The organism is Pseudomonas sp. KCJK9058, from assembly GCF_046230975.1.
Taxonomy (GTDB): domain Bacteria; phylum Pseudomonadota; class Gammaproteobacteria; order Pseudomonadales; family Pseudomonadaceae; genus Aquipseudomonas; species Aquipseudomonas alloputida.
Genome location: NZ_JBJJLR010000016.1, coordinates 57,672 through 109,893 on the forward strand (window position 1 = coordinate 57,672; position 52,222 = coordinate 109,893).

A 52,222-nucleotide genomic window follows, 5' to 3' on the forward strand; every position below is an offset into this window, starting at 1 on the left:
GTGCCAGGAAGCCGAAAGCGAACCAGGGCATGGCAATGCGCCCGTTGCCCTGCGCCTGGCCAGCCTTGCGCGAACGGCTGATCCACAGGCCCACCACCAGCAGTACCGGCACCAGCAGCATGACCCGGGTCATCTTGACGATGGTGGCGATATGCGTGGCTTCGGGGCTGACATTACTGGCCGCGCCTACCACCTGCGCCACTTCGTGGACTGTGCCGCCCAGCAACAGCCCGGCGCCCATGGTATCCAGATGCAGCCAGCCGGCATTGATCGCCAGCGGGTAAAGGAACATCGACAAGGTACCGAACAGCACCACGCTTCCGACTGCCATGGCGCTTTTATGGGGGGCGCTGCGCAGCGCCGATTCAAATGCCAGCACGGCGGCAGCGCCGCAGATAGCGCTGCCGGCGGCGGTCAGCAAGGCGGTATCGCGGTCGAGCTTGAACACTTTCATGCCACACCACAGGCCGATCAGCAGGGTACTGGTGACTACCAGCACCGACACGATAAGCCCCGACCAGCCGACTTCGGCAATTTCCTGCAGGCTTACCCGCAGGCCAAAAAATGCCACCGCAATGCGTAACAGGCCGCGAGCGGAAAAATTGATGCCCGCCGCCCAGCTTGCCGGTACGCCGTCACGCAGCGCGTTGCCATACAAGGCACCTGCGACGATACCCACGATCAGCGGGCTGATGCCCAGGTTGGCGATAGCGGGCAGGGCCGCCAGTTGCGTGACTGCGACCGCGAACAGCGCGACGAAAAGAATGCCATTGAGCCGCCCTCGGGTGGAGAGGGTAGGGGCAAAGGCGGGGTTGGACGGAACCGTGGCCATGTGAGTCCTCCGGAAAAGGTGTTTCGACAAGGCCTACGTTAATCTGGTTATAAGCTTATAAAAAATCGTAATTTAGGATGGAAAATATCCGTAAAGCTGATATTTTTCAAAAATGACCCCAGAACAGCTGATAACGTTCGCCACGGTTGCCGAACACGGCAACATCAGCCATGCCGCTCAAGCCCTGCACCTGTCGCAGCCGGCGGTGTCCGGCCAGCTCAAGCTCTTGCAAGAGGCGTTTGGCGAACCCCTTTACCAACGTGCCGGCCGCGGCGTGCGGCTGACAGCGGCCGGTGAGCAGTTGCTGGCGCATGCCGAGCGCCTGCGCGAAACCTTCCGACAGGCGCAAGCATTGCGCGAGGCCATGCGCGGGCTGGAGCGCGGCACCTTGCGCATCGGCGCCAGTACCACGCCCGCCAGTTACCTGCTGCCTTACCTGATCGCCGATTTTCACGGGCGTCATCCGGATGTGCTGGTCAGCACCTCGCATGGCAACACGGCGGAGATCGTCGCCGCCCTGGACAGTGTTGATATTGCCCTGATCGAGGGGCCGCCCGGGCAGGAGTTGCCGTTGGGTACGCAAGTGACGCCGTGGCGCGAGGACGAGATCGTGGCGATTGTGCCCCGTGGGCATCCCCTGGCAAGCAGTGACCAGCAGACACTGTCGGCGCTCGGCACCTACCCCTTGGTACTGCGTGAAAGCGGCTCGGGTGTGCGGCAGATCGTCGAGCGGGCGTTTGCCCGTGATGGCGTGGCAATGCGAGTGGCGCTGGAGATCGCTGGCGTTGAAGGGGTAAAAGAGGCGGTCCGGGCCGGGATGGGGGTTGGCTTTGTGTCGGCGATGTCCATTCGTCATGAAGATGGGGCGCTGCACCGGCTGCAGGTTGCGCCGCAGGCGCTGGTGCGGCGTTTTTCCATTCTGTTGCCGCATGGGGCTACGCCTTCGCGGGCTGCCTCGCGGTTTCTTGAATTGTGTGTTGCCATGCAAGAGGTGGGTTGACTGTGCTGGCCTCTTCGCGGGCGTGCCCGCTCTCACAGGTTACAGCACAGATGTTGAAGACTGCGCTGTACCTGGACTGCCCCCCAAAATTTGAAAGCCTGCGCGCTCCGCTTGCTCAGCCGCTTCGCGCAATTGCGACCCTCTGACGGCGGTACTTGAGAGAGATGTTTGGGGGCTTCTGAGCAATGAGGATTGGCCAAATGGATCGGCGTCGAGGTCATTTTGCTCGTGCGATTAGCACGGTCAGTTCGTAAGTCAACACCGAACCGGTGCCGGCTACCTGCACAGCAATCGCGAGCGTGACCCAGCCGCAATCGTCTCGACGAGCGTGCTGTGAGACATTCATCACCTTTGCCGTCAGGCTGAGCCTATCTCTCGGCTTCACAGGTCGATGCATGATGAAGTTTTCAATGCGGTGCCCGGCCACGACATGCGTCACCGAAAACAGCGCATCACACAGCATTCGCTGAGCCAGTGCGAAGGTATGCACGCCGCTTGCACAATGTACGCCCAGGGGGCTGGAAAGCGCCTGAACAGGATCAGTGTGCATGTATAGCGGATCGTATTGCTTTGCGAAGGCGATGATTTCGTCTTGCGCCAACGCTTCATCTCGATGGTGTGTCCACGCCTGGCCGACAGAAAACTGCTCCCAGAACATTTCGCTGGCACTCATGGAAAGGGCCTTAAACAGGTGGGGTGACTATCCTGGATGCAGGGGCGAGAATGAAGCAATGCCCGCTTACCTCAGGTGTTGTGACCTCTCTGGGCGGTAATCCAAAACGTGTTGCAATAAAAAACAAGGGGCGTTGACACCTGGCACAGTGATATTGGTACGGTAGATCTTCTACGGGTGTGTCTGCTTTGCAAGGCAGCCTTTGGTATCGAGTTAGCAACGGAGCCCCAGATGGAGTTTTCTGCCCACAAAGGCACCACGTCGATCAGCCTCGTGCGGGACGCACTTCAAGGAGCAGAACTGCGTGGCCTGGATGTTGCTACTGTGCTCAGCCACGCGCATATTGATCCACGCCTGCTGGACCAGCGCTATGCCAGGGTACCTGCTGGTACGTTCTCCAGATTGTGGATTGCGTTAGCGGATTTGCTCGACGATGAGTTTTTTGCGGCAGACAGTCACCCTCTTCGCAGAGGTAGCTTCAAGCTGATGGCGCAGTTGGCCCTCGGCTGCGACACCATTGGACAGGCGCTCAAGCGGATTCTGGCGTTTCTCAGGACTGCCCTTGATGACATCTATGGGTCGGTGGAGTGCGATGGAGAGTATGCTGCAATTGTCATCCATGATCATGGTGAGTCGCGAAGGGCGTTTTGTTATGGTGCCTGGCTGGTCCTCGTGCACGGTCTGCTTTGTTGGCTGTGCGACAGGCGCATCCCTGTTTTGAAGTTATCGATGCGTCCTCCTCAGCCAGAGGACGACAGCGACTATCGAATGCGTTTTTGTGAGGAAATCGAGTGGCGGGCCGAGAGAACCTCCGCTGTTTTCGAGAAGAATGTTCTGGAGTACAAGGTTTGCCAAACGCTCAGCACACTGCCTTTGTTTTTGAAGGGAACGCCAAGTAACTTCCTTGTGAAATACCGTAACGACGACAGCACGAGCATTACGATCCGGCGGCGACTAAAACTGCTCTCTCCACACACATGGCCTGAACTCGATGAACTCGCACGCGACTTGAGCATGTCCAGTTCCACCCTACAGCGAAGGCTCTACGCTGAGGGTTTCACCTACCAACGGCTCAAAGATAATCTAAGGCGGGATATTTCCATCAGTCTGCTCTGCCGGGCAGGTATGACGGTGGATGGCGTTGCGTCAGAGGTTGGCTTCATTGAGACCAGTGCGTTCCACAGGGCATTCAAAAAATGGACGGGTATCACCCCTGGTGCTTACCGACGCTCGTTGCGTAGCCCTCGAGGGGACTAGTCCTCTGCGCTTGGGCTGATCACCCGCTGATTGAAGCCATCTGGTTTTCCAAAACTGCCCGTTCCGGTCAAGCAGAATGATGCCATTGGGCATGGTTGGCGCTTGCCATAAGGCCTACGATTTTTCTCGGGCGCCGTCTAGCTGGTGCCTCTCAACTCTCCCGACTCACACGCGGAACCATGCGTACCTGTGCGTGTGGTCGAGTTGTGCCAGATCGCTATACGTATGTGGACTTCAAAAACACAACAATAAGATTGAAGGAGACACGGTATGAGTTCTTTGAATATGTACACGTTGACCGAAGAGTCGAAGTTTAACCGCTTTCATGGAATTATTCTGTTCTGGTGCGTGTTAATTCTGATTATCGATGGCTACGACTTGGCAGTGGTGGGGGCTGCCTTACCGGCCATCATGGCCGATATGCAAATTGACGCAACCAGCGCCGGGGTAATGGCTGGCTCAGCATTGTTTGGGACAATGCTGGGCGCCATTTTTTTAGGTACATTGGCAGATCGAATTGGCCGGCCGAAAATGATCGCGATCTGTGTGGCGCTGTTCAGCGTTTTCACCGCTGCGGCAGGGTTCACTGACAGCCCGCTGACCTTCAGTATCATGCGCTTTATCGCCGGCTTGGGCATCGGCGGTGTGTTGCCCATCTGTACGGCGCAGATGGGTGAGTTCTCGCCCTTGAAAGTTCGCACCCGGCTGGTGACCATCGTTTTCGCAGGCTATTCGGTGGGCGGAATTCTGGTAGCGTTGACCGGTAAACAACTGATCGAAAGCTACGGTTGGCAATATGTGTTTTACGTGGCCGTCCTGCCAGTGGTTTTGATTCCTTTCATTCTCAAGTCAATGCCCGACTCTATCGGCTTTATGTTGAAGCAGGGTCGACAAGACGAGTTGAAAATCATCGCGCGTCGCCTTCGTCCTGACCTTGTGATCACGGATGACACGCAGCTCGTCGGCAATCCTCAGATTATCTCTGCTCAAGATAAGCCAGTACGAAGCCTTTTCCTGGAAGGCCGTGGATACAGCACGGTCATGATCTGGATGGCATTCATGACCGGGCTGTTCATGGTGTATGCGCTCAATTCGTGGCTCACCAAGTTGATGGCCATGGCGGGTTTCAGCCTCGGTTCAGCCCTGAATTTCGTCATCGTGTTCAACCTCGGTTCGATCTTCGGTGCAATTCTGGGTGGATGGCTTAGCGACAAATTCAGCATCAAACACGTCTTGGTGGTGTTCTATGTAGTGGGCGCGGTCGCACTCACGTTGCTGGGATATACCCGCTCCACCGAACTGCTCTTTGTCGTCGTGTTCATCGTGGGTGCCTCGACCCTTGGCACCCAGCTTCTGGCCTATGCATACGCCGGCGATTTCTATCCCTCCACCATCCGCTCAACTGGCGTCGGTTTTGCCTCGGGCGTCGGTCGCGTCGGGGCGATTGTCGCGCCTGTTTTGATTGGTGCCTTGGTGTCGATGGCGTTGCCGCTGGAGCAGAACTTCATGGCAATCGCGCTCGCCGGCCTGGTAGGGGCTGTTGCAGTGACCATGATCAACCAATCTCGCTCGGACTCGGCTGTAGTGAGGAAGAAGGCCACGGTTGCCCACGAGCTGACCTGACCATAATGCTGAGAGACAGGTGCCAGGTATGCTTATTGATCGCTTGCGCAAATCACCGGTAGGTTTGGACGAAACTGCCCGTTTGATCGACTGGGCAATCGTCTCACGTCGGAGCATCAGGTCGTTCCTCCCAACCCCAGTTCCGCGAGAGGAAATTGAAGCGGTTCTGAACGTTGCGCGCTATAGCGCAACAGGCGTCAACCTGCAGCCCTGGAACGTGCATGTTGTTACCGGTGATATGAAGGCACGGTTGTCCGCAGCACTGACTGAGGTTGATGACCATCCGGCTGATGACCAACGCTTTTCTGATCCCTACGCGTATTACCCCAGGGAGTGGACATCTCCCTACATCGAACGGCGCAGGGAGGTAGGGTGGGGGCTCTATAGCTTGTTGGGCATCAGTCGAAGCGATAAACAAAGGATGCACGAGCAACACGGCCGGAATTATCGCTTCTTCGGGGCGCCTGTTGGCCTGTTCTTCACGATTGACCGCGTGCTTCAGGAAGGGAGCCTGCTGGATTATGGCATGTTCCTGCAAAGCCTCATGATTGCCGCACGGGGAAGAGGCTTGCACACCTGCCCGCAGGCAGCATTCCTTAAATATCACAGCATCATCACTGAAATGCTGGCAATACCGAAGAGCCAAATGCTCGTCTGTGGGATGAGCTTGGGTTATGCCGATGATGGCAGCATTGAGAACACGTTGGTTACTGGCCGTGAACCCGTGCGTGCATTCACGACCTTTCACTCAGAATAAAAAACCTGGCGTGCGCCCTGTCCAAGTTTAGCGCCGGGCAGGGTGATACTGTTTCGATCATTCCGCAAAAGCGGGCCTTCACCCATTTGTAGGATTGGCATTGCATGGGGCGCTTCGCTGCGCTCCATGTTCAAGCACACAACAAGAACAAGGTGCCTGTGATGTCTATTGCTTTAAAAAAATCGTTGGCTTGTTCAGCAGCATTGTTGGTCGCGCCTTATGCTTCTGCCGCGTTCGTGGAAGACTTCAAAGGCAGTCTCGAACTCCGTAACTTCTACTATAATCGCGATTTTCGCAATGATGGCGCCACTCAGTCCAAGCGCGATGAGTGGGCGCAAGGCTTTATTTTGAACTTGCAATCGGGTTTTACAGAAGGGCCCGTGGGCTTCGGTATTGATGCGATGGGCTTGCTGGGGGTGAAGCTTGATTCCAGCCCGGACAGAACGGGATCAGGGCTGCTGGCCTACGATTCCGACAGGCAGGTTGAGGATGAATACGGTAAGTTCGTGGCCACCGCCAAAGCAAGGATGGGTAAGACGGAGTTGAGGATAGGGGGGGTAAACCCTCTGATGCCTCTGCTCTGGAGTAATAACAGCCGCCTGCTGCCTCAGGTCTTTCGCGGTGGTTCGCTGACCGTCAACGACATCGATAAATTGACGGTAACGGCTATAAGGGTCAACGCCGTGAAGCAGCGTAATTCCACCGATTTCGAATCACTCACAGCCACTGGCTATGCCCCGGTTGAGGCGGATCACTACAACTACCTGGCATTTGACTTCAAGCCTGCAAAGGACATGACCTTCAGTTTGCACGCCGCCGAACTTGAAGATCTCTATAAATCCTACTTCGCCGGCATTAAAGTCATCAAACCGTTGGGGGAAGGCAATGTGATCGCGGATGTTCGCGTGTTCGATGCCAGCGAGACAGGCTCCAAAAAACTGGGTGAGGTGGACAACAGAACGCTGAGTAGCTACTTCGCCTACAGCATCAAGGGACACACCCTCGGTGGCGGTTACCAGAAGGCCTGGGGCGACACCTCGTTTGCGTTCGTGAACGGCACGGATACCTATCTGTTCGGCGAGTCGTTGGTCAGTACATTCACTGCCCCTGAGGAGCGAGTGTGGTTCGCAAGGTACGACTTTGATTTCGCCGCGTTGGGTGTACCGGGCTTGCTGTTCACCACTCGGTACATGAAAGGTGATGATGTTGATCCTGATCTGCTGACGAGCCGCCAAGCCGCTTCACTCCGCCTCAACGGGGAGGAGGGCAAAGAATGGGAGCGGGTCACTGATATCTCTTATGTCATTCAGAGTGGGCCGGCGAAGGGTGTTTCGTTCCAATGGCGTAACTCCACGAACCGCTCGACCTACGCTGACAGCGCTAATGAAAATCGCCTGATCATGCGCTACACCTTCAACTTCTAAATAGCGAAACGGGCCGGCCTTCTGAAGCCGGCCCATTTTTTTGAGCCGCCTCCGACATCTCCAGCGAGGTCAAGGAGGGGCGTGGGCATTCGGAGGCCTCCCCGGCGGCTACAACTGCGCCGGTGAGGGCATTGTCGGAAAGGTCACGCGTGTTGAGGTGTTGGGCATACCTTAGCGGGGCGCGCCGACTAGGCGTTCCATCCTGGATTGCTCGCAAGGCTGGGCGCCACTGTTCTTAGGCGCAAGCGAAGGGGCGGCTATAGGGCAAGAAATCCTGATACGTCAATGTTTATTGTTATGGTATAACATCATTTGCCATAAGGTAGACGCAGATCCTGCCTTCTTCATCTGTGCGCCAACGCACTCAACCCCGCGTCAGGAACCCCCATGCGATTCACCCCAGCCTCGTTTGCCGTCTTCACGGCAATGTTCACACCTGAAATCCTCGCCGAACAGACCGGTAGCTCCACCATCATCCTCGGTGAAGTGAATATCACCCAAACTGCCGGTACAGCCTTGAGCACTGAAAATGTGCTTACTTCGGTCGACGTTCTGGGCGGCGACCAGGTGCGAGACAAGAATGTGATGAACAGCTGGCAATTGTTGGGGCAGATGCCGGGCATCCAGTTGACCGAAACAGGGCAAGGTGCCGAGTCAGGCAAGGTCACCTTCCGCGCGTTCAATGGCGAGGGCTACATCAACGGCATCAAGACCTTGATCGACGGTGTGCCGAGCAACGTCAACAGTGGCAACCAGCGCTTCATCGATATGATCTTCCCGCTGGACATCGAGTACATCGAAGTTGTACGCGGTACCAACGATCCGCGCTATGGGCTGCACAATATCGGTGGCAACATCAACTTCGCGACCCGCCAGGGTGGGAACTATGTCGATAGCCGTGTGACTTACGGCAGTTTCGACACGCGCGAAGTGCAGTTGGCAGCCGGGCACGAGGAGGGGAACTTTGCCCAGAACTATATCCTCGCCAAGCAAGACAGCAACGGTTACCGCGACCACAGCGAATCCAACAAATACACGCTCGGCGGCAAGTGGTTCATCAGCAACGATGAACAAGATTTCCGTGTCGGCCTGATCGCCCGCCTGTACCACCACCAGGCCCAAGAGTCAGGTTTCCTCACCCGCGAACAACTGCACGCCAGCCGCACCCAATCGCCGGCCAAGAACGCCAATGATGGTGACGACCGCGACATGAAGCAGCTGAGCCTGCACGCCGACTGGCAGCTCGACGACGACCTGAGTCTGAGCAGCAAGCTGTACTACAACAGCTACAACGATGATCGAACCATCACCTTCACCGATTACCAGCCCGGCAATGCGCCACGCCAGCGTCGTCATTGGGATGAACAGCAGCGAGGGATGCTCAGCAACCTGACCTGGCGCGCTGACGATCTGTTGACGCTGGATGGCGGCATCAACTACGAGGAGCAGGACAACCAGTATCGTCGCCTGCGCTACAGCTACGGGATCCCGACTGATTTCGACGCTACACCGGCACGTATGCAGAACGACGACACTTACACCCTGCGCAATATTGGCGGTTATGTGCAGGCGGTCATTCAGCCGACCGACGCGCTGAAGATCATTCCTGCCATGCGCGTCGACAAGTTTTCTGGTAATAGCGAGACGCTCGGCGGTGTCAAGGCATCCCTGCAGGATTATGGCTGGATCCGCCAGCCGAAGCTGAGCGTAATCTACAGCCTCACACCCGAGATCGACCTTTATGCCAACTGGGGGCGTACCTTCCAGATTCTTACGGGCTCCGGTGGACCAGCCTACAGGGTGCCTGGGCAAGCCTCGTACGACCCGTCGATCAACACCGGCAAGGAAGTGGGCATCAAGTTTCAGCCATTCCCGGGCGCTCAGGCGCGGGTTGCGCTGTGGCAGCAGGACGCGACCGATGAAGTCGCGAACATGCCCAGCACTGGCACCACGGTCGGCCTTGGCGAAACACGCCGGCGTGGCGTGGACATGCAGATCAATGCTCAGCTGGACGATCAATGGACGGTATGGGCGTCTCACGCGATCCAGGAGGCCAAGGTGGTCAAGGCCTACGCTGCAAACGGCCAGTCATTGTCCGGCAAAGAGGTATTTTCCACCCCGCGCTACATCAGCAATGTGGGTGTCGACTACCGATACAATGATGACTGGAAGTTCGGGGCGCAGGGGCGGGCGCAAGGCAGCTACTATATCGACGAGCTGAACGAGCAGGGTAAGTACGGCGGTTTCGTGGTCGTGGAAGCCAGTGTCAGTTACCGTGTCACCTCGTCGACCAGCGTCGATCTGCAGGTTAAAAACCTGTTTGACCGTGAATACGAATACGTCTGGTACGACAACTTCTTCTGGGGCGGCGACGACCAGGCGATGTTCTCGCCAGCACCTGGCCGCTCAGCGTTCGTGTCGATAAACATGAGTCTTTGACGGGAACCTCCTGGGGGCGAAACCTATCGCCCTCAAGAGGTCTCCAGGATCTTAGGCCAGTTCACCTTGTGCTGCGAATGGCCAGTGCAGCTTAAGCCATCGCTGCCAGCTTGGCGCTGGTCTGCCGACGACGGTAGGCACTGTCACGGCTCGCCAGCCACCAGTACAGCGGCGAGGTGATCGCCAACCCTACCAGCCACGACAGGTCAGCCCCGTTGATGTGCTCGGAAATCGGCCCGACGTACAGCGGGGTGTTCATGAACGGTATCTGCACCACGATACCCACAGCGTAGGCGATCAGTGCCTGCGGGTTGTAGCGCCCATAGATCCCACCATCGACCTGGAAGATCGACTGGATGTCGTAATCACCTTTGTGAATGGCGTAGAAGTCGATCAGGTTGATCGCCGTCCACGGCACCAGCACCACCAGCAGTACCAGCACCATGTCAACGAAGTGGCCGATGAAGTCTGCCGAAGCGAACACCGCTACCACGCAGCAGGCCGACAGCACGATCAGCGACAGCACTGCACGGCTTTTGGCGGTGGGGATCCAGCGGTAGGCGAACGTTTGCACCAGGGTGATGATCGACAGCACCGCGCCATACAGGTTGAGGGCGTTATGGCTGATCACACTGAGCAGGAACAGCACCAGCATGATCGGGCCAAGCGTGCCGGTGGCCAGCTTGACCGCGTCCATGGTGTCCATGCCGGCCGGGATCGCCAGCACGGCCACGGCGCCGAAGATGAACGACAGGCTCGAACCCAGGGCCGAACCCAGGTAGGTGGTCCAGAAGGTCGAGCTGACTTTGACATCTGCCGGCAGGTAGCGCGAGTAGTCCGACACATAGGGCGCAAAGGCGATTTGCCACAACGCCGCCAGCGACACGGTGGCCAGCCAGCCGGCCAGGTTGAAGCTGCCACGGGTGAGGAAATCGTCGCTTTGTACATGGGTGAAGATGTAGCCGAAGCCGACCACGATACCGATACCCAGTACCCAGGTGCCAATGCGATTGAGCACGTGGATGAAGCGGTAGCCGATGATGCCGATGATGCCTGAACCCAGCGCACCGATGACGATGCCCACCGGTACCGGAACGGCGTCGACCACGCCATGCAGGGACTTGCCGGCAAGGACGATGTTGGAAGCGAAGAAACCGATGTACATGACGCCGGCGATGACCACCACCAGCAGCGCGCCGAGGGTGCCGAACTGGGCGCGGCTCTGGATCATCTGCGGAATGCCCATTTGCGGGCCCTGGGCCGAGTGCAGGGCCATCAGCACCCCGCCGACCAGGTGACCGACGAGGATGGCGACGATGCCCCATACCAGGTTCAGGTGGAACAGCTGCACACCCAGCGCGCCGGTGACGATGGGCAACGGCGCGATGTTGCCGCCGAACCAGAGTGTGAACAGATCCCTTACCTTTCCATGGCGGTCTTGCGGGGGCACGTAGCCGATCGTGTGTTTTTCTATCAGGGGTGCCGAATTGGCTGCACTGGTCATGACTGACTCCAAGGCAAGGTAGGGCATTGGGAACTGCCCGGGGGCGTGCCGGCGGTGGGCGACGCGTTCTTGTTGGAGCGATGATGAGGGGCGCGGGGGTAACGAGAAATTAGTAAATATGTGCCCATAAGCGTTAAAAAAACTAAGGCTGACAAAAGCTTAAGCGGGTGACGGTAGCAAGGAGAGTGCCAGCTGGCTGAAGGCCGTGGGGTAGAGGGGCGGCGGGTTGGCAACCCGGATCACGGTGGGCTGGGTTGGTGCGATGTGCGCGTTTTCAGGGCAGATGAAAGGTTGCCTGGGCCGGTCTTTTCGCGGGTAAACCCGCTCCTACAGCAGGCGCGGGTTTACCCGCGAAGGGGCCGGCACAAGAGGAAACAGCTACATGGGGAGCAACCGATCCTGAATCACTTCCTTCATCACCAAGGTCGAGCTCAAGCGTTTCACATTGGGAATACTGGTCAGATGCTCGTCATACAGCTTCTGAAACGCCGGCAGGTCCTTGGCTACCACATGCAGCAGGTAATCCGGGTCGCCAAACAGCCGCTGCGCTTCGACAATCTGCGGGATCTGCGCCAGTGCCGTTTCAAAGTCCGCCACCGGCTGGCGGGTCACCTCGCGTAGCGTCACGAACACCAACGCGGCAAAGTTCAGCCCAAGGGCGCTCGGTGCCAGCCGTGCGTGATAGCCCAGAATGGCGCCGGACTCTTCCAGTGCCTTCAAGCGCCGATGACAGGGTGACAGGCTGAGCCCCACGCGGTCGGCCAGCTCGGTTACCGACAGCCGCCCGTCTTTTTGTAGCTCGGCAAGGATTTTTCGATCAGTTCTATCCATTGGGAAGAATCTTCCAGTACATGAATGCTGAGGGGGAATATACGAAAGAAAATCCCCGGACGGAATCCGTAATCTATCGACATCCCAATGCAGTAGATAAGGAAGATTCAAGTGGCTATCAGTGTGCTGACGGCGTTCTGGGCTGTGTCGATGCTGTTCGTGATTACCCCCGGTGCAGACTGGGCCTATGCCATCTCGGCCGGCATGCGTGGGCGCTGGGTGATGCCAGCGGTGGCGGGGATGTTGTCGGGGCATTTCCTGGCCACGCTGGTGGTGGCGGCCGGGGTCGGCAGTTTGCTGGCAGGTCACCCGTTGGCGCTGACCTTGCTGACCCTGGCGGGGTGCAGTTACTTGCTGTGGCTGGGCGGCAACCTGTTGCTCAGCCCGGCATTGCCGGCGGCCGGGCAGGGCGGAGCGGGGGAGTCGGGCTCACGCTGGGCGTTGAAGGGTTTTTGCGTCAGCGGCCTAAACCCCAAGGTATTCCTGCTGTTCCTGGCCCTGCTGCCGCAGTTCACCGACCCGCAGTCGAGCTGGCCTGTGCCCTTGCAGATCTTGTTGCTGGGGCTGGTCCACCTGTGCAGTTCGCTGGTGATCTACACGCTGGTCGGCTATGGCGCCAAAGCTGTGCTGAGCACTCGGCCGGGTGCGGCAAAGCTGGTCGGGCGGGTGTCGGGGATGGCGATGATTACCGTGGCCCTGGGCTTGATAGCCGGGCAAATGACCTGAATTTACCGGTTCAGCATGACTTCAGATAAACTCGCTGCAACCTAATGCACAACCAGGATGTGCCCCGTGCCCGAAACCACGCAACTGCTCACGTTCGCCTTGATTTGCCTCGGCATGGTCCTGACCCCAGGGCCGAACATGATCTACCTGATTTCCCGCTCGATCTGCCAGGGCCGCCAAGCCGGCTTGATTTCGCTTGGCGGTGTGGCTCTGGGCTTCGTCATCTACATGTTCTGCGCGGCAATGGGCATCACGGCGCTGGTGATGGCGGTACCCTTTGCCTACGACGCGCTGCGCATCGGTGGCGCGCTGTACCTGTTGTACCTGGCCTGGCAGGCGCTGCGGCCGGGTGGCCAATCGCCGTTCCAGCTCCGTGAACTGCCCGCCGACAGCCCGCGGCGGCTATTCACCATGGGGTTTGCCACCAGCCTGCTCAACCCCAAGATTGCCGTCATGTACCTGTCGCTCATGCCGCAATTCATCGAGCCGGGCCACGGCAGCGTGCTGTTGCAGTCGCTGGTGCTGGGTTCGACGCAGATCGCCATCAGCGTTACGGTCAACGCGCTGATTGCGATCATGGCCGGTTCCATCGCCGTGTTCCTGGCTGGCAGGCCGCTGTGGCAGCAGGTTCAGCGTTGGTTGATGGGAGCGGTGCTGGCGGGGCTGGCGGTGCGCATGCTGGCAGAAGGGCGCCGTTGATCGCCTATTGCGATGCAAGGTATCAGTGGCCGAATACTTTGCCGAGTATCTGGCACACCTGTTCTGCCGAGTAGGGTTTGGCCAGGAAGGTGAACCCTTGGTGCCCGCCTTCGGCAATCGCCTCGCTATAGCCCGAAGTCAGGATCACCGGCAACTGCGGGCGCTGGCGGCGAAGTTCGCGGGCCAGTGCCAAGCCACCCATGCCGGGCATGACCACATCGGAAAACACCGCATCAAAATCACCTGCCGGGCCAGTCAACTGCGCCAGCGCTTCTTCTGCCGACCGTGCATAGCTGATTTGGTAGCCGTGGTCCTCGAGGAGCTGAGCTGTGAAACTGCCCAGGTCGGGATTGTCTTCTACCACCAGTATTCGTCGCCGCTCGCCCTGTACCTGTGGCTGGCTGCCGGCCGAGGCGTCTTCGGGCGAGGCCGCAGTTGGGGCCTCCTGCGGCAGATACAGGGTAAAGGTGGTGCCCTGGCCGGGGATGCTGTTCACCTGTACATCGCCCCCGGATTGCTTGGCGAAACCAAACACCTGCGACAACCCAAGCCCGGTACCTTCACCTGGGGCCTTGGTGGTGAAGAACGGGTCGAAGATGCGCTCCAGCAACTCGGTGGCAATACCGACTCCGTTGTCGCTCACCGATATCGCCGCGAACGGGCCTGGCTGTGAAGGCTGACCGCGCAAGGCCGGCAGGCACTGGTCGGCCTGCAGGCGCAGCTGCAAGGCACCTTCGCCAGCCATGGCATCGCGGCCGTTGAGCATCAGGTTGATTACCGCGGTTTCCAACTGGCTGAGGTCGGCGCGGATGTGGCAGGGCGCTTGCGGTAACTGCAGCTCGACCCGGATGCGCGCGCCAGTGACGGTGTCGAGCATGTCGGCCATGGCCTCCAGCCGTGGCCCGGCTTCGAACACCTGTGGGCTGAGGGCCTGGCGTCGGGCGAAGGCCAGTAGCTGGCCGGTCAGTTTGGCACCACGGTCGACTGTGTCGGACATGGTCTTGAGGTAGCGCTCGCGGCGCTCCTCGGCCAGGTTGGGGCGCTGCAGGAAGTGCAGCGACGAGCGGATGATGGTCAGCAGGTTATTGAAGTCGTGGGCTACGCCGCCGGTCAGCTGGCCAATGGCTTCCAGCTTCTGGGCTTGGCGCAGCACGGCCTCGGTGTGCAGCAGCTGAGTGGTGCGTTCTTCTACGCGATGTTCCAAGGTCGTGTTGAGCGCTTCAAGGGCCGCCATCGCTTCGCGCACTTCGGCATGGGCCTGCGCCCGCTGTATGTGCGCCCAGCATCGCTCGGTCACTTCGCTGATCAGTGTTTGCTCGTAGTCGGTCCATACCCGGGGTACGCGGTCGTGAATCGCCATCAGCGCGGTCAGCCTGCCACCCTTGATCAGTGGCATGCAGATGGTGGCCGCAATGCCGATGGCCTGAAAAGTCGCCGCCTCGTCAGTGGCCAGTTCGCGCAGGTTGTCGTTGATCACCAAGGCCAGGCCGCTGCGCAGGCGGCTGACCGCCAGGCGGCCGAAGTCATGCAGGTGATAGTGGCCCACCAGGCGTGGTGAGCCGGGTGTCACCGCATCGCCGCAAATGGTGAAACCGTCCTCGTCGGGGTCCATCATTGCATAGGCGCAGCTGGACAAGCCAAGGTGCTCGACCAGCATGCGGGTGGTGATGGCCATGATCTGGTCCGGGTCGGTCGCCTCGGTCACGGCTCGCCCGAGGGTATCGAGAAAGTTCAGGCGCTGGTTGGTGACCACGCTGGCGGTGGTTTCGGTGACCGTGTCGAGCATGCCCAGTATCTCGCCATCATGGCCGCGAATCGGGCTGTAGCAGAAGGTAAAATAGGCCCGCTCCAGGCCGCCGTTGCGGTCGATCATCAGCGGGAAGTCTTCGATGTAAACCGCTTCGCCGGCCAACGCGCGGGCCGCCATGCTGCTGATTTCATCCCAGGCTTCGTGCCACACGTCGCGGAAGGGGATGCCCAAGGCCAGGGGCTTGCGACCGAGAATCGGGGTGAAGGCATCGTTGTACAGGGTGATCAAGTCCGGGCCCCAGAGCACGGCTTGCGGAAAGCGCGAGGCCAGGCACAGAGCCATCGTGGTTTTCAGGGCATCGGGCCAATGTTCCAGCGGGCCCAGGGGGGTGGTGGCCCAGTCGTGGTTGCGGATGCGTTCGGCCATTAGCCCGCCGCCATCTAGCCATCTAGCCATGTGCTTTGCCGGTCCTCTTTCTCAAGGCCCTTAGGGTGCACCGAGAATAGACCGTTGGCGAGGGTTTTGTGAGGGCTGTGCCACTGCACGAGCCTCTGTAACTGCGCGATCCGGGTGAGTGCAGGTTCACCCGCGAAGAGGCCGTACCGGCTAGCGCATGAAGTGCACCTTGCCGGTGTCATCATTGCCCATGTAAATGCCATACACCCCGGCCTGCCGCTCGAGGATGTAGCGCTCGAGAATTTGCCGGATGGCCGGGTAGTAGATCTCATCCCAGGGGATTTCATCCGGCTCGAAGAACTTGTACGCCAGCGTCTCAGGCCCGTACTGCCCGGTTTCTTCGGTGACGATGGCACGGAAGATGATGTACACCTCGCTGATCTTTGGCACGCTGAAGATCGAATACGGCGAGACGATGTCTGCACGTACGCCGCTTTCTTCCCATACCTCGCGCAGCGCCGCCTGTTCGGTGGTTTCGCCAGCCTCCATGAACCCCGCAGGCAAGGTCCAGGTGCCGGGGCGAGGGGGAATGGCGCGCTGGCACAGCAGGTACTTTCCATCGCGCTCGATGATGCAGCCGGCGATGATCTTGGGGTTGATGTAGTGGATGTAGCCGCAGCCGGCGCAATGCAGGCGTTCGTGGGTATCGCCTGTGGGAACGCCCCGGGCCAGTTCCGTGGTGCAGTGCGGGCAGTAGCGCGGGGCATTGGGCATGATCAGCGACCTATGCGGGGTTCCTTCAGGGCCAAGGGTTCGACAATGTCGCGCACCTTGGCGTTGTCATCCTGCTTCTGGCGCAGGTAGTCCAAGGCCACCTTGGCGGCGGCGCGGACGTGGTCGACCGAGGCCTGGTGGGCTACCAGCGGGTCACCGCCCTTGATGGCCTCGACGATCTTTTCCATTTCGCGGTTGCTGGCGCCGCGGCGGTTTTCCTGCGATACCGAGGTGGCGCGCAGGTAGCTGATGCGTGCTTGCAACTGGCGCAACTGCTGGGCCGCCACCTGGTTGCCGGAGCCTTCCAGCAGCACATCGTAGAAACCTTGTACCGAATCCAGTACCTGTTGCAGCTCACCTTCTTCCAGTGCCTCGCGGTTCACTTCCAGCGCGCGTTCCAGCGCACGGATGTCCTTGGCCTTGGCGTTGAGGGTGAACAGTTGCACGATCAGGCCTTCGAGCACACAGCGCAGCTCATAGATGTCACGTGCGTCTTCCAGGGTGATGATGGCCACCCGTGGGCCTTTGGCGTCGGCGAACTCCACCAGGCCTTCGGACTCCAGGTGACGCAGCGCTTCACGTACCGAAGTGCGGCTGACGCCGAGGCGGTCGCACAGGTCGCGTTCGACCAGGCGGTCGCCGGGCAGCAGGTGAAAGTTCATGATAGCGGCGCGCAGCTTGTCGAGCACGATTTCGCGCAGAGTAACGGGATTGCGGTTGACCTTGAAGCTGTCGTCGAGTGGCTGGCGTTTCATCAGGTGCGCTCTTTATGAGGCTGTTGCGCCAACATCGCGGAATGCCTCGAACCGAGGCTTTCCATGCAGTGGTTCGAACAGCCCGTTGTTAACGGGTTGGCTCCGCATCGGCTTCGGCAAAGGCTTCACGGGCCAGGCGGAAACTGTCCACCGCCGCGGGTACGCCGCAATAAATGCCGACCTGGAGCAGGATTTCGCGAATCTGTTCACGGCTCAGGCCATTGCGCAGGGCACCGCGAATGTGCAATTTGAGCTCGTGGGGCCTGTTGAGCGCGGAAATCATGGCCAAGTTTATCATGCTGCGCTCTTTCAGCGACAAGCCTTCACGGCCCCAGACGTGACCCCAGCAATACTCGGTGACCAGCTCCTGCAACGGTTTGGTGAACTCATCTGCGTTCTGGATCGAGCGGTTGACGTAGTCCTCGCCCAGCACCTGGGTGCGGATTTTCAGACCCTTTTCGTACTTTTCATTGCTCATGTGCAGTACTCCGGCATAAAACAGGGGCCGCAACCGAGGGTGAGACGATTAGCGCGACCCCTGAAAACAGGGTCATCGGTGTTGGCTTTTTCGCGGGCTTGCCCGCTCCCACGGGTTCCAGGATCTGTGCGATACCTGTGGGAGCGGGCGAGCCCGCGAAAAAGCCAACACCGACTTCAAGATGTATCAGCCAAGCGGCGGCAGGGCGCCGAGCTTGCCTTTGTGGTAGACCATCGGGGTCACCGGCTCGGCCGGCAACACCAGGTTCTTCACCGCGCCGACAATGATCGCGTGGTCACCGCCGTCGTACTCGCGCCACAACTCGCACTCGATGATCGCCGTAGCCTTGGCCAGCAGGGGGTTGCCCAGCTCGCTCAGGTGCCACTCCACGCCCTTGGCCTTGTCCTTGCCCTTGCCTGCGAAGGCATAGGCTTCGGCGGTCTGGTCGGCGGACAGCAGGTGGATGGCGAACTGCTTGCTGTCGCGCAGGATCGGGTAGGTGTCGGAGGCGTAGTTGGGGCAGAACAGCACCAGCGCCGGGTCGATCGACAGCGCGCTGAATGCACTGGCGGTGATGCCGACGATGCCGCCGTCGGCGTCCAGCGTGGTCACTACCGTGACGCCGGATGGGAAGGAGCCCATCACGTCTTTGTAGATGCCGGGTTCGATCATCTCGTGTTCCTCTTAGCGCATCACGAACGGGTCGGGCATCGGCGCGGTGGACAAGTTGATCCACACGGTCTTCAGCTCGGTATAGGCCAGCACCGAATCGATGCCGCTCTCACGGCCGTAGCCGCTGTTCTTGAAACCACCTATCGGTGCCATGGCCGACACGGCACGGTAGGTGTTGACCCAGATGATCCCCGAACGCACGTCGCGGGCCAGGCGGTGGGCACGGCCCAGATCGCGCGTCCAGATGCCGGCAGCCAGGCCGAACTGCGAGTCGTTGGCTATGGCCAGCGCTTCTTCTTCGGTCTTGAAGCGGATCACCGCGGCGACCGGGCCGAACACTTCTTCCTGCATGATGGTCATCGCGTTGCTGTCGCACTCGAACAGGGTCGGCTCGTAGAACCAGCCGTCACCTTCAACGTCGGCACGCTTTCCGCCCATGTGCAGTTTTGCGCCTTCGGCCTTGGCTGCTGCCACCAGGCCTTCGACGACTGCCAGCTGTTGCGCGGTGGCCATCGGGCCCATTTCGCTGGCGTCGTCCTGCGGGTTGCCGATGCGGATGCGCTTGGCGCGGGCAATCAGGCGCTCGACGAACACGTCGAAGATTTCATCCTGCACCAGCAGGCGCGAACCGGCCACGCAGCTTTGCCCGGACGCGGCGTAGATGCCGGCCACGGCGCCATTGATGGCGCTGTCCAGGTCGGCGTCGGCGAAGATGATGTTCGGCGACTTGCCACCCAGTTCCAGCGACAGCTTGGCGAAGTTTTCGGCACTGCTGCGCACCACGTGGCGGGCGGTGGCGGCACCGCCGGTGAAGGCGATCTTGCGCACCAGCGGGTGGCGGGTCAGCGCCGCGCCGGTGCTGGGGCCGTAGCCGGTGACCACGTTGACCACACCGGCCGGGAAGCCGGCCTCAAGGGCCAGTCGGGCCAGCTCGAGGATGGTCGCCGAGGCGTGCTCGGACGGTTTGAGCACGATGGTGTTGCCGGCAGCCAAGGCCGGCGCCAGCTTGATCGCGGTGAGGTACAGCGGGCTGTTCCACGGGATGATCCCGGCAACCACGCCGATTGGCTCGTGCACGGTGTAGGCGAACAGGTCGGGTTTGTCCAGCGGCAGGGTGCCGCCTTCGAGCTTGTCGGCCAGGCCCGCAGTGTAGTGGAAGAACTCCGGCAGATAGCCGACCTGACCGCGGGTTTCGCGGATCAGCTTGCCGTTGTCACGGCTTTCCAGCTGGGCCAGGTGCTCCTTGTTCTCGGCAATCAGGTCACCCAGACGACGCAACAGCTTGCCGCGCGCGGTGGCGGTAATGCTGCGCCACGCCTTGCTGTCGAAGGCACGCTGAGCGGCCTGAACGGCCAGCTCCACATCGGCTTCATCGGCGTCGGGCAGTTGCGCCCAGGCCTGGGCGGTGGCCGGGTTGAGGCTGTCGAAGGTCTTGCCGCTCTGGGCATCGCGCCATTGGCCGTCGATACACATCTGGAAACGAACGAGGGTCATGCAACAATCCCCTTGGCGGATTCGGTGAGGGTGCGGGCTTGGGTGAGGAAGTCCAGCAGCATCTTGTTGACTTCACGCGGTGCTTCCACTGGCATCATATGCCGTTGCTCGGCGAGGACCACACTGCGTGCGCCAGGAATGCTGGCGGCGAGCTGGCGGGTCATGGCCGGGGTGGAGCCCGAGTCGAGTTCGCCGGTGGCGATCAGCGTCGGCACCTGGATACTGCCCAGGTCGTCGGCGCGGTACATGTCCTGAGTGGCGAACAGCGAATAAGTGGTGTGGTAGCCCTGCGGGTCGTTGCTCGCCAGCACCTGGCGAATGGCGGCGACCTGGGCGGGGTTGGCAGCCTTGTATTCACGGCTGAACCAGCGGTCCAGGGCAGCATCGACGTTGGCGTCTGGGCCCAGCTCCGCCGCCTGGGCAGCGCGGGCGATCACCCCGGCACTTTGCTCGGGGGTGCGGTTGAACACGCTGTTGAGCACAACCAGTGCAGCCAGGCGCTGCGGGTAATTGAGGGCGAACGCACGGGCAATCAGGCCGCCCATGGAGAAGCCGATCACGGTGGCTTGTGCAATTTGCAGGTGGTCAAGCAGTTCGGCGAGCTGGTCGGCATAGCCTTCCAGCGGTGTGTCGGCGGCCGGTACGCGGCTTTGACCGTGGCCGAGCATGTCGTAGGCGATGACGCGGTAGTCGTTGGCCAGGCCAACGAACTGACCGCCCCACATTTCCTTGTTCAGGCCCACGCCGTGGATCAGCACCACGGGTTGGCCCTGGCCGACATCCAGATAGCTGGTGCCGGCAGGTGTGCGTTCAGCGACAGGCTGAATCATGGAGGGCGCTCCTTGAAGGTCGGGCGCGGCGGGTAAGCACGCCACGCCCCGGCCCGTCTTGGTTGTTGTTATTGAGCGTTGGCTTTTTCGGCAGCCAGTTCTTCCAGGTCGATGTAACGGTTGCCGATGCGCGGGTGCAGGCGGCCGCCATCGGCTGCGCCCAGGACCACGACGATTTCATCGGCACGCGGGGCATCTTCGATCTGCATTTCCAGGGTGATGTAGTGCGAACGCAGGCCTTCGTCGTCCTTCTGCATCATCGGGATCTGGATCGAAGTGCCTGGGCCGCCGCGCTTGTTGGTGAAGCTCAGGTAGCTCTTGGCCTGTACCGCCTCGCGGTAGTGGTTGCCGAAGCGCAGGGTATGGATGACGGCCGAGGCGTGCTCGATTTCGCCATCGGCGCCGACGACGGCGGCCTTACCGTAGGCCTCGATCTTGTCGGCGCCGCCAATGGCAGCAGTCAGGCGCTCGACCATCAGGGCACCCAGCTCCGAGCAGTTGGCGCGAATTTCCGGCTTCAGATCTTCAACGAAACCGCGACCGGCCCAGGGGTTCTTGATCACGACGGCCAGGCCGACCATGGTCACCGGCTTGTCGGTGGCTTTGCCGCCTTCGATGCGGGTCTCTTCGGAGTAGGTGACGATCTTGCGGATTTCGAAACTCATGGATGGCTCCTGGTGAGGGTTATCAGCTCTTGTTGTCTGATGGTATACCATAATATTTGTTGTGCAAGAGGTGTCAGGAAATTTCTCTTGTCGGGGGACGAAAGGTGGCCTGATGCCTTGATTTCTCTGTTGTCTGTACTGGCCTCTTCGCGGGCTTGCCCGCTCCCACAGGGACTGCACAGGTTTCAAAAAAAAGCCCGCTCACGCAGGCCGAAGGGGCCCACGGGAGCGGGCGCGTCCCGCAATGATTCAGGCAATGGGAATTCAGGCGAACGCCGGCACCACTTCCTTGATGAACAGCTCGAGCGACTTCTTCTTCTCGGCGTGGGGCAAGCTGTTGTCGCACCAGAAGCTGAACTCGTCGACGCCCAGTTCCTGGTAGTACTTGATGCGTGCGATGATCTCTTCCGGCGTGCCGATCATGGTGTTCTTGCGGATGTTCTCCAGCTGGAACGCCGGCACTTCGGCGAATTTCGACTCCGGGCTCGGCTCCAGGAAGCCATTCACCGGGGTGGTCTTGTTGCCGAACCAGGCATCGAAGGTGCGGTAGAAGCGCGAGATCGCCTGGGCGCCGACCTTCCAGCCTTCCGGATCAGCCGGGCTGTGCACATGGGTGTGGCGCAGCACCATCAGTTGCGGGCGCGGCACGCCTGGGTTGTTGTCCAGGGCGGCCTGGAACTTGTTCTTCAGGTCCAGCACTTCTTCGTCCCCCTTCATCAGCGGGGTGACCATGACATTGCAACCATTGGCAACGGCGAAGTTGTGCGAGTCCGGGTCGCGGGCGGCGATCCACATAGGCGGCGTGGCGTTGAACGGCTTCGGTACGCTGGTGGAGGTCGGGAACTTGTAGACTTCACCGTCGTGGGCGTAGTCGCCTTCCCACAGCTTACGCACCACCGGCACCATCTCGCGCAGCGCCTTGCCGCCGTCGGTGGCCGGCATGCCACCTGCCATGCGGTCGAACTCGAACTGGTAGGCGCCGCGGGCCAGGCCCACTTCCATGCGGCCGTTGCTGATCACGTCCAGCAGGGCGCATTCGCCAGCGACGCGGATCGGGTTCCAGAACGGCGCGATGATGGTGCCAGCGCCCAGGCGGATCTTCTCGGTGCGCGCGGCCAGGTAGGCCAGCAGCGGCATCGGGCTTGGCGAAATGGTGTATTCCATGGCGTGGTGTTCGCCGATCCACACGGTGCTGAAACCGCCGTCTTCGGCCATCAGGGTCAGTTCGGTCAGGTCTTCGAACAGCTGGCGGTGGCTGACCTGTTCATCCCAACGTTCCATGTGTACGAACAACGAAAATTTCATGGGTTTTTCCTCAACGCTTGTTATTGCCCGTCAGTCAATCGGGCTTCAGTGTGGGAGCAGGCTGCGTCCAACTGCAGGCTTCAGGCAAAGGCCGGCAGGCTGGCCATCTTGCCGCGGCAGTACACCATCGGCCGTGGCGCTTCGGCAGGGACGATCAGGTTGTGTACCTTGCCGACCATGATGGCGTGGTCGCCACCTTCATATTCACGCCACAGTTCGCATTCGATGACGGCGGTGGCACCGGCCAGGATCGGGTTGCCCAGTTCGCTCAGGGTCCACTCGATGCCGCTGGCCTTGTCCTTGCCCTTCTTGGCGAACGCGTAGGCTTCAGCCTGCTGTTCACCGGACAGCAGGTGAATGGCAAAGCGCTTCTGCTTGATCAGTACCGGGTAGGAGTCGGAGGTGTAGTTGGGGCAGAACAGCACCAGCGGCGGGTCCATCGACAGGGAGGAGAAGGCGCTGGCGGTCAGGCCGACGACCGAGCCGTCGTCGTCCTGGGTGGTGATGACGGTAACGCCGGACGGGAAGGAGCCCAGAACGTTCTTGTAGACAGTTGCGTCGATCATCGGGAGTACCTCTGAAGGGCTGCGGTGGTCCGCGGTTTTTATCGTTGATGTGTCTGATGGTATACCGTAATACCTATTTTGCAAGCGGAATTTTCAACCCTGAGTTTTCGCGATGAACGGCCCAAAGCCACGAAAACCGTGGCCTTGAGCGGTGAGGCGGTTTGTCGCAGGGGTTTTGCAAGCGGATCAGTGGCCGTTTTTTCATGCGGATCAGTGTTGTCAAAAGTTTGGAATACCATAATATGGTCCGCAGCTGAGAGGCCGCCTTGATGCGGTTTCCTTACAAAGATAAAAACGACCTTTCGAGCTGAAAACCATGTCCCAACCGTCGTCGCAACACCAGTTTGTCGAGAATCACACGGTCGATTACGTTCCACCTGCCGAGCGCCATGGGAAGGCGCGCGACCTGTTCACCCTCTGGTTCAGTACCAACATTGCGCCATTGCCTATCGTGACCGGCGCCATGGTGGTCCAGGTGTTCCACCTGAACCTGTTGTGGGGTCTGATCGCCATCGTGCTGGGCCATCTGGTCGGGGGCGTGGTCATCGCCTTGGCCTCTGCACAGGGGCCGCAGCTGGGCATTCCGCAAATGGTGCAGAGCCGTGGCCAGTTTGGCCGCTACGGTGCCTTGCTGATCGTGTTCTTCACCGCGCTGATCTATGTCGGCTTCTTCATTTCCAATATCGTCCTGGCGGGCAAGACCATTCACGGCATCGCGCCGAGCGTGCCGATGCCCGGCGCGATCGTGATCGGTGCCCTGAGTGCGACTGCCATTGGCGTGATCGGCTACCGCTTCATCCATATCCTCAACCGCATCGGTACCTGGGTGATGGGCTCGGCGTTGCTGGCCGGTTTCATCATGATGTTCGTCCAGGATCTGCCGGCTGACTTTTTCAGCCGTGGCGCGTTCAACCTGTCGGGCTTCATTGCCACCGTGTCGCTGGGTGTGATCTGGCAGATCAGCTTCTCGCCGTACACCTCTGACTACTCGCGCTACCTGCCCCGTGAAGTGGGCATTGCCAAGCCGTTCTGGGCCACTTACTTCGGCGCCACCCTGGGCACCATCCTGTGCTTCAGCTTTGGTACGGTGGCGGTGCTGTGCGTGCCGGAAGGCACCGACGCAATGGATGCGGTGAAGCAGGCCACCGGCTGGCTGGGCCCGATCCTGATGGTGCTGTTCCTGCTTAACATCATCAGCCACAACGCCCTCAACCTCTACGGCGCCGTGCTGTCGATCGTGACCGCGATCCAGACCTTCATGGCCGAGTGGACGCCGAGCATCAGGGTACGGGTGATCCTGGCCTCGATCATTCTGGTGGGCTGCGGGATGGTGGCACTGAATGCCTCGGCGGACTTCATCGGCCAGTTCATCGGCCTGATCCTGGCGCTGCTGCTGGTGCTGGTACCGTGGGCTTCGATCAACCTGATCGACTTCTACCTGATCAAGAAGGGCCAGTACGACATCGCCTCGATCTTCAGTGCCGACGGCGGCATCTATGGCCGCTTCAACCACCACGCGATCATTGCCTATGCCTGCGGCATCCTGGTGCAGCTGCCGTTTGCCAATACTTCGCTGTATGTGGGGCCGTACTCGAACATTGTCGAAGGGGCTGACCTGTCGTGGCTGTTCGGCTTGCTGGTGACCGTGCCGCTTTACTACTGCCTGGCGACGCGCGGCAAGGCTGTCGAGAAGGCGGGGCGGGTGGTAAGCGTCAACGACTGATAGACCGCTGTTGCTGTAGCCGGGGCCGCAATCCGGCCCCGGCTGTTTTTGGATCAAACCTTGAACTGCGCCACCATCCCGTTCAGGTCCACCGCCAACCGCGACAGATCCTGCGCCGCCGCACTGGTCTGGTTCGCGCCCGCCGACGTTTGCATCGCCAGGTCACGAATATTCACCAGGTTCCGGTCCACCTCGCGTGCGACCTGCGCCTGCTCTTCCGAGGCACTGGCAATCACCAGGTTGCGCTGGTTGATCGAAGCAATGGCCTCGGCAATCACTTCCAACGCCTGCCCTGCGCTTTGTGCCACTTCCAGCGTACCCGTGGCGCGACCCTGGCTGCTGTGCATTGCTGTTACCGCCCGCTCGGTGCCGTTCTGGATACCGGCAATCATCTGCTCGATCTCTGCCGTCGATTGCTGGGTACGGTGGGCGAGGGCGCGTACCTCGTCAGCCACCACGGCAAACCCACGTCCTGCCTCTCCGGCCCGTGCCGCCTCAATGGCGGCGTTCAGTGCCAGCAGGTTGGTCTGCCCGGCAATTGCACCAATCACGTCCAGCACCCGGCTGATCTCGTTGGCGTTGCTGGCCAGCTGCTCGATCTCAACCGATGTGCCGGTCACATCCGCTACCAGATGCTGGATGGATGCCAGCGCCTGGTTGACTTGGTCGCGGCCATCGCGGGTGGTCTGGTCAGCGCCTTTGGAAGCATCAGCAGTGCTGACCGCGTTGTTCGCCACTTCCTCGACTGCCGCAGTCATCTGGTTCACCGCCGTGGCGGCCTGGTCGATTTCTGCACTTTGCTGATGCAGGCCGCGGCTGGTGTCTTCAGTGACGGTGTGCAGTTCTTCCGAGGCCGAGGCCAGTTGGTCGGAGGACGCGGCGATCTGGCGAATGGTATCGCGCAGGCTGCCCTGCATCCGGCTCAGGGCGCGCAATAGCATGGCCGGCTCATCGCGGCCGGTTACCCGTATCTCCCGGGTCAGGTCGCCGGTCGCCACGCGCTCGGCCACAGCCAGTGCATCGGCCAGCGGCACGACGATACTGCGGGTGAGCACGGTAGCGATGGCGGCAAGGGCCAGCATGATCACCACCAGTGAGGCAACCAGCGCGGTGAACGCTTCGTCCGCTACGTCGCTGCTGCGCTGCGAGGCTTGTTCGGCACCTGTGCCGTTATAAGCGATCAACGCTGCCATGGCCTGCATCATGCTGTCGGCGCGCTGAGTCAGCGAGCCGCTGATCTGCTGCTTGGCATCGTCCATGCGCCCAGCTTGAATGTCTTGCAGCACACGGGTCTGTAATTCGAAATAGTGCTGATAAGCAGCGCTGAAGGCATTGAACAGGGCGCGGTCATCGGCAGCGATGATCGTGTCGGCATAATCCTTCAGCGCATTATTCAGCTCGGTATTGATGCCGTTGAGCATCTGCAGGTTGCGCTCGCGGTCACTGGGGTTGTCGTCCAGCGCGGCACGCAAGGTGACGGCGCGGGCACGCCCGAGGTTGGTGCTCATGTCACCGAGGGCTATTACGGCCGGTATCCAGGTCACCCGGATTTCATCCGTGGCCTTGTCCATCTGCCGGGTTTCGTAAAGTGCGATCAAGCCCATGAACAGGACCAGGATGCCCAACAGGGCGAACACGCTTGCAGCGCGAATGCCGATCTTCAAATTCCGTAACTGCATGGAATGCTCCTTGACGGTGGCGTGCAGGCCTCAGGAGCTTGGGTGGATGGCCGGGTCACCGGTATGGCGCCAGGCTCTTGATGCGCTGCGGAGTTGTTTGTGTGTCTCACCCTCGTGACTTTTTTGATTTCAATGATGCCATATGGCCATCATTATTGAACAGCCATTCAATGTAACGGCCAAAACTGACAAAACCGCCAATTGTTGACGGTTTTGTCAGAAAAATGCCGTTAAACGATGGCGATCATTGGGTCCGCCGCAGCCAGCGCCAAGGCGCGGTCAGCCGCTGGCGGGTAAATCCATACCGAGTTGATCTGGCGCTTGAGGGCCTTGCCTTCCTGGCCGTGCAGCTTCAGTTCGCGCTCCCAGCCTTCGCTGAAAGCGGCGCCCCAGTCTCCCAGGTCCAGGCAGGTGACGTATTTGGGCTGGCGATACAGCACCGGCTGCAGGCCGAGCAGGTCGGCGGCGGCGTTGTTGCCGGCGTGGCGGCCCATGGGGATGGCGTGCTGGCACGTCATCAGGGCATGGTTGCCCAGGTCATCCACCGCAGCCCAGGCGGTGTCGCCGGTGGCGTAAACGTGCTCCTGGCCCAGCACTTTCAAATGGCCATCCACTTTCAGCCGGTCGAAGGTATCGCGCTCGCCGGCAACGTGCGCCGTCAACGGGCTGGCCTTGACGCCAACGGTCCAGATTACCGTGTTGCTGGCGATGTGCTCGCCGTTGTCCAGGGTGACTCCCGCAGCATCGACAGCCACCACGGAAGCGCCGGCCAGCCATTCGACCCCGGCCTGTTCACACGCGGCAACAATCGACGGTGTGATCCCTTCACCCAATGCCGCCCCCACTTGCGCACCACGGTCGACCACCACTACCCGCAATGCCGCGTCGGCCCCGAGGATCGAGCGCAGGCGAGTAGGCATTTCGGTTGCGGTCTCGATGCCGGTGAAGCCGCCGCCGCACACCACCACGGTATTGCGAGTTGGCGAAGCGGGCAGGGCGGCCAGATCGATCAGATGCTGCTCCAGGCGCATGGCCGATTCCATCTGGTCGACATCGAACGCATGCTCCGCCAGGCCTGGTACTGCCGGGCGGGCAACCTGGCTGCCTGCGGCCAGGATCAGGCGGTCGTAGGCGATGTGCTGTGGCTGGCCGTGGGTATCGGTATAGCTGACGCTGCGACCTTCGGTGTCGATGCTGTCGGCGTTGCCCGGGAAGAAGTGAATGCCCACAGCCTCGAACAGATCACCCAGAGGTGCCTTCATGCCATGCACGTCGGCCTCGTAAAAGCGCGGACGAATGCGCAGTTCCGGCTGTGGCGCCAGCACGCTGATGCTGAGGTCGGCACGTTGCGCCTGGTCGAGTAGGCGGGCAGCGCTCAGGGCGCTCCAGACACCGGCAAAGCCGGCACCGATGATCAGGATGTTGGATTTCATGAAGGTGCTCCGCAAGGTTCGAAGAGGGCATCGGGGGCCAGCTGTATGGCCTTTGAGTAACTACGACTATATAAGTCGTAGTTATCTTCGGCAAGGGCTTTTCCCTTTGCGGTGGAGCTACCTTTTGACACCTTGTTTTGTCAGTGCCGGGGCATCGGCGTAACATGTACGACAAAATCGGTCGGAGATTTGAATGTCGCTTTACAGTGCTGGCGTGGAATACGGTATCCATTGCCTGTTGTTTTTAGTCGACGAGCGCGGTGAAACTCGTGATTCCAGCGTGCGCGACCTGGCCGAGTTGCAAGGCGTGCCGCAGGAATACCTGGCCAAGGTCTTCACCAAGCTGGCCCGTGCCGGGTTGGTGGTGGCCACCGAAGGCGTGCGCGGCGGCTTCCGCCTGGCGCGGTCGGCGGCGCAGATCAGCGTGCTGGATATCGTCCATGCCATTGATGGACCGAAGAAGATCTTCGATTGCCGCGAGGTGCGCGAGCGTTGCACCTTGTTCGACGGCTCGCCGCCGCGTTGGGCGACCGAGGGTACCTGTGCGATCCACGCAGTGATGCTGGGGGCGCAGAAGTGCATGGAAGCGTCATTGGCACAGCAGACTGTGCTGGACCTGGCCATGCGCTTCGGGCGCAAGGCCCCGGCTGAATTTGGCCAGCAGGTCGATGCCTGGATGGGGGAGCGGCGGGAGGCCAAGGGGGCTGGGGATATTCCGGTAGACCAGGTGTGAAGGGCTTGCCCGAACCGGCCTTTGCGCGAGTAGGGAAGTACGCCGATCAGCGCCCTTCGTGTTGGCGCCGATAGGCCCCAGGCTGCACCCCCATGGCCTTGGCAAACGCCCGGGTAAACGCCGCCACCGACTGATACCCCACCTGCGCACCCACTTGCTCCACGGTATTACCCGCCCGCAGCAACTGGCTGGCATGGCGCATGCGCAGTGCCAGCAGCACCTGCCCTGGCGATTGCCCCGCCAGTTCGTTGAAGCGCTTGAAAAACGCAGACCGCGATAAGCCGGTGCAGGCGGCCATGCTCTCCAGCGTCCAGGCTTGCCCCGGTTGTTCGATCAACTGCTCCAGCAGCCCGGTAAACGCTGGCTGGCGAGCGAGGGCGACAAGCCCGCCCAGTGACTGCCCGGCAATGACCTGCTGGCGCAGCACGTACAGGAACAACAGGTGCGTCAGGCGCTCCAGCAACGCCTGCGACGGGCCGGCGGCCCGCCGGCATTCTTCCAGAATGAGCTCGAACAGCGCCCGCGCCGCACTGCCGGCGGGGTCTTCGGCGCGCAGCAGGATCCAGTCGGCCAGGCCTTCGACAATCAGTGAAGACAGGCCGGACTGGAAATGGAAGAAGCCGCAAACCAGCCCGACGCCGTCGCTGGCTTCGCTATCCAGCGACTGCATGGCCTGGCGCGGTTGGGCACAGGCGTCGACCGGGTCCTGATCGCTGGACAAGCGATAGGCAAGGTCGCGCAACAGGAATACGGCATCTCCCTTCTCCAGGCGCACCGGTTGCGGCTGGCCGTCAATGTGCAGCCAGCAATGCCCTTGCACCACCAGGTGAAAGCTGGCGCAGCCCATGCCCTGGGTGCTGGCATGCCAGCCACCGCAATAGCGCCCGACATGAAACAGGCTGGCATCGAGCTCCAGGCCCTCTAATAACCAATCGACAAGGTGGCTGGACGAAATCATCTAATACAAAGACTCAGGAACAAGGAAAGGCGACTGATGAATATGGAGGGTAGTTCTTATAACCAACAGACTGTAGTGACACTCATCAAAGGAGATCACTGCATGTCCTCGCGCATTACTTTACACACGCTGCAGAGCGCCCCGGAAGCGGCACGGCCGTTTCTTGAGAATGCCCAGAAGAATTCCGGCTTCATCCCCAACCTGCTCGGTGTGCTGGCCAACGCGCCGGCGGCGCTTGAAACCTACGTGACCGTTTCGGCACTCAATGGCAAGTCTGAGCTTGGCCTGGCCGAGCGTGAAGTGGTGCAACTGATCGCGGCCACCCAGCATGGCTGCGACTTTTGCGTGGCCGGCCATACCGCCGTCGCGCTGAACAAGGCCAAGCTGCCGCAGGAGGTGGTCGATGCTCTGCGTGCCCGTGGCGAACTCCCCAACGCCCGCTACGAAACCCTGGCCGCCTTTGCCCGCGAAGTGATCGCCACCCGTGGCAATGTCAGCGAAGCCACCTACCAGGCCTTCCGTGAGGCCGGCTTCAGTGAAGGCAACGCATTGGAGGTGATTCTGGGCGTAAGTCTCGCAACCCTGTGCAACTTTGCTAATGTTTTCGCCCAGACGCCTCTCAACGAAGAGCTTGGCAAATACCGCTGGCAGCCTTCTGCGTAGCCCACCTGTGATAATGGCCCTTACCAGGCCGTTGTAGGAGCGGCCTTGTGCCGCGAACGGGCCGCAGAGCGGCCCCGGCGTTATCAAAGGAGCAAGACCATGCAAGATTGTGCATTTCGACACTGGCTGGATGCCAATGCCGAGGCCATCGACCGGGGCCTGTGCGAACCGCAGCAGGTGCTGGCGCAGATCGCAGAATCGCAGCTGTTGCGCACGGGGGTCGACCCAGCGCTGGGCGGTACGGGCGGGCAGGTGACCGATGTGGTCGAGGCCATCGCCGCCATTGCCAGCCGCTCATTGGCTGCGGCTTTCGTCTGCTGGGGCCAGCGTGCCTTCATCGAATACCTGCTGCACAGCCCCAACCAGCCCCTGCGTGAGCGCCTGCTGCCGCGCCTGTTGACCGGTGAATTGGCCGGTGCCACCGGGCTGTCCAACGCCATGAAGTTCCTGTCCGGTATCGAAGCGCTGCAGGTGCGTGGCCGCCCGGCAGCCGATGGCTGGCACCTGGAAGGGCGACTGCATTGGGTGACCAACTTGCGTAAAAGCGGCTTCGTGGTGGCGGCGGCCATCGAGGATGAAGCCGGCGGCGCGCCGTTTGTGCTGGCCATTCCTTCCGACGCTCAAGGCCTGGAGCGTTCTGATGATCTACAACTGATGGGCCTGCAGTCGAGCAACACGGCAGCACTGGCTTTTCACCAGGTATCGCTGGCACGCGACTGGCTGCTGCATGAAAATGCACGCGAATTCCTGCCACGGGTACGCCCGGCATTCCTGGCGCTGCAATGTGGCATGGCCATCGGCCTGGCGCGACGGGCGCTGGAAGAGGTTCACGCGCACCTGCATGGCCGAGCGTCGTTCCTCGACGAAGCCCGTCAGGTGCTTGGCGAACGCCTGGAAAACACCGTCAGCGAACTCAAGCAGGGCTTGCTCGACGGTCGCTTCCAGCAGCAGCCGGCGGCCTTGTTCAAGCTGCGCATCATCCTGGCTGAAAGTGCTGCCGACGCAGTACAACTGGAATTGCAGGCCAGTGGTGGCAAGGCTTACCTCAGCGAATACGGCGAAGGGTTTGCCCGCCGCTGGCGGGAGTCGGCCTTCGTGCCGATCGTCACGCCCAGCCTGGTGCAATTGCGCGCCGAACTGCAGCGCCAGGCGGGCGTTGCATGAGCGCAGTGTTGCTGGAGGCCCGTGACATCCGCCTGGGCTACCCGCGTGAGGGGGGGTGGCAGCAGGTGCTGGCGCAGTTCGACCTGCAGCTGGCGCCAGGTGAAGTCGTGAGCATCCTTGGCCCCAGTGGTGTGGGCAAGTCAAGCCTGCTGCGGGTGCTGGCAGGCCTGCAGCAGCCTGGCGGCGGTAGCGTGAGCTTGCACGGCCAGCCGCTGCAGGGGCCGCACCCGCGTCTGGCGGTGGCCTTTCAGGACCCAAGCCTGCTGCCATGGCTGAGCCTGGAGAAAAACGTCGCCTTCGGCCTGGACTTCGCCCGTCAGCCCAAGCTGGCGGATGCCGAACGCCGTGCACGCATCGACCATGCGATTGCGGCTGTGGGCCTGGCCCACGCGCGTGGCCAGTACCCGGCGCAGTTGTCTGGCGGCATGGCCCAGCGCACCGCGCTGGCCCGCTGCCTGGCACGCCAGCCCGAAGTCTTGCTGCTGGATGAACCCTTCGGTGCGTTGGATGAGGTGACCCGCGCCGACATGCAGCAGCTGCTGCTGCAACTGATTGCCACGCACAAGACCGCGGCCGTGCTGATCACTCACGATATCGACGAAGCCCTGCTGCTGTCAGACCGGGTTCTGCTACTGGGCAACCACCCAGCGCACATCCTTGGCCAGTGGCACATCGACCTGCCGCAACCGCGCACGCAGAGGGTCGAAGAGCTGGGGGCCTTGCGCATAGACATCCTCAAAACCCTTCGGCGGGCAAGCCGCACAGTCGAACCTACCCCAACCCCTTTGCCCTCGGAGGCTGTCCATGTGCATGGATGACTGCTGTTCTTCTTCTTCGCGTCGAGACTTCCTAAAGCTCGGCGCCATGCTCACTGCTGCCGGTGCATTGCCGTTGCTGTCGAGCTTGCAGGCGCGTGCCGCTGCCGAGCCGGACGCGCCGGTGCGTATCGGCTACCTGCCGATCACCGATGCCACGCCGCTGCTGGTGGCACATAACAACGGCTTGTTCGAGGCCGAAGGCATCCAGGCCGAGCGCCCGGTGCTGCTGCGCAGCTGGGCGCAGGTGATCGAGGCATTCATTTCCGGCCAGGTCAATGTCATCCACCTGCTTTCGCCGATGACGGTGTGGGCGCGCTATGGCAGCAAGGTGCCAGCCAAGGTGGTGGCCTGGAACCACGTGGGCGGTTCTGGCCTGACTGTAGCGCCGGATATATCCGACGTGAAACAGCTCGGTGGCAAGACAGTGGCCATTCCGTTCTGGTACTCGATCCACAATGTGGTACTGCAACAGTTGCTCAACGACAATGGCCTGACGCCAGTGTCGAAGCCGGCCAATGCGCAACTGGCCGCCAACGAAGTCAACCTGCTGGTGCTGCCACCGTCCGACATGCCACCCGCTCTGGCCAGCAAGCGCATTGCCGGCTACATCGTTGCCGAGCCGTTCAACGCACTGGCCGAGAACCTCAAGGTGGGCCGCGTGCAGCGCTTTACCGGCGATGTATGGCGCAACCATGCGTGCTGCGTGGTGTTCATGCACGAGCATGACCTGAATAACCGCCCGGAGTGGTCGCAGAAAGTGGTCAACGCCATCGTCAAGGCCCAGCAATGGACTCGTGACCATCGCACCGAAGCCGCCGCACTGCTGTCCAGGGCGGGCCCCAACAAGTACACCCCGCACGAGCCCGCGGTGCTGACCAAGGTCCTGGCGCCCGCCACCGAAGACCGTGCTGGCTACATTGCCAGTGGTGCCATTCGCCATCAGCAGTGGGACGAAAAGCGCATCGACTTCCAGCCATACCCGTTCCCGAGTTACACCGAAGAGCTGGTCAAGCGCCTGAAAACCACCCTGATCGAAGGCGACAATGCCTTCCTTGCCGGGCTGGATCCGGCGTATGCCGCCCGCGACCTGGTCGACGATCGCTTCGTGCGTAATGCCATCGCGACAGTGGGTGGCCCGTCGGTGTTCGGCATTGCCGACAACTTCGAGCGTAGCGAGGAGTTTGCGGTCTGATGCGCACCCATGTCGTACATGCCGGCCTTGGGCTGGTCGGGTTGCTGGCCTTGTTGCTGTTATGGTGGGCCGGTGTAGCACTGTTCGGCCAGGCCGACGGCCTGTCGGCGCGCTTTTCGCCGGCGGCAACCCTGGCCAGCCTGGTCGAGCTGCTGGGGCAGGGCGAGGTCTATGGGCATATCTGGGTCAGCCTCAAGCGCATCCTGATTGGGCTGCTGCTGGCGCTGCTGATGGGTGTGCCGCTGGGCTTGCTGGTAGGCAGCTACCGGCACCTGGAGGCGGCGACCACGCCAGCATTCCAGTTTCTGCGCATGATATCGCCATTGTCGTGGATGCCTGTGGTGGTGATGCTGATGGGCGTGGGTGACCAGCCGATCTACTTCCTGCTGGCGTTTGCCGCGTTGTGGCCGATCTTGCTGAATACGGCGGCAGGGGTGCGTCAACTGGACCCGCGCTGGCTGCAACTTAGCCGCAGCTTGAGTGCAACGCGCTGGGAAACTTTGTGCAAGGTGATCGTGCCGGGGGTGATCGGTCACGTGCTGACGGGCGTGCGCCTGGCCATCGGTATTCTGTGGATTGTGCTGGTGCCGTGCGAAATGCTTGGTGTGAGTGCGGGGCTTGGGTATTTCATTCTTGATACCCGCGACCGGCTGGCGTATTCCGAACTGATGGCGATGGTGCTGCTGATTGGCGTGCTGGGGTTTGTGCTGGATGCCCTGGCGCGTGGGCTGCATCGGCGCTGGGTGCATGGCTGAAAGGCCAATGGGGCTTCTTCGCGGGCTCGCCCGCTCCCACAGGTACATCACCGGCCTTGGGCCTTACGGTATTCCTGTGGGCGCGGGCAAGCCCGCGAACAGGCCATCGGATCAATGCACGGTCTTGCGCTGGCGCACACATTCCCGGGCTTGAGCGGTCAGCTCATCCAGCCGCTCATCGCGCATCTGCTCCGCTTCGATCATCGCATCCTCACCCTGCTGGTTAAGCAGATAGGTGTGAATCTGCAGCACTTCAGCCGTCTGATAAATCGGCGCAATGTCCAGGCGCCCGATCAGCGCACCACTGGGGTGGCCGGTACTGCTCATCAGCACCTGCGGGCCGTTGGCGGCCACCACTTGCATGCCCATCGCCTCGAACCACGGCACCTGGTTGGCAAAGGCGTTCAGCTCCACGCAGGCATGGCGTGAGCGCAGGTCGCCCAGCAGAGCACGGGCGATGCCCTGGCGGCGATGGCTGGCGCACACGGCCAGAAAGGCCAATGCACAGGCCTGCCCATCGTCCTGGGCTGGCAGCGACAGCGCAAAGCCCAGCAACTGGTCCGGTGCTTCGGCATCCAGCGCCAGGGTAAGCGCCACGGCCAGACCGCGGGTGCCGTCCAGCGCTTGCAGGTACTGGTGGACTTCCATGCCGACGCCGTACTGGTACAGCGGGTACAGCGGGTTGTCGACAGCGATGGCGACACTGCTCAATTCGCCGACATTGTGAATGACCAGCTCGCGGATCTGGTTCTGGAAAGATTCGGGTGGCACGCTGTCGAGGCGGCTCAGGATGAACATCTGGGGGCTCCGGCGGATGAGAATACGACCCGCGCTGTGTTGGCGCGGGTGTACAGTCTAACCGGTTTTGCCGCATCAGCCGTGTGCCTGTAAGGCACCGAGCATCAGGTCGAGGTTTTGCACGGCAGCACCAGAGGCACCTTTGCCCAGGTTGTCGAACACTGCGGTGAGCAGTACCTGGCCATGCTCGGGGTTGGCGTACAGCGCCAGGCGCAGGTCATTGCTGCCGTTCAATGCCTCGGGGTCGAGGTTTGCCGCAGCGCCGCCCTGATGCAGAGGCATCACCTGGACATGGCGGGCACCCTGGTAATGCTGTTCCAGGCAGGCTTGCAGCTGCGCGGCGCTGACCTGTCCAGGCAGCAGGCGAAGCTGCAGCGGAATGCTCAGCACGATGCCTTGGCGGTAGGCGCCATAGCCGGGCATGAACATCGGCCGCGCCGACAACCCCGCGTGCTGCTGGATCTCCGGTACGTGCTTGTGCGCCAGCTCCAGGCCATACAGCTGTAGCGCCGGCGCTTTGGCGGCGCCGGGCTGTTCGTGCCGCTCGACCGCCGCGCGACCACCGCCGGAGTAGCCAGACACGGCGTGGATGTTCAGGGGGTAGTCCGCAGGCAGCAAGCCAGCCTTGACCAATGGGTGCAGCAGCGCGATGGCGCCGGTGGGATAGCAACCGGGATTGCTGACACGCGTGCTTTGCGCGATGCGCTCGGCTTGCTGTTCGTCAAGCTCCGGCAGGCCATACACCCAGCCTGGTGTGGTGCGGTGCGCCGAGCTGGCGTCGATCACCCGCACCTGTGGGTTGTGGATTGCGGCCACGGCCTCGCGGGCGGCGTCGTCGGGCAGGCACAGCAGGGCGATGTCGGCGCTGTTGATCGCTTCGCGGCGGCGTTGCGGGTCCTTGCGCTCGGCCTCGGGGAGGGTCAGCAGGCGAAGATCGCTACGGCCCTGCAGGCGGGCATGGATCTGCAGGCCTGTGGTGCCTTGGTCGCCGTCGATGAAAACAACAGGGGTGTGCATGCTCGGGGTCCGGTTGGGGAAAGATAGCCTATGCTCGCCCGTAGCGTTGGTAATGAAAATTTGAATATGATGATTGATACATTCAGGTTTTCTGAATGAGTTTTGAAACGCGTGGTGAACCTGTGGGTTTACCCGCAAAAGGGCCGGCTCTGAACAATGCGCGAAATCAGCCTCGACCGCCTCCGCACATTGGTGGTCATCACCGACCTGGGCTCCTTTGCCGAGGCCGCCCGCCAGCTTAACCTGGCGCCGCCCACCATCAGCTTGCACGTGGCCGAGTTGGAGGCGCGTATCGGCGCCCCGTTGCTCACCCGCACCCGCGGCCAGGTGCGGCCTACTGTCATCGGTGAAACACTGCTGGGGCGTGCCCGACGCCTGCTGGCGGACGCTGACTTGGCGCTGGACGAAGTACGCCGGCAGGTCGAAGGGTTGACCGGGCGTGTGCGGCTGGGCGCCTCCACCGGTGCCATCGCCCATTTGCTGCCGCAGGCGCTGGCGCGCCTGCGTGTGGAGCACCCGGGGATCGATGTGCAGGTTCAGGTGCTGACCTCCCAGGCGTCGCTCGCGCGCTTGCGTGAGGGCACACTGGATATCGGCCTTGTGGCCTTGCCGCAGGTGGCCGGCAAAGGGCTGATGGTTACCCCCTGGCGGCGCGACCCGATCCTGGCGTATGTGCCGGCCGACTGGCAGCCACCGGCCAGGATCACCCCGGCCTGGCTGGCGCAACGGGCGTTGATTCTCAACGACAGCACCACCCAGCTGTCGCGGGTTACCGGCGAGTGGTTTGCAGCGGCGGGGTTGTACCCCGAACCGCGGATCGAGCTGAACTACAACGATGCGATCAAAAGCCTGGTCGGCGCCGGGTATGGAGCGACCTTGTTGCCGCAGGAGGGGGAGGCGACCGAACTGGACCGGCGCATTGCCCGCCGACCGCTGCGGCCGGGGTTGTGGCGGCAGCTGGGTATTGCTTGTCGGGAAGGGCAGGTGGAGCGGGCCACGGGGTATGTGCTGGAGGCGCTGGAACGGTTGCTGTAGGGGCGATTGCGCTGCGGCAAGACCTGTGGCAGGTACGCACGTTCCAGCCCCGACGCCTTGCCAAACTCAGAACCAGCGATCGTTCTTCTTGCGCCCACGGGTCAGTGCCGGCAGGATCAGCCCCGCCAGCAAGCCTGCACCGGCAATGCTGCCGCCATACACCATGTAGCGCATCATCACCTGCTTGTTCTCATCCCCCAGGCGGGCCTGGGTATCGCGCAGGTCCGACTGGCTCTGATCGAGCTGCTCGTTCAGTGCCTTGTTGCGTGCCTCCAACTCGTCAATCAGCTGCTTGCGCGAATCAAGCGTTTCCTGCATGCCCTGTACGCGGTTCTTCCAGCTGTCGTCGATGGTCTTCAACTGCCCGGTCAGTTCGGTGACCTGGGCATCGAGCAACGGCAGGCGCTCGTTCTGCCCGGGCACTGCCTGCAGGTCGTTGCTGAGGATCCACACCACATCGCCGTTCTGCCCGCGCACCTGGCTGTAATTGCCCTGGCTGCCGAGCAGGGTCAGCTTCTGCCCGGACTTGAGCGTGCCGACAATGCGGTGCCCGTCGGTCGGGCCGCTGCGCACGTAGGTGCTCAGGCTGTCACTGACCCAGCGTGCGTCGCTGGCAGGCTCTTCGGCGTGCACGGGGGCGGCAAGGCCCACCAGGGCGGCAATCAGGCCGATGCGCAGGGCAGGGAGGGCGGAAGCATTTGGGCGGGAATCGGGCATGTTGGGTCTTCGCTGAAACAGGACAAAAAGTAGGCCCGGTGACTGGGCCGATGAACCGGTCGGTGAGTTGACCGTCAGCGAAAGACCGTTTTTTTGTCAGCAGGTTCACTGCCTAGTGTCGGAAATGTCTGCAGAATGTTGCAGTGCCCGCCCCAGAGCGCTGCGTTGCCGATGACGCAATTGTAATGCGCCGATCACCTTGGCGTTATCTGCCGGCCGTCAATCTTGGCCCGCCGACATAACAACAAATGCGACGTTCAAGGAGCATCGGATGACGTGCAGATCACCCCTGACACTGGCTGCTTGCCTGGCGCTGGCCGGCGTTGGCAGCCAGGTTGTTGCTGCAGAAAAAAGTGCGGACGGCTTCATGGAGGGCAGCACCCTCAGCGTGCTTAACCGCAACTTCTACTTCAACCGCGATAATCGCGATTCTGTGGCCCCCACACACAACCCGAGCAAACAACCTGACAACGGCTACTCCGAGGCCTGGGGGCATGCCGTGATTACCCGATTCGAGTCGGGCTTCACCCAGGGCACCGTAGGTGTTGGCCTGGATGCGTTTGCCATGCTTGGCCTCAAGCTCGACACTGGCGGCGGCCGCAACGGCGGGCGCAGTTCTTTCGACGTATTGCCGGTTGACCGCGACGGCCAGGCACGTGACGAATACACCAAGGTGGGGGGCGCGGCCAAGCTACGACTGTTCGACACGGTACTGAAAGTGGGGGATGTGTTCCCGGCCAACCCGGTGGTGGCGGCTGGCGACTCGCGGCTGCTGCCGGAAAGCTTCCGTGGGGTGACCCTGGAGAACACCAGCATCAAGGACCTTACCCTGCAAGCCGGGCGTCTGCATGCCATGAGCCAGCCGATGTCCAGCGACCTGCGGGAGAACTTCGTGACCTTCTATGGCGGCCCGGTCGATTCGCCCTGGATCGCCTATGGTGGGGGGGACTACAGCCTCAATGAGCATGTCAGCGTCAGCCTGTTCAGTAGCCGGCTCAAGGACGCGTGGAACCAGTACTACGCCGGCACCAGCCTGAGCTGGCCACTGAGCGAGGCGCTGGCGCTGATTGGCGGTTTCAACTATTACAAGGCTGTGGATGAAGGGCAGCAGCGCCTGGGCGCCTTTGACAACGACATCTGGAGCGCCAAGCTGGGTGTGCGCTTTGGTGCTCACACCCTTGCCCTGACGCACCAGCGCAACAACGGCGACGACGACTTCGACTACCTGCGTCAGTCCGACTCGATCTTCCTCGACAACTCCATCCAGTACAGCGACTTCAACGCGCCCAAGGAGCGTTCGTGGATGCTGCGTTATGACCTGAACATGGCTGCCTACGGCGTACCCGGGTTGTCGTTCATGACACGCTACGGCAAGGGTACCGATGCTGACTACTCCAATGCCAACGCCACCTACATGCGCCGTGACGTTGCGGGCAACCCGCTGACCGACCAGAAACGCTGGGAGCGTGACATCGAGGTGAAGTATGTGGTGCAGACGGGCGCGGCCAAGGACCTGTCGTTGCGGGTTCGCCAGGCCACCACCCGGGCCACGGCGTTCGAGTCGGACCTGGACGAAGTGCGGCTGATCGTGGAGTACCCGTTGTCGATTCTGTGATTCCACCTTGGCAACCTTGTTGCTCCTTTGGTTTGGGTGGATTTTCTGGCGCTCCGCTTGGGGCGCTTTTTTTATCGGCTTGATCGCCTATCAAACCTGCATTTGCATCAGGTGGTCAGGTGCTACCGGTACGCCGGGGCTATGGGGCTAGACTCAAGGCTCACCTTCGATCTTGGAGCAAGACCATGACTGCCAAGAACACCGTCTGCCTGTGGTATGACCACGCTGCCGAAGAGGCGGCGAACTTCTATGCCCGAACTTTCCCCGATAGCCGGGTGGTCGCTGTGCACCAGGCACCCGCCGATTACCCTTCAGGCAAGCAGGGCGATGTGATCACCGTGGAATTCACGGTAATGGGTATCCCGTGCGTGGGGCTCAATGGTGGATCGGCCTTCAAGCACTGTGAGGCATTTTCGTTCCAGGTCAGTACCGTGGACCAGGCAGAGACCGACCGCTTGTGGGAGGCCATTGTCGGCAACGACGGCGAGGCCAGCGTTTGCGGCTGGTGCAAGGACAAATGGGGGATTTCGTGGCAGATCACTCCACGCATCCTCATCGAAGCCATCGGCCATTCCGACCGTGCGGCGGCCAAGCGTGCGTTCGAGGCCATGATGCAGATGGGCAAGATTGATGTGGCGAAGATAGCGGCGGCGTTGAAAGGTTGAAGCGGGTCTGTGTTTCAGCAGGCGCGGCCTCGAATCGCGAACGGGCTGCGTGGCAGCCCGTGGTTTTCGGGTTGACGCCGTCAGTTGCTGGTTACTTCAGCCTCTGCCGCTGTCTTGGCCGATGCCTTCTTCTCCTGCACCACAATGTAGAACTCCTCCCCATGCTTCACCGCACCATACAGTACGGCCTTCTCGATCAGCTCGTTGCCGCGCAGGTGGCGCAGCATCATCGGGTCCTTGCGCAGGTCGCGGTACAACGCCAGGCATAGCAGCACCATCACCACCACGAATGGCAAGGCCACGACGATGGTCAGGTTCTGCAACCCGGTCAGCGCCTCGCCAGGGTTACCTGGGTCGCCGATCGCCAGCATGATCGCCGCCACCGTACCGGTCAGCGTCCCCCAGAAAATCACTGTGCGTCGCGATGGCGCGGTGGTGCCGTGTTCCGACAGCGTGCCCATCACCAGCGAAGCGGCGTCGGCGCCCGAAACAAAAAAGATGCCCACCAGGATCATCACCAGCACCGAGGTTGCCGAGGCCAGCGGGTAGCTGTCCAGCAACTGGTACAGCGCGTGGTTACTGTTGACCGCCCCGTTGGCCAGCTGGAAGGCGCCCTCGCGCACGGCCTCGATGGCGGCGCCACCGAAGATGGTGAACCACACCAGGCTGACCAGGCTTGGCACCAGCAGCACCCCGGTAACGAACTGGCGAATGGTGCGACCGCGGCTGATGCGGGCGATGAACATGCCCACGAAAGGCGTCCAGGAGATCCACCAGGCCCAGTAGAACACGGTCCAGCCGGCCAGCCAGCTGTTCATCTGCTCGCCGCCGCTGGCGTTGGTGCGGGCCATCATTTCCGGCAGCATCTTGATGTAGATGCCGAGCGAGGTCGGCAGCAGGTTGAGCATCAGCAGCGTCGGCCCGACCATGAACACGAACACCGCCAGCACCAGTGCCAGCACCATGTTGGTGTTGGACAGCCACTGGATACCCTTGCCGATGCCCGACACCGCCGAGGTTACGAAGGCAATGGTCAGCAGGGTGATGATCGAGATGTAGAACAGTTTACCGGGGCTTTCGATCCAGCCGTTGTATTCCAGGCCGCCGGCAATCTGCAGCGCCCCAAGGCCCAGCGAGGCGGCCGAGCCGAATAGCGTGGCGAAGATTGCCATCATGTCGATCAGGCGGCCGAGAGGACCGTTTGCGTGCTTGCCGATCAGGGGTCGGAAGGCGGCGGAAATCAGCTGCGAGCGGCCACGGCGGAAGGTGCCGTAGGCGATTACCAGGCCGACGATGGCGTACATGGCCCAAGGGTGCAGGGTCCAGTGGAACAAGGTGGTGGCCATTGCCACCTGCATCGCTTCGCTGGTCTGCCCGCTGGCCGAGCCGGGCGGCGGCGATATGTAGTGCGACAGCGGCTCGGCCACGCCGAAGAACATCAGGCCGATGCCCATGCCGGCGCTGAACATCATCGCTACCCAGGACACCGTGCGGAACTCTGGCTGTTCGCCATCGCGGCCCAGCGGTACCCGCCCGTAACGGCTGGCGGCCAGCCATAGCACGAACACCACGAAGAGGGAGGAGGTGAGCACGAAGAACCAGCCGAAATTGAGAATGACCCAGGATTGCGCGCTGGAGGCGCTGCTGGCCAGGCTGGCTTGGTTGAGGAAGCCCCAGAGCACGAAGGCGATGGCCAGAAGGCTGGTGAAACCAAAGACGATCCAGTCAAGCTTGCCCTCGAAATGCCGGTCCTGGCGGGCTTCTGCGGTTTTCGAGGGGTCTGTGACGCCAAGATCGAGTGTTTCGGGGATGTGTTCCTTTGCCATGTATGATGAGGCCCCATTGTGTCTGCCTGAGCGCGCAGGCTTGTTGTTGTGTGGGCTGCCGAGCGCGATGACAGCCTCGGCGGGGTGGATTGCTGGCGGGATTATCCTGCGCAGCAAATGGCGGCTCATGTCCCCATAACGTCCTGGGGCGTCCATTACGCGACTTGGCAAATACTTTTAGTTCTGGGGGCAGTGGCCCTTTCTGCCTCGGCTTCTGGTACCCTGATGGGCATAACCCGGGCCCGCACATACGAGCATCGTAGAAGCGCTGCTGCTTGTGGGCCTGGCCGCACCAGGAAACGGAGATTCGTCATAATGGCCACTGACCGTGTGAGCCTGATTCATTTCGATAAATTGAGCATGAGCCCTGCCGCTGCCGATCGGTTCCAGAAAGCCCTCGACGCGCTGGAAGCGCTCAAGCTGCAGGACCGTTACGTGTATCTCATTGCTCCCTATCTGGGTGATATCGCTGACGCCTCCGACGCCGAGCAACTGGCCACAGCCCTCGAGCAGGGCTTGCGCGTAGTCGAAGAGTTGCTGGCAGCCAGGTCGGTAACCAAGGTCAAGGCCGAGGAAGTGCGCCAGGTGTTCCACAGCGCAGGCGAACGTGCGCGTGCAGAGCTGCCTGGCTGAGCAGTTGCATGGCCAAAGACATCGACAACCCCTGCGTCTCGTTATGCCAGCTCAACAGCGAACTGTGCGTGAGCTGCGGCCGTACCCGTGACGAAATCCGCAAGTGGCGGGGCATGAAGCGGCCCGAGAAAATGGCCACTGTGCAGCGGGCGGCGACGCGAATGAAGGCTATCGCCAAGAAGGCGGCCAAGCGGCAGAATGCCAGCTGAACCTGCGTGCAATTCACGCAGCCTTTCCTGATTGTCTGCCGAGCCTGAAATGGATTCTCACTCGCTGTTCGCGTTCACCCTGGTCGCCGCCATCGCGATCGCCAGCCCCGGCCCTGCCACCTTGATGGCTATCAACAACAGCCTTGCCCATGGCCAGCGCAGCGCGATCTGGTCGTCGCTGGGCAATGGCACGGGTCTGTTCTGTCTGTCGGCAGCGGCCATGCTGGGGCTAGGCGCACTGCTGGCCAGTTCTGAAGTACTGTTCAATGCCGTGAAGATCCTGGGGGCGGGCTATCTGTTCTACCTGGGGGCGCGCCAACTGCTGAAGAAGAGCCCGATGCTGGAGCAGGATGCCGCAGAGCGTTCAGCCAAGGTGCGGCCCACGCCGCTGAAGCTGTTCAAATCGGCCTTTCTCACTGCAGTGACCAACCCGAAGGCGACCATGTTCTTTACTGCACTGTTCCCGCAGTTCATCGACCAAGGGGCTGAGCTGTTGCCGCAGTTCCTGACCTTGACCGGGATTTTCGTGGCCTTGTCGCTCACTTCGCTGAGCGCGTATGCCGCCTTGGCTGCGCGGGCCAAAGGGGTGCTGACCCGGCCGTCGCTGTCGCGCTGGGTGAACCGGGTGGTGGGCACCACCTTTATCGGTTTTGGCGCGGCGATCCTGGCGATGCGACGGCAGGGTGCCTGAAACGCCCAGTTTATCGCCGGCCGTGCTGGCGCTCACTGTCTGTCCTTCGGCAGATTTATCAACGGGACGATGAAAGGCTCGTCTGCGGGTTGCTGATGGTCCAGACTGTCTACAGCGCGCAGATGATAGCTGCAGGCGACCACGGCAGGTGGCAGCCTTTGGCTACTACGCCGGATCGCCGGGTGTTTCATGTGCCGAGGGTCGTAGATGATCGAGCGTTGCTTTCGCCACGTCTTGCTCCTGATGTGCCTGTCACTGCTGCCCCGGGCTGCAATAGCGGATGATGCCTGCCTACGGCTGACCGCCACAGGTAACCCGGAATACCCCCCGTACTTGTGGCGCGACCCGCTGAACCCTCAACGACTGATCGGTGCCAATGCCGACCTGCTCAAATACCTGGGCAAGCAGCTGGGGCTGGACATAGAGGTGGTTTACGCCGGGCCGTGGTCGCGAGCCCAGGAAGCAGTGCGCACTGGGCGGATCGACTTGATGGCCGGGTATTTCCTGACCGAAGCGCGCCGGCAGCATGTGGACTTCATCCCCCCGCCATTTTTGCGCACCCCTAGCGTCATCTGGGTGCGCCAGGACAATGCTTTTGCCTACCAGCAATGGGCCGACCTCAAAGGCCGCAAGGGTGGCACTCTGGTCAACAACAGCCACGGCCAACAATTCGATGAATACGCCCAGGCCAATCTCACCCTCGAAGCGGTGCCCACTGCCAGGCAGGCGTTCGAGAAGCTGATGCACAAGCGCAGCGATTACGTGGTGTACGAGCAGTATCCTGGCATGGCGCTGGCGCGCACATTGGGCATCGCAGCCACTGTGCAGGTGTTGCAGCCACCCGTGTCCAGCGAAGGGTTGTATCTGGCAATCTCACGTGAGTCGCCTTGCAACCGGCCACCGCTGCGTGAGGCGCTGGCGCGGGAGATGGCGAAGATCGTTGGCGGGGCCTTGCCCGAACAGTGGTTGAAACAGAATCTGGAGCGGTGGCAGTGACAGAGTGGCTCATGTGCTGCGCGGTCTTTGTTGGGGGCAGCCTCGCGTCGGTACATGTGCCACTCCAATTCAACGCATATGCAAGATGATGGGGCTGCTGCTGGCCGGGTCGGTATGCTCACGCAGCTTGCCTACCGCCTGTGCATCCACCGCACCCCCCTGGTTGCCCCAGGCCGTACGCACAAAGCTGAGCACGTCGGCAATCTCCTGATCACTCAGCTGTTCGCGCAAAGCCGGCATGCGATAGGCGTCCGGCACCCCTGCAGCCACCACCCGCTGCGAACCATTGAGCGTGATATTGATTGCCGAGGCGCTCTCCTTGGCCAGTGCCGAGGTTGCCCCGGCCAAGGGCGGCATCCATTCGGCCTGGCCCTTGCCGTCCAGGCCGTGGCATGACGCACAGCGTGTCACGTAGGTGCGCGCTCCTGGGCTGTCCAACCGCGTCGCTAGCGATTCGGCCTGGTATTGCCAGGGTGCGCCGTCACGTTGAGGGTCGCCGGGCAGCGACTTCAGGTAGTGGGCGATGGCGGCCAGGTCGTCGTCACGCATGAATTGCGTGGAGTTGTTGAACGCCTCGGTCATCGAACCATATACCACTGCATGCCGGTTGCGCCCGGTCTTCAGGAACTGCGCGATCTCGGCCTCGCTCCAGCGCCCCAGCCCGGTGTTGTGGTCGGCACGCAGGCTGGGTGCATACCAGCCGTCGAGCAGTGCGCCGGACAGGAACGGCTTGCCGCTGTCATCCAGCGCCTTTTCATTGAAGGCCAGGCCGCGTGGCGTATGGCAACTGCCGCAGTGCCCGGGGCCCTGGACGATATAGGCGCCACGGTTCCACTGTGCATCCTGCCCGGCCTTGGCGGTGTAAGGCGTGGTGGCGGCGAACAGGCCGTTCCACAAGGCGATGGGCCAGCGCAGGTTCAGCGGCCAGGGGATGTCGCTGGCCAGGTTGGCCTGCCGCGCCGGTTGCACGCCGTGCATGAAGAACGCATACAGCGCCTTGACATCATCATCGCTGAGCTTGGCGTAGGACGGGTAAGGCATAGCCGGGTACAGGCGTCGGCCACCCGGCGCCACACCCTGGCGCACGGCGCGGTCGAAGTCAGCCAGGGTATAGTTACCGATACCGCTGTCGCGGTCGGGGGTGATGTTGGTGGCGTGGATTGCCCCCAGCGGGGTGGCCATTTCCAGCCCGCCGGCGAACGGTTTGCCATCCGGCAGGCTATGGCAGGCCACGCAGTCACTGAGCCGGGCTACGTATTCGCCGCGGCTGACCAGCGCCGGGTCGGCAGCAGTGGCCTGTGCATCGGCAAACGGCGATGCGGGTTCACGGGTGACATACCAGGCCAGCAGGCCCGCCGCGACCAGGCACGGCAGCGCCAGCCAGCCAGCGGTTCTTGCGAAACGATGGGTCATGAGGCGTCCCTTGTGCGATCAGCTGAAGGTGTGGCGGCTCAATGGCAAACTGCGCACGCGCTGGCCAGTGAGCTGCGCGACCGCATTGGCCACGGCCGGGGCAACGGCGGGCAGCGGTGGTTCGCCGATGCCGCCCATCTTCGCCCCGCTTTCGATGATGCGCACATGCACCCGGGCCATGCGCGAAGGCGGCAGGATCGGGTACAGGTCATAATTGCGTGCGCGCGGCTTGCCATCCACGTACACCGCTTCTTCCACCAGCGTCTGCGACAGGCCCAGGGCGACGGCGCCGTTGACCTGATGCTCGATGATCGCCGGGTTGACGATGCTGCCTGGGTCGATGGCTTGCCAGATGTCGTGCACCCTGACCTGGCCGTTGTCGATGGAAACCTCGGCAATGACCGCAGCCTCCGAGCCGAACGGTGAGGCCATGGCCACGCCGCGTGCGCGCTTGCTGCCATCCTCGGCGGTGAACGGTCCGCGCTTCCAGCCGCCGGACAAGTCGGCCACTGCGTTCAGCAGGTTGGTCAGTCTCGGGTTGTCGCGCAGCAGGTGCAGGCGCAGTTCAAACGGGTCCTTGCCACCTTTGTCGGCCAGTTCGTCCAGGAATGATTCGTAGAAGAAGTCGTTCAGCGAGTTACCTACCGAGCGCCAGTAACCGAGCATGGCCGGGCCTTTGACATAGATCTGGGCGATGCGCTTGTTGGCGATGGCGTAGGACTTGCCTGACAGCCCCTCAAGCGCGGTCGGGTCGATCTTCTCCCCTTGTTTTCCAGCAAGGGCCTCGGTTGGGCCCTCGGTGGCGCTTACCGCTTCGAGCGCCACTGGCATACCGTCTGCGTCCAGCCCGGCGCGGAACTTCACCACTGCGACGGGGCGCAGTACATCGCGCAAAAACTCCTCCTCGCGGCTCCAGATAAGCTTCACCGGCCGGCCAACCGCTTTGGCCAGGGCAATGGCCTGCGGGTAGGGGTTGGCAGAGTCGTACAGGAAGTGGCGGCCAAAGAAGCCGCCCAGCAGCGGCGAGTGCAGGTTGATTTGTGCAGGCTCCAGGCCGGTGCGTCTGGCAATGTCGTCACGGAACATGTCCGGGGCCTGGTTGGGCAGCCAGACGTCGAGGCTGCCGTCCGGGTTGAAGCGGGCGAGGGCGGACGGTGGCTCCAGCTGGGCATGGTTCAGGTACTGGTTGTGGTAGCTGGCCTCGACCTGGGTCTTGGCGTTGGCCAAGGCGCCGGCAATATCCCCTTCGTTCTCTTCATCACGGGACGGCCCTTGCACCGTCGCGAGGTGTTCGCGCCAGGCGTCGCTGGAAAAATCGGCCGGCATCGGGCGCACTTTGCTGTCGGCGGCCGGTTCTTTCCAGTCCACCTGCATCGCCTCCACTGCACGCTTGGCGTGCCACCAGCGCTCGGCGACCACGGCCACGGCGCCTGGCAGCTGATGCACAGAATGTACGCCTTTCATGGCCTTGACCTGGTCTTCGTTGCGCAGGCTGCCAACCGTCATGCCCAGGCGCGGCGCATGCTGCACGGCCGCGTGGAGCATGCCGTCGACTTTGATGTCAATGCAGTACTGGGCCTTGCCGGTGGACTTGTCGTAGGCATCCAGGCGGCGTACGGGCTTTCCAATCCAGCGAAACTGGCTGGGGTCGCGCAGCTTGACGCTGGCCGGGTCGGGCACCGGCAGGTCCATGGCGCGACCGGCCAGCTCACCGTAGGGTACGGAACGTCCGGTCGTGGTATGTACTACGTTACCCGGTGCGGTAGAAAGCTCATCGACTGGTACACCCAGGTGTTCGGCGCCCGCCTGCAGCAGCATGCCCCGGGCGAGCGCGCCCAGACGGCGCATGGTCGGGTAGCTCATGCGCACCGACATGCTGCCACCGGTGATGCGCATGCCGTTCTCCATCACCACGTAGGCTTCGCCCGGTGGTGCGCTATCGACCACGAAATGGGCCGGGTCGACATCCAGCTCTTCACCCACAATCTGCGCCATGGCGGTGAAAGGGCCTTGCCCGCCTTCCATGAAGGGGCTCAGCAGGCGCACCGTGCCGTCCGGGCGAATCTCCAGAAATGCAGGCACCTGGGTGCCGCGTTCCGCAGTTGCCGCAGCGGCGGCCGCTGCCTGTACGCGGGCCGAGCCCATGGGCAGGCCGAAACCTAGCACCAGGGCACCGACTGCGGTGCCGGCAAGAAAGCGCCGACGTGACAGGTTGACCGTTTCGCCCCGCTGCAGCCTGAGCAGTTCGACGGGTGTATCGACTGGCGTGTTCATCAGGCCTGCTCCCCCTGGGCCAGGTCATGCACGGCGGCATGGATGGCGTTGTAGGTGCCGCAGCGGCACAGGTTGACCATGGCTGCATCGATCTGCGCATCGCTGGGTTTGGGCGTGTGCTTGAGCAGCGCCGTGGCTGCCATGACCTGGCCAGACTGGCAATAGCCGCATTGAGCCACCTGGTGTTCGACCCAGGCGGCGACCACCCGTTTGCCGACGGGGTCGGCTTCGATCGCCTCGATGGTGGTGACCTCACGCCCCACCACACCGGCCACCGGGGTAACGCAGGCGCGCACCACATTGCCGTCCACCAGCACCGAACAGGCGCCGCACTGGGCCAAGCCGCAGCCATACTTGGTGCCGGTCAGCCCCAGGTCATCGCGGATTACCCACAGCAGGGGCGTGTCGGCGTCCGCCTCGACCTGATAGGTCTTCTGGTTGATGCGTAGTTCCATGGTTTCACCTGCCCGTCACGGTTGTTGTCGCTGTGTTTTATCTGCATGGGGAATACGTTGTCCCCCGGTGCAGAAACGCTAGCACAGGAGGATGACCGTTGGTCTGGTGGCGGGGGTGGCTTCAGAGGATCAGGCAAGTAATCCGGCGGAATACGCAAGCCAGCTTCGAAAAATCAAGCCTGCAGTCGGCGTTGAACAGGACTTGCGCAACGAAAACCCGGATAATGCCGGCCAATTTCGTTTTGCACGCTTAAATCACGGTAATCCCGCATGGAAATCAAGGTCAATTTTCTCGACAATCTCCGTCTCGAAGCCAAATTCGATGACTTCACGGTGATCGCCGACCAACCTATCCGCTACAAAGGCGATGGTTCGGCCCCCGGCCCGTTCGACTATTTCCTGGCGTCTTCGGCCTTGTGCGCGGCTTACTTCGTCAAGCTGTACTGCCAGACCCGCGATATCCCCACCGAAAACATCCGCCTGTCGCAGAACAACATCGTCGACCCGGAAAACCGCTACAACCAGATCTTCAAGATCCAGGTCGAACTGCCCGAAGACATCTCCGACAAGGACCGTCAAGGCATCCTGCGCTCCATCGACCGCTGCACGGTAAAAAAGGTGGTGCAGACCGGCCCTGAGTTCGTGATCGAAGTGGTCGACAACCTCGATGCTGATGCCCAGGGGTTGCTGATGCCGGTGTCGGACACCAGCACCTATATCCCCGGCAAGGACCTGCCGCTGGAGCAGACCATTGCCAACATGTCGGGCATCCTCGCCGGGTTGGGGATGAAGATCGAGATCGCCTCGTGGCGCAACATTGTGCCCAACGTCTGGTCGCTGCACGTACGCGATGCGCAGTCACCCATGTGCTTTACCAACGGTAAAGGCGCCACCAAGGAGGCTGCGCTGGCCTCGGCGCTGGGCGAGTTCATTGAGCGCCTCAACTGCAACTTCTTCTACAACGACCAGTTCTGGGGCGAAGACCTGGCCAACGCCCCGTTCGTGCACTACCCGAACGAGCAGTGGTTCAAGCCGGGCCCGCGCGACGCGCTGCCGACCGAGATCCTCGATGAGCACTGCCTGGCGATCTACAACCCTGATGGGGAGCTACGTGGTTCGCACCTGTATGACACCAACTCGGGTAACACGGCGCGGGGCATCTGTTCGCTGCCGTTCGTGCGCCAGTCCGACCAGCAGGTGGTGTACTTCCCGTCCAACCTGATCGAAAACCTGTTCCTCAGCAATGGCATGAGCGCGGGCAACACCTTGGCCGAGGCGCAGGTGCAGTGCCTGTCGGAAATTTTCGAGCGGGCAGTGAAGCGCGAAATCCTCGAGGGCGAGTTGTGCCTGCCGGACGTGCCGCAAGAGGTGCTGGCCAAATACCCGGCGATCGTCGCCGGCATCCAGGGCCTGGAAGAGCAGGGCTTCCCGGTGCTGGTCAAGGATGCGTCGCTGGGGGGCGAGTTCCCGGTCATGTGCGTGACCTTGATGAACCCGCGCACGGGTGGCGTGTTTGCCTCGTTCGGTGCCCACCCGAGCCTGGAAGTGGCGCTGGAGCGCAGCCTCACCGAACTGCTGCAGGGCCGCAGCTTCGAAGGCCTGAACGACCTGCCGCAACCCACCTTCGAAAGCCACGCGCTGACCGAGCCGAACAACTTCGTCGAGCATTTCATCGACTCCAGCGGCGTGGTGTCTTGGCGCTTCTTCAGCGCCAAGGCCGACTTCGAATTTGTCGAGTGGGACTTCTCCGGGCACGGCGAGGACTCCAACCAGCAGGAGGCCGCGACCCTGTTCGGCATCCTCGAAGACCTGGGCAAGGAAGTGTACATGGCGGTGTACGACAACCTTGGCGCCACCGCGTGCCGCATCCTGGTGCCGGGCTATTCGGAAATCTACCCGGTCGAGGACCTGATCTGGGACAACACCAACCGCGCCTTGTCGTTCCGTGCCGACATCCTCAACCTGCACAGCCTCGACAGCCGCTCGCTGAAGCTGCTGCTCAAGCGCCTGGACAATTGCGATGTGGATGACTACACCACCATCACCACGCTGATCGGCGTGGAGTTCGATGAAAACACAGTGTGGGGCCAACTGACCATTCTGGAGCTGAAGCTGCTGATTTGCCTGGCGGTACAGCGTTTTGAGGACGCCAAGGAACTGGTCGAGGCATTCTTGCAGTTCAACGACAACACCGTAGACCGCGGCCTGTTCTACCAGGCGCTGAACGTGGTGCTGGAAGTGCAGTTGGATGACGAACTGGAGATGGATGACTACGAAGCCAACTTCCGCCGTATGTTCGGCAATGCGCGCATGGACGCGGTATTGGGTTCGGTGGACGGCAGTGTGCGCTTCCATGGCCTGACCCCGACCAGCATGAAGCTCGAAGGCCTTGATCGCCACCTGCGCCTGATCGACAGCTACAAGAAACTGCACGCGGCCCGGGCCAAGTTCGCCTGACAGGCGCTGCGCCCAATCATCGCCGGCAAGCCAACGCCACAGGTATTGCACCGCTCTTGAGATTTGTGCCGAACCTGTGGACGCTGGCTTGCCGTCCTACAGCCCTTTGATCTGGGCGCCATCCTCATTCTGTCTTGCCGCCTTGCCATCCAGGCGCTTAGCGTTCTCTTCCTATCCACTTCAGGTGGTAACTATTCGGGCTTAGCAGGCCCCCCTTCGAAAGCCTCCGCCGGTGGTGGTGCTGCACGGACATTGAAAAGCTTGCAGACACAGTACCAACAGAGGGCGACGGTCAGGTTGTAGGGGAACAGCACGGCCCAGAACGGCAATTGCCAGTTCTTTTTGCCCTGCATTTCACCGGGCTCACCGGTTCGCCAAGGGGCGTAGTGGCGCCAGGCTTCTGCCGGGGTCAGGCAGATGGCGTGCAGTGGCTTGTGCCACCAGCTGGGTTCACCGGGCGGGGGGAGTTTGTCCGGGCCGTGATCCATGAAGTGGCGCAGGTATTCCCACACTTCGGCGACATGCTTGACGCCGGGTTCGGTGGGTTCGTTGCTGTCGACCCAGAGGCAGTCTTTTTGATGCAGGCTGCCGTCTTCGCGGCGGGGGGCGAAGGCGAGGGCATAGCTGGTGCTGAATGATGAGCCGCCGTATTCGGTGCGCTTGAAAATGCCACCTCCGGTGTTAGCCCATTCGAATACGAGTACCTTGCTCAAACGTTGGTAGTAGATTTTTTGGGTTGATCGATTGAAGCAGAAAATTGATAAGCGCTTTATGAAATATATTCGATAGGCTAAGAATGGGAGGAAGATTAAAGGTGAAATTAGTGTAAGGAGGATAAAGGTATAACTAACGA

Annotated in this window: 48 protein-coding genes (1 of these 48 running past the window's edge); 23 read left to right on the forward strand and 25 right to left on the reverse strand. The window is 61.6% G+C overall.

From position 1 onward, the window contains the following. Positions 1-832, reverse strand: partial view of a YeiH family protein gene (locus tag ACK59Z_RS11490; protein ID WP_319903509.1) — the 5' portion only. Its footprint begins 230 nt before the window's first position; the window shows 832 of its 1,062 coding nt (coding positions 1-832); the start codon lies at positions 830-832; the stop codon falls past the left edge of the window. 112 nt (positions 833-944) lie between these two features. On the opposite strand from ACK59Z_RS11490, the gene ACK59Z_RS11495 reads away from it, so the two are divergent. Next, positions 945-1,832, forward strand: a complete 888-nt coding sequence (locus tag ACK59Z_RS11495; protein WP_108190651.1) for a LysR family transcriptional regulator — start codon at positions 945-947, stop codon at positions 1,830-1,832. A gap of 217 nt (positions 1,833-2,049) precedes the next feature. Here the strand turns inward: ACK59Z_RS11495 and ACK59Z_RS11500 are convergent, their stop codons facing one another. After that, entirely contained in the window at positions 2,050-2,505 is a 456-nt protein-coding gene (locus ACK59Z_RS11500) for a MaoC family dehydratase (RefSeq protein WP_409293038.1), read from the reverse strand. A gap of 231 nt (positions 2,506-2,736) precedes the next feature. On the opposite strand from ACK59Z_RS11500, the gene ACK59Z_RS11505 reads away from it, so the two are divergent. The 5 genes from ACK59Z_RS11505 to ACK59Z_RS11525 all read left to right on the forward strand — a co-directional run bounded on the left by ACK59Z_RS11505 (position 2,737) and on the right by ACK59Z_RS11525 (position 10,005). Then, the gene (locus tag ACK59Z_RS11505) at positions 2,737-3,762 is read left to right on the forward strand and encodes an AraC family transcriptional regulator (protein ID WP_004577492.1); all 1,026 of its coding nucleotides are present in this window, start codon (positions 2,737-2,739) and stop codon (positions 3,760-3,762) included. Between the two features lie 270 nt (positions 3,763-4,032). Beyond that, the gene (locus ACK59Z_RS11510; RefSeq protein ID WP_003256085.1) at positions 4,033-5,385 is read left to right on the forward strand and encodes an aromatic acid/H+ symport family MFS transporter; all 1,353 of its coding nucleotides are present in this window, start codon (positions 4,033-4,035) and stop codon (positions 5,383-5,385) included. A gap of 28 nt (positions 5,386-5,413) precedes the next feature. Further along, positions 5,414-6,142 carry a nitroreductase gene (locus ACK59Z_RS11515; RefSeq protein WP_108190652.1) on the forward strand — a complete coding sequence of 243 codons (729 nt, stop codon included), beginning with the start codon at positions 5,414-5,416 and terminating at the stop codon, positions 6,140-6,142. Positions 6,143-6,246: 104 nt separating this feature from the next. Beyond that, positions 6,247-7,566, forward strand: coding sequence for an OprD family porin (locus ACK59Z_RS11520; RefSeq protein ID WP_409293041.1), 1,320 nt, complete (start codon positions 6,247-6,249; stop codon positions 7,564-7,566). Positions 7,567-7,953: 387 nt separating this feature from the next. After that, positions 7,954-10,005 carry a TonB-dependent receptor gene (locus ACK59Z_RS11525; RefSeq protein WP_409293043.1) on the forward strand — a complete coding sequence of 684 codons (2,052 nt, stop codon included), beginning with the start codon at positions 7,954-7,956 and terminating at the stop codon, positions 10,003-10,005. 91 nt (positions 10,006-10,096) lie between these two features. Here ACK59Z_RS11525 and ACK59Z_RS11530 read toward each other — a convergent pair whose 3' ends face one another. Together ACK59Z_RS11530 and ACK59Z_RS11535 are read right to left on the reverse strand one after the other, a co-directional pair. Further along, positions 10,097-11,509: a cytosine permease gene (locus ACK59Z_RS11530; RefSeq protein WP_198748082.1), complete on the reverse strand. Its 1,413-nt coding sequence runs from the start codon at positions 11,507-11,509 to the stop codon at positions 10,097-10,099. Positions 11,510-11,887: 378 nt separating this feature from the next. Continuing rightward, on the reverse strand, positions 11,888-12,340 hold the full coding sequence (locus tag ACK59Z_RS11535; RefSeq protein WP_003256079.1) for an Lrp/AsnC family transcriptional regulator: 453 nt from the start codon (positions 12,338-12,340) through the stop codon (positions 11,888-11,890). Positions 12,341-12,451: 111 nt separating this feature from the next. Here ACK59Z_RS11535 and ACK59Z_RS11540 point away from each other — a divergent pair, with 111 nt between their 5' ends. Both ACK59Z_RS11540 and ACK59Z_RS11545 read left to right on the forward strand, forming a co-directional pair. After that, on the forward strand, positions 12,452-13,066 hold the full coding sequence (locus ACK59Z_RS11540) for a LysE family translocator (RefSeq protein WP_003256078.1): 615 nt from the start codon (positions 12,452-12,454) through the stop codon (positions 13,064-13,066). A 66-nt stretch (positions 13,067-13,132) separates the two neighbouring features. Further along, a complete protein-coding gene (locus ACK59Z_RS11545) occupies positions 13,133-13,765 on the forward strand; it encodes a LysE family translocator (RefSeq protein ID WP_409293045.1) in 633 nt (210 codons plus the stop codon). 22 nt (positions 13,766-13,787) lie between these two features. On the opposite strand, the gene ACK59Z_RS11550 is transcribed toward ACK59Z_RS11545, so the two are convergent. The 10 genes from ACK59Z_RS11550 to ACK59Z_RS11595 all read right to left on the reverse strand — a co-directional run bounded on the left by ACK59Z_RS11550 (position 13,788) and on the right by ACK59Z_RS11595 (position 23,450). Then, positions 13,788-15,971 carry an ATP-binding protein gene (locus ACK59Z_RS11550; protein WP_409293047.1) on the reverse strand — a complete coding sequence of 728 codons (2,184 nt, stop codon included), beginning with the start codon at positions 15,969-15,971 and terminating at the stop codon, positions 13,788-13,790. A 150-nt stretch (positions 15,972-16,121) separates the two neighbouring features. Continuing rightward, entirely contained in the window at positions 16,122-16,685 is a 564-nt protein-coding gene (locus ACK59Z_RS11555) for an NUDIX hydrolase (RefSeq protein ID WP_003256075.1), read from the reverse strand. 2 nt (positions 16,686-16,687) lie between these two features. After that, positions 16,688-17,440, reverse strand: a complete 753-nt coding sequence (locus tag ACK59Z_RS11560) for a GntR family transcriptional regulator (protein ID WP_003256074.1) — start codon at positions 17,438-17,440, stop codon at positions 16,688-16,690. Positions 17,441-17,528: 88 nt separating this feature from the next. Further along, positions 17,529-17,918 carry a carboxymuconolactone decarboxylase family protein gene (locus tag ACK59Z_RS11565; protein ID WP_003256073.1) on the reverse strand — a complete coding sequence of 130 codons (390 nt, stop codon included), beginning with the start codon at positions 17,916-17,918 and terminating at the stop codon, positions 17,529-17,531. Positions 17,919-18,104: 186 nt separating this feature from the next. Next, the gene (locus tag ACK59Z_RS11570; RefSeq protein ID WP_003256072.1) at positions 18,105-18,590 is read right to left on the reverse strand and encodes a flavin reductase family protein; all 486 of its coding nucleotides are present in this window, start codon (positions 18,588-18,590) and stop codon (positions 18,105-18,107) included. Positions 18,591-18,602: 12 nt separating this feature from the next. Next, on the reverse strand, positions 18,603-20,084 hold the full coding sequence (locus ACK59Z_RS11575) for an aldehyde dehydrogenase (RefSeq protein WP_003256071.1): 1,482 nt from the start codon (positions 20,082-20,084) through the stop codon (positions 18,603-18,605). Continuing rightward, on the reverse strand, positions 20,081-20,914 hold the full coding sequence (locus ACK59Z_RS11580) for an alpha/beta fold hydrolase (protein WP_108190658.1): 834 nt from the start codon (positions 20,912-20,914) through the stop codon (positions 20,081-20,083). Before ACK59Z_RS11580 ends, ACK59Z_RS11575 begins: the two co-directional genes overlap by 4 nt. A 68-nt stretch (positions 20,915-20,982) precedes the next feature. After that, the gene (locus tag ACK59Z_RS11585) at positions 20,983-21,579 is read right to left on the reverse strand and encodes an amino acid synthesis family protein (RefSeq protein WP_003256068.1); all 597 of its coding nucleotides are present in this window, start codon (positions 21,577-21,579) and stop codon (positions 20,983-20,985) included. A gap of 264 nt (positions 21,580-21,843) precedes the next feature. Then, the gene (locus ACK59Z_RS11590) at positions 21,844-22,884 is read right to left on the reverse strand and encodes an LLM class flavin-dependent oxidoreductase (RefSeq protein WP_019438211.1); all 1,041 of its coding nucleotides are present in this window, start codon (positions 22,882-22,884) and stop codon (positions 21,844-21,846) included. Positions 22,885-22,964: 80 nt separating this feature from the next. After that, on the reverse strand, positions 22,965-23,450 hold the full coding sequence (locus ACK59Z_RS11595; RefSeq protein WP_003256061.1) for a flavin reductase family protein: 486 nt from the start codon (positions 23,448-23,450) through the stop codon (positions 22,965-22,967). Positions 23,451-23,766: 316 nt separating this feature from the next. Here ACK59Z_RS11595 and ACK59Z_RS11600 point away from each other — a divergent pair, with 316 nt between their 5' ends. After that, the gene (locus tag ACK59Z_RS11600; RefSeq protein WP_003256059.1) at positions 23,767-25,173 is read left to right on the forward strand and encodes a cytosine permease; all 1,407 of its coding nucleotides are present in this window, start codon (positions 23,767-23,769) and stop codon (positions 25,171-25,173) included. Between the two features lie 53 nt (positions 25,174-25,226). On the opposite strand, the gene ACK59Z_RS11605 is transcribed toward ACK59Z_RS11600, so the two are convergent. Then, positions 25,227-26,852, reverse strand: coding sequence for a methyl-accepting chemotaxis protein (locus tag ACK59Z_RS11605; RefSeq protein WP_108190660.1), 1,626 nt, complete (start codon positions 26,850-26,852; stop codon positions 25,227-25,229). 230 nt (positions 26,853-27,082) lie between these two features. Then, a complete protein-coding gene (locus ACK59Z_RS11610; protein WP_108190661.1) occupies positions 27,083-28,285 on the reverse strand; it encodes an NAD(P)/FAD-dependent oxidoreductase in 1,203 nt (400 codons plus the stop codon). Positions 28,286-28,478: 193 nt separating this feature from the next. On the opposite strand from ACK59Z_RS11610, the gene ACK59Z_RS11615 reads away from it, so the two are divergent. Further along, entirely contained in the window at positions 28,479-29,018 is a 540-nt protein-coding gene (locus tag ACK59Z_RS11615) for an Rrf2 family transcriptional regulator (RefSeq protein WP_108190662.1), read from the forward strand. 46 nt (positions 29,019-29,064) lie between these two features. On the opposite strand, the gene ACK59Z_RS11620 is transcribed toward ACK59Z_RS11615, so the two are convergent. Further along, positions 29,065-29,976, reverse strand: coding sequence for an AraC family transcriptional regulator (locus ACK59Z_RS11620; protein WP_108190663.1), 912 nt, complete (start codon positions 29,974-29,976; stop codon positions 29,065-29,067). Between the two features lie 102 nt (positions 29,977-30,078). On the opposite strand from ACK59Z_RS11620, the gene ACK59Z_RS11625 reads away from it, so the two are divergent. The 5 genes from ACK59Z_RS11625 to ACK59Z_RS11645 all read left to right on the forward strand — a co-directional run bounded on the left by ACK59Z_RS11625 (position 30,079) and on the right by ACK59Z_RS11645 (position 34,568). Beyond that, the gene (locus ACK59Z_RS11625) at positions 30,079-30,639 is read left to right on the forward strand and encodes a carboxymuconolactone decarboxylase family protein (RefSeq protein ID WP_003256052.1); all 561 of its coding nucleotides are present in this window, start codon (positions 30,079-30,081) and stop codon (positions 30,637-30,639) included. 99 nt (positions 30,640-30,738) lie between these two features. Continuing rightward, positions 30,739-31,803 carry an acyl-CoA dehydrogenase family protein gene (locus ACK59Z_RS11630; RefSeq protein WP_409293052.1) on the forward strand — a complete coding sequence of 355 codons (1,065 nt, stop codon included), beginning with the start codon at positions 30,739-30,741 and terminating at the stop codon, positions 31,801-31,803. After that, the gene (locus ACK59Z_RS11635; protein WP_012052014.1) at positions 31,800-32,621 is read left to right on the forward strand and encodes an ABC transporter ATP-binding protein; all 822 of its coding nucleotides are present in this window, start codon (positions 31,800-31,802) and stop codon (positions 32,619-32,621) included. The genes ACK59Z_RS11630 and ACK59Z_RS11635 overlap by 4 nt, the downstream gene beginning before the upstream one ends. Beyond that, a complete protein-coding gene (locus ACK59Z_RS11640) occupies positions 32,608-33,813 on the forward strand; it encodes an ABC transporter substrate-binding protein (RefSeq protein WP_108190665.1) in 1,206 nt (401 codons plus the stop codon). Before ACK59Z_RS11635 ends, ACK59Z_RS11640 begins: the two co-directional genes overlap by 14 nt. Next, positions 33,813-34,568 carry an ABC transporter permease gene (locus ACK59Z_RS11645; RefSeq protein ID WP_003256045.1) on the forward strand — a complete coding sequence of 252 codons (756 nt, stop codon included), beginning with the start codon at positions 33,813-33,815 and terminating at the stop codon, positions 34,566-34,568. The genes ACK59Z_RS11640 and ACK59Z_RS11645 overlap by 1 nt, the downstream gene beginning before the upstream one ends. A gap of 111 nt (positions 34,569-34,679) precedes the next feature. On the opposite strand, the gene ACK59Z_RS11650 is transcribed toward ACK59Z_RS11645, so the two are convergent. Then, entirely contained in the window at positions 34,680-35,366 is a 687-nt protein-coding gene (locus tag ACK59Z_RS11650; RefSeq protein WP_108190666.1) for a GNAT family N-acetyltransferase, read from the reverse strand. A 75-nt stretch (positions 35,367-35,441) separates the two neighbouring features. Further along, the gene (gene argC / locus ACK59Z_RS11655; RefSeq protein WP_004577484.1) at positions 35,442-36,383 is read right to left on the reverse strand and encodes an N-acetyl-gamma-glutamyl-phosphate reductase; all 942 of its coding nucleotides are present in this window, start codon (positions 36,381-36,383) and stop codon (positions 35,442-35,444) included. Positions 36,384-36,539: 156 nt separating this feature from the next. Between argC and ACK59Z_RS11660 the strand changes: the two genes are divergently transcribed. Further along, positions 36,540-37,418, forward strand: coding sequence for a LysR family transcriptional regulator (locus ACK59Z_RS11660; protein WP_108190667.1), 879 nt, complete (start codon positions 36,540-36,542; stop codon positions 37,416-37,418). Between the two features lie 66 nt (positions 37,419-37,484). Here the strand turns inward: ACK59Z_RS11660 and ACK59Z_RS11665 are convergent, their stop codons facing one another. Then, complete coding sequence (locus ACK59Z_RS11665; protein ID WP_010954473.1) at positions 37,485-38,135, reverse strand: TIGR04211 family SH3 domain-containing protein; 651 nt, start codon at positions 38,133-38,135, stop codon at positions 37,485-37,487. 271 nt (positions 38,136-38,406) lie between these two features. On the opposite strand from ACK59Z_RS11665, the gene ACK59Z_RS11670 reads away from it, so the two are divergent. Together ACK59Z_RS11670 and ACK59Z_RS11675 are read left to right on the forward strand one after the other, a co-directional pair. Continuing rightward, entirely contained in the window at positions 38,407-39,750 is a 1,344-nt protein-coding gene (locus ACK59Z_RS11670) for an OprD family porin (protein ID WP_108190668.1), read from the forward strand. A 185-nt stretch (positions 39,751-39,935) separates the two neighbouring features. Beyond that, positions 39,936-40,415, forward strand: coding sequence for a VOC family protein (locus tag ACK59Z_RS11675; protein WP_014860047.1), 480 nt, complete (start codon positions 39,936-39,938; stop codon positions 40,413-40,415). A gap of 80 nt (positions 40,416-40,495) precedes the next feature. On the opposite strand, the gene ACK59Z_RS11680 is transcribed toward ACK59Z_RS11675, so the two are convergent. After that, positions 40,496-42,241 (reverse strand): BCCT family transporter, encoded by a 1,746-nt coding sequence (locus tag ACK59Z_RS11680; protein ID WP_064492996.1) that lies wholly within the window; start codon positions 42,239-42,241, stop codon positions 40,496-40,498. 315 nt (positions 42,242-42,556) lie between these two features. On the opposite strand from ACK59Z_RS11680, the gene ACK59Z_RS11685 reads away from it, so the two are divergent. The 4 genes from ACK59Z_RS11685 to ACK59Z_RS11700 all read left to right on the forward strand — a co-directional run bounded on the left by ACK59Z_RS11685 (position 42,557) and on the right by ACK59Z_RS11700 (position 44,770). After that, complete coding sequence (locus ACK59Z_RS11685) at positions 42,557-42,874, forward strand: hypothetical protein (protein WP_003256033.1); 318 nt, start codon at positions 42,557-42,559, stop codon at positions 42,872-42,874. Between the two features lie 8 nt (positions 42,875-42,882). Further along, positions 42,883-43,083: a DUF1289 domain-containing protein gene (locus tag ACK59Z_RS11690; protein WP_003256032.1), complete on the forward strand. Its 201-nt coding sequence runs from the start codon at positions 42,883-42,885 to the stop codon at positions 43,081-43,083. 49 nt (positions 43,084-43,132) lie between these two features. Beyond that, entirely contained in the window at positions 43,133-43,774 is a 642-nt protein-coding gene (locus tag ACK59Z_RS11695; protein ID WP_108190669.1) for a LysE family translocator, read from the forward strand. A gap of 207 nt (positions 43,775-43,981) precedes the next feature. Next, positions 43,982-44,770: an ABC transporter substrate-binding protein gene (locus tag ACK59Z_RS11700; protein WP_108190670.1), complete on the forward strand. Its 789-nt coding sequence runs from the start codon at positions 43,982-43,984 to the stop codon at positions 44,768-44,770. A gap of 69 nt (positions 44,771-44,839) precedes the next feature. Here the strand turns inward: ACK59Z_RS11700 and ACK59Z_RS11705 are convergent, their stop codons facing one another. From ACK59Z_RS11705 to ACK59Z_RS11715, 3 genes are read right to left on the reverse strand one after another with little or no spacing between them, the layout of a single operon-like run. Continuing rightward, positions 44,840-46,183 carry a cytochrome c gene (locus ACK59Z_RS11705; protein ID WP_108190671.1) on the reverse strand — a complete coding sequence of 448 codons (1,344 nt, stop codon included), beginning with the start codon at positions 46,181-46,183 and terminating at the stop codon, positions 44,840-44,842. An 18-nt stretch (positions 46,184-46,201) separates the two neighbouring features. After that, positions 46,202-48,457, reverse strand: coding sequence for a molybdopterin cofactor-binding domain-containing protein (locus ACK59Z_RS11710; protein ID WP_409293057.1), 2,256 nt, complete (start codon positions 48,455-48,457; stop codon positions 46,202-46,204). After that, positions 48,457-48,912 (reverse strand): (2Fe-2S)-binding protein, encoded by a 456-nt coding sequence (locus tag ACK59Z_RS11715; RefSeq protein WP_003256023.1) that lies wholly within the window; start codon positions 48,910-48,912, stop codon positions 48,457-48,459. Before ACK59Z_RS11715 ends, ACK59Z_RS11710 begins: the two co-directional genes overlap by 1 nt. A gap of 270 nt (positions 48,913-49,182) precedes the next feature. On the opposite strand from ACK59Z_RS11715, the gene ACK59Z_RS11720 reads away from it, so the two are divergent. Then, positions 49,183-51,369: an OsmC domain/YcaO domain-containing protein gene (locus ACK59Z_RS11720; RefSeq protein ID WP_108190673.1), complete on the forward strand. Its 2,187-nt coding sequence runs from the start codon at positions 49,183-49,185 to the stop codon at positions 51,367-51,369. A 191-nt stretch (positions 51,370-51,560) separates the two neighbouring features. On the opposite strand, the gene ACK59Z_RS11725 is transcribed toward ACK59Z_RS11720, so the two are convergent. Next, positions 51,561-52,222 (reverse strand): DUF6708 domain-containing protein (locus ACK59Z_RS11725; RefSeq protein WP_409293060.1); only part of this gene is annotated, 662 nt, incomplete at its 5' end.

Bases quoted from the DNA above. Each gene is read 5' to 3' on its own strand.
- ACK59Z_RS11495 (WP_108190651.1), top strand. From the start codon at position 945: ATGACCCCAGAACAGCTGATAACGTTCGCCACGGTTGCCGAACACGGC.
- ACK59Z_RS11500 (WP_409293038.1), bottom strand. From the start codon at position 2,505: ATGAGTGCCAGCGAAATGTTCTGGGAGCAGTTTTCTGTCGGCCAGGCG.
- ACK59Z_RS11505 (WP_004577492.1), top strand. From the start codon at position 2,737: ATGGAGTTTTCTGCCCACAAAGGCACCACGTCGATCAGCCTCGTGCGG.
- ACK59Z_RS11510 (WP_003256085.1), top strand. From the start codon at position 4,033: ATGAGTTCTTTGAATATGTACACGTTGACCGAAGAGTCGAAGTTTAAC.
- ACK59Z_RS11515 (WP_108190652.1), top strand. From the start codon at position 5,414: ATGCTTATTGATCGCTTGCGCAAATCACCGGTAGGTTTGGACGAAACT.
- ACK59Z_RS11520 (WP_409293041.1), top strand. From the start codon at position 6,247: ATGGGGCGCTTCGCTGCGCTCCATGTTCAAGCACACAACAAGAACAAG.
- ACK59Z_RS11525 (WP_409293043.1), top strand. From the start codon at position 7,954: ATGCGATTCACCCCAGCCTCGTTTGCCGTCTTCACGGCAATGTTCACA.
- ACK59Z_RS11530 (WP_198748082.1), bottom strand. From the start codon at position 11,509: ATGACCAGTGCAGCCAATTCGGCACCCCTGATAGAAAAACACACGATC.
- ACK59Z_RS11535 (WP_003256079.1), bottom strand. From the start codon at position 12,340: ATGGATAGAACTGATCGAAAAATCCTTGCCGAGCTACAAAAAGACGGG.
- ACK59Z_RS11550 (WP_409293047.1), bottom strand. From the start codon at position 15,971: ATGGCTAGATGGCTAGATGGCGGCGGGCTAATGGCCGAACGCATCCGC.
- ACK59Z_RS11555 (WP_003256075.1), bottom strand. From the start codon at position 16,685: ATGCCCAATGCCCCGCGCTACTGCCCGCACTGCACCACGGAACTGGCC.
- ACK59Z_RS11560 (WP_003256074.1), bottom strand. From the start codon at position 17,440: ATGAAACGCCAGCCACTCGACGACAGCTTCAAGGTCAACCGCAATCCC.
- ACK59Z_RS11565 (WP_003256073.1), bottom strand. From the start codon at position 17,918: ATGAGCAATGAAAAGTACGAAAAGGGTCTGAAAATCCGCACCCAGGTG.
- ACK59Z_RS11570 (WP_003256072.1), bottom strand. From the start codon at position 18,590: ATGATCGAACCCGGCATCTACAAAGACGTGATGGGCTCCTTCCCATCC.
- ACK59Z_RS11575 (WP_003256071.1), bottom strand. From the start codon at position 20,084: ATGACCCTCGTTCGTTTCCAGATGTGTATCGACGGCCAATGGCGCGAT.
- ACK59Z_RS11580 (WP_108190658.1), bottom strand. From the start codon at position 20,914: ATGATTCAGCCTGTCGCTGAACGCACACCTGCCGGCACCAGCTATCTG.
- ACK59Z_RS11585 (WP_003256068.1), bottom strand. From the start codon at position 21,579: ATGAGTTTCGAAATCCGCAAGATCGTCACCTACTCCGAAGAGACCCGC.
- ACK59Z_RS11590 (WP_019438211.1), bottom strand. From the start codon at position 22,884: ATGAAATTTTCGTTGTTCGTACACATGGAACGTTGGGATGAACAGGTC.
- ACK59Z_RS11595 (WP_003256061.1), bottom strand. From the start codon at position 23,450: ATGATCGACGCAACTGTCTACAAGAACGTTCTGGGCTCCTTCCCGTCC.
- ACK59Z_RS11600 (WP_003256059.1), top strand. From the start codon at position 23,767: ATGTCCCAACCGTCGTCGCAACACCAGTTTGTCGAGAATCACACGGTC.
- ACK59Z_RS11605 (WP_108190660.1), bottom strand. From the start codon at position 26,852: ATGCAGTTACGGAATTTGAAGATCGGCATTCGCGCTGCAAGCGTGTTC.
- ACK59Z_RS11610 (WP_108190661.1), bottom strand. From the start codon at position 28,285: ATGAAATCCAACATCCTGATCATCGGTGCCGGCTTTGCCGGTGTCTGG.
- ACK59Z_RS11615 (WP_108190662.1), top strand. From the start codon at position 28,479: ATGTCGCTTTACAGTGCTGGCGTGGAATACGGTATCCATTGCCTGTTG.
- ACK59Z_RS11620 (WP_108190663.1), bottom strand. From the start codon at position 29,976: ATGATTTCGTCCAGCCACCTTGTCGATTGGTTATTAGAGGGCCTGGAG.
- ACK59Z_RS11625 (WP_003256052.1), top strand. From the start codon at position 30,079: ATGTCCTCGCGCATTACTTTACACACGCTGCAGAGCGCCCCGGAAGCG.
- ACK59Z_RS11630 (WP_409293052.1), top strand. From the start codon at position 30,739: ATGCAAGATTGTGCATTTCGACACTGGCTGGATGCCAATGCCGAGGCC.
- ACK59Z_RS11635 (WP_012052014.1), top strand. From the start codon at position 31,800: ATGAGCGCAGTGTTGCTGGAGGCCCGTGACATCCGCCTGGGCTACCCG.
- ACK59Z_RS11640 (WP_108190665.1), top strand. From the start codon at position 32,608: ATGTGCATGGATGACTGCTGTTCTTCTTCTTCGCGTCGAGACTTCCTA.
- ACK59Z_RS11645 (WP_003256045.1), top strand. From the start codon at position 33,813: ATGCGCACCCATGTCGTACATGCCGGCCTTGGGCTGGTCGGGTTGCTG.
- ACK59Z_RS11650 (WP_108190666.1), bottom strand. From the start codon at position 35,366: ATGTTCATCCTGAGCCGCCTCGACAGCGTGCCACCCGAATCTTTCCAG.
- argC (WP_004577484.1), bottom strand. From the start codon at position 36,383: ATGCACACCCCTGTTGTTTTCATCGACGGCGACCAAGGCACCACAGGC.
- ACK59Z_RS11660 (WP_108190667.1), top strand. From the start codon at position 36,540: ATGCGCGAAATCAGCCTCGACCGCCTCCGCACATTGGTGGTCATCACC.
- ACK59Z_RS11665 (WP_010954473.1), bottom strand. From the start codon at position 38,135: ATGCCCGATTCCCGCCCAAATGCTTCCGCCCTCCCTGCCCTGCGCATC.
- ACK59Z_RS11670 (WP_108190668.1), top strand. From the start codon at position 38,407: ATGACGTGCAGATCACCCCTGACACTGGCTGCTTGCCTGGCGCTGGCC.
- ACK59Z_RS11675 (WP_014860047.1), top strand. From the start codon at position 39,936: ATGACTGCCAAGAACACCGTCTGCCTGTGGTATGACCACGCTGCCGAA.
- ACK59Z_RS11680 (WP_064492996.1), bottom strand. From the start codon at position 42,241: ATGGCAAAGGAACACATCCCCGAAACACTCGATCTTGGCGTCACAGAC.
- ACK59Z_RS11685 (WP_003256033.1), top strand. From the start codon at position 42,557: ATGGCCACTGACCGTGTGAGCCTGATTCATTTCGATAAATTGAGCATG.
- ACK59Z_RS11690 (WP_003256032.1), top strand. From the start codon at position 42,883: ATGGCCAAAGACATCGACAACCCCTGCGTCTCGTTATGCCAGCTCAAC.
- ACK59Z_RS11695 (WP_108190669.1), top strand. From the start codon at position 43,133: ATGGATTCTCACTCGCTGTTCGCGTTCACCCTGGTCGCCGCCATCGCG.
- ACK59Z_RS11700 (WP_108190670.1), top strand. From the start codon at position 43,982: ATGATCGAGCGTTGCTTTCGCCACGTCTTGCTCCTGATGTGCCTGTCA.
- ACK59Z_RS11705 (WP_108190671.1), bottom strand. From the start codon at position 46,183: ATGACCCATCGTTTCGCAAGAACCGCTGGCTGGCTGGCGCTGCCGTGC.
- ACK59Z_RS11710 (WP_409293057.1), bottom strand. From the start codon at position 48,457: ATGAACACGCCAGTCGATACACCCGTCGAACTGCTCAGGCTGCAGCGG.
- ACK59Z_RS11715 (WP_003256023.1), bottom strand. From the start codon at position 48,912: ATGGAACTACGCATCAACCAGAAGACCTATCAGGTCGAGGCGGACGCC.
- ACK59Z_RS11720 (WP_108190673.1), top strand. From the start codon at position 49,183: ATGGAAATCAAGGTCAATTTTCTCGACAATCTCCGTCTCGAAGCCAAA.